General features: G+C 36.8%; 42 protein-coding genes and 2 pseudogenes. 19 read left to right on the top strand and 25 right to left on the bottom strand.

Going from position 1 to position 42,928, the window contains the following annotated elements:
* The 3 genes from leuS to Q0X89_RS04920 form a co-directional block, all read left to right on the top strand.
* On the top strand, positions 1–2,043 hold a 2,043-nt coding region (leuS, locus tag Q0X89_RS04930), incomplete at its 5' end, for a leucine--tRNA ligase (protein WP_297691720.1).
* A 321-nt stretch (positions 2,044–2,364) separates the two neighbouring features.
* Complete coding sequence (gene ald / locus Q0X89_RS04925) at positions 2,365–3,465, top strand: alanine dehydrogenase (RefSeq protein ID WP_297691718.1); 1,101 nt, start codon at positions 2,365–2,367, stop codon at positions 3,463–3,465.
* Positions 3,466–3,557: 92 nt separating this feature from the next.
* Positions 3,558–4,262: a zinc metallopeptidase gene (locus Q0X89_RS04920; protein WP_297691716.1), complete on the top strand. Its 705-nt coding sequence runs from the start codon at positions 3,558–3,560 to the stop codon at positions 4,260–4,262.
* A gap of 27 nt (positions 4,263–4,289) precedes the next feature.
* Here the strand turns inward: Q0X89_RS04920 and Q0X89_RS04915 are convergent, their stop codons facing one another.
* The gene (locus Q0X89_RS04915; protein WP_297691714.1) at positions 4,290–4,760 is read right to left on the bottom strand and encodes an Lrp/AsnC ligand binding domain-containing protein; all 471 of its coding nucleotides are present in this window, start codon (positions 4,758–4,760) and stop codon (positions 4,290–4,292) included.
* A gap of 49 nt (positions 4,761–4,809) precedes the next feature.
* Complete coding sequence (locus Q0X89_RS04910; protein WP_297691712.1) at positions 4,810–6,183, bottom strand: saccharopine dehydrogenase family protein; 1,374 nt, start codon at positions 6,181–6,183, stop codon at positions 4,810–4,812.
* A gap of 81 nt (positions 6,184–6,264) precedes the next feature.
* Between Q0X89_RS04910 and Q0X89_RS04905 the strand changes: the two genes are divergently transcribed.
* A complete protein-coding gene (locus Q0X89_RS04905) occupies positions 6,265–6,651 on the top strand; it encodes a DUF423 domain-containing protein (RefSeq protein ID WP_297691710.1) in 387 nt (128 codons plus the stop codon).
* 201 nt (positions 6,652–6,852) lie between these two features.
* Here the strand turns inward: Q0X89_RS04905 and Q0X89_RS04900 are convergent, their stop codons facing one another.
* The 3 genes from Q0X89_RS04900 to Q0X89_RS04890 are packed head-to-tail and all read right to left on the bottom strand — an operon-like array spanning position 6,853 to position 9,925.
* Positions 6,853–7,599: a uroporphyrinogen-III synthase gene (locus Q0X89_RS04900; RefSeq protein WP_297691709.1), complete on the bottom strand. Its 747-nt coding sequence runs from the start codon at positions 7,597–7,599 to the stop codon at positions 6,853–6,855.
* Positions 7,596–8,261, bottom strand: coding sequence for a DUF4271 domain-containing protein (locus Q0X89_RS04895; RefSeq protein WP_297691706.1), 666 nt, complete (start codon positions 8,259–8,261; stop codon positions 7,596–7,598). The genes Q0X89_RS04900 and Q0X89_RS04895 overlap by 4 nt, the downstream gene beginning before the upstream one ends.
* The gene (locus tag Q0X89_RS04890; protein WP_297691704.1) at positions 8,261–9,925 is read right to left on the bottom strand and encodes a glycosyltransferase family 39 protein; all 1,665 of its coding nucleotides are present in this window, start codon (positions 9,923–9,925) and stop codon (positions 8,261–8,263) included. The genes Q0X89_RS04895 and Q0X89_RS04890 overlap by 1 nt, the downstream gene beginning before the upstream one ends.
* A gap of 133 nt (positions 9,926–10,058) precedes the next feature.
* Here Q0X89_RS04890 and Q0X89_RS04885 point away from each other — a divergent pair, with 133 nt between their 5' ends.
* Genes Q0X89_RS04885 through Q0X89_RS04875 form a run of 3 tightly spaced genes read left to right on the top strand, consistent with a single transcriptional unit; the run spans position 10,059 to position 12,502 of the window.
* Entirely contained in the window at positions 10,059–10,781 is a 723-nt protein-coding gene (locus Q0X89_RS04885; protein ID WP_297691702.1) for a polyprenol monophosphomannose synthase, read from the top strand.
* 3 nt (positions 10,782–10,784) lie between these two features.
* Positions 10,785–12,119 (top strand): dihydroorotase, encoded by a 1,335-nt coding sequence (locus Q0X89_RS04880; RefSeq protein ID WP_297691700.1) that lies wholly within the window; start codon positions 10,785–10,787, stop codon positions 12,117–12,119.
* A gap of 2 nt (positions 12,120–12,121) precedes the next feature.
* Positions 12,122–12,502: a DUF4296 domain-containing protein gene (locus Q0X89_RS04875; protein WP_297691698.1), complete on the top strand. Its 381-nt coding sequence runs from the start codon at positions 12,122–12,124 to the stop codon at positions 12,500–12,502.
* Here the strand turns inward: Q0X89_RS04875 and Q0X89_RS04870 are convergent.
* Positions 12,499–13,503, bottom strand: a complete 1,005-nt coding sequence (locus Q0X89_RS04870) for an NAD-dependent epimerase/dehydratase family protein (protein WP_297691696.1) — start codon at positions 13,501–13,503, stop codon at positions 12,499–12,501. The genes Q0X89_RS04875 and Q0X89_RS04870 overlap by 4 nt on opposite strands.
* Before the next feature lie 100 nt (positions 13,504–13,603).
* On the opposite strand from Q0X89_RS04870, the gene tyrS reads away from it, so the two are divergent.
* Positions 13,604–14,899 (top strand): tyrosine--tRNA ligase, encoded by a 1,296-nt coding sequence (gene tyrS / locus Q0X89_RS04865; RefSeq protein WP_297691694.1) that lies wholly within the window; start codon positions 13,604–13,606, stop codon positions 14,897–14,899.
* A 16-nt stretch (positions 14,900–14,915) separates the two neighbouring features.
* Positions 14,916–15,674, top strand: coding sequence for a sterol desaturase family protein (locus tag Q0X89_RS04860; protein ID WP_297691692.1), 759 nt, complete (start codon positions 14,916–14,918; stop codon positions 15,672–15,674).
* A 23-nt stretch (positions 15,675–15,697) separates the two neighbouring features.
* Here the strand turns inward: Q0X89_RS04860 and Q0X89_RS04855 are convergent, their stop codons facing one another.
* From Q0X89_RS04855 to Q0X89_RS04845, 3 genes are all read right to left on the bottom strand, one after another.
* Positions 15,698–16,675 carry an acyl transferase gene (locus Q0X89_RS04855; RefSeq protein ID WP_297691690.1) on the bottom strand — a complete coding sequence of 326 codons (978 nt, stop codon included), beginning with the start codon at positions 16,673–16,675 and terminating at the stop codon, positions 15,698–15,700.
* Between the two features lie 80 nt (positions 16,676–16,755).
* Complete coding sequence (locus Q0X89_RS04850; protein ID WP_297691688.1) at positions 16,756–17,079, bottom strand: T9SS type A sorting domain-containing protein; 324 nt, start codon at positions 17,077–17,079, stop codon at positions 16,756–16,758.
* A gap of 189 nt (positions 17,080–17,268) precedes the next feature.
* The gene (locus Q0X89_RS04845; RefSeq protein ID WP_297691686.1) at positions 17,269–17,580 is read right to left on the bottom strand and encodes a T9SS type A sorting domain-containing protein; all 312 of its coding nucleotides are present in this window, start codon (positions 17,578–17,580) and stop codon (positions 17,269–17,271) included.
* Between the two features lie 259 nt (positions 17,581–17,839).
* On the opposite strand from Q0X89_RS04845, the gene Q0X89_RS04840 reads away from it, so the two are divergent.
* From Q0X89_RS04840 to Q0X89_RS04810, 7 genes are all read left to right on the top strand, one after another.
* Entirely contained in the window at positions 17,840–18,526 is a 687-nt protein-coding gene (locus tag Q0X89_RS04840) for a response regulator transcription factor (protein ID WP_297691683.1), read from the top strand.
* A complete protein-coding gene (locus Q0X89_RS04835; protein WP_297691681.1) occupies positions 18,526–19,587 on the top strand; it encodes an ATP-binding protein in 1,062 nt (353 codons plus the stop codon). The genes Q0X89_RS04840 and Q0X89_RS04835 overlap by 1 nt, the downstream gene beginning before the upstream one ends.
* Positions 19,588–19,644: 57 nt before the next feature.
* Positions 19,645–20,316: a tRNA (guanosine(46)-N7)-methyltransferase TrmB gene (gene trmB / locus Q0X89_RS04830; protein ID WP_297691679.1), complete on the top strand. Its 672-nt coding sequence runs from the start codon at positions 19,645–19,647 to the stop codon at positions 20,314–20,316.
* Positions 20,317–20,319: 3 nt separating this feature from the next.
* The gene (locus tag Q0X89_RS04825; RefSeq protein ID WP_297691677.1) at positions 20,320–20,946 is read left to right on the top strand and encodes a LysE family transporter; all 627 of its coding nucleotides are present in this window, start codon (positions 20,320–20,322) and stop codon (positions 20,944–20,946) included.
* Between the two features lie 4 nt (positions 20,947–20,950).
* Positions 20,951–21,289: an MGMT family protein gene (locus Q0X89_RS04820; RefSeq protein WP_297691675.1), complete on the top strand. Its 339-nt coding sequence runs from the start codon at positions 20,951–20,953 to the stop codon at positions 21,287–21,289.
* A 165-nt stretch (positions 21,290–21,454) separates the two neighbouring features.
* Complete coding sequence (locus Q0X89_RS04815; RefSeq protein ID WP_297691673.1) at positions 21,455–22,594, top strand: Mrp/NBP35 family ATP-binding protein; 1,140 nt, start codon at positions 21,455–21,457, stop codon at positions 22,592–22,594.
* A gap of 2 nt (positions 22,595–22,596) precedes the next feature.
* Entirely contained in the window at positions 22,597–22,836 is a 240-nt protein-coding gene (locus tag Q0X89_RS04810; RefSeq protein ID WP_297691722.1) for a NifU family protein, read from the top strand.
* A gap of 59 nt (positions 22,837–22,895) precedes the next feature.
* Here the strand turns inward: Q0X89_RS04810 and Q0X89_RS04805 are convergent, their stop codons facing one another.
* Positions 22,896–24,632: an ABC transporter ATP-binding protein gene (locus tag Q0X89_RS04805; protein ID WP_297691671.1), complete on the bottom strand. Its 1,737-nt coding sequence runs from the start codon at positions 24,630–24,632 to the stop codon at positions 22,896–22,898.
* Positions 24,633–24,924: 292 nt separating this feature from the next.
* On the opposite strand from Q0X89_RS04805, the gene Q0X89_RS04800 reads away from it, so the two are divergent.
* Positions 24,925–27,114 (top strand): acylase, encoded by a 2,190-nt coding sequence (locus Q0X89_RS04800; protein ID WP_297691670.1) that lies wholly within the window; start codon positions 24,925–24,927, stop codon positions 27,112–27,114.
* A 10-nt stretch (positions 27,115–27,124) separates the two neighbouring features.
* Here the strand turns inward: Q0X89_RS04800 and Q0X89_RS04795 are convergent, their stop codons facing one another.
* From Q0X89_RS04795 to Q0X89_RS04725, 15 genes are all read right to left on the bottom strand, one after another.
* A complete protein-coding gene (locus tag Q0X89_RS04795) occupies positions 27,125–27,772 on the bottom strand; it encodes a hypothetical protein (RefSeq protein WP_297691668.1) in 648 nt (215 codons plus the stop codon).
* Between the two features lie 121 nt (positions 27,773–27,893).
* Complete coding sequence (locus Q0X89_RS04790) at positions 27,894–28,226, bottom strand: hypothetical protein (RefSeq protein WP_297691666.1); 333 nt, start codon at positions 28,224–28,226, stop codon at positions 27,894–27,896.
* Between the two features lie 5 nt (positions 28,227–28,231).
* Entirely contained in the window at positions 28,232–29,659 is a 1,428-nt protein-coding gene (locus Q0X89_RS04785) for an NADH-quinone oxidoreductase subunit N (RefSeq protein WP_297691664.1), read from the bottom strand.
* A 22-nt stretch (positions 29,660–29,681) separates the two neighbouring features.
* The gene (locus Q0X89_RS04780) at positions 29,682–31,169 is read right to left on the bottom strand and encodes a NuoM family protein (RefSeq protein ID WP_297691663.1); all 1,488 of its coding nucleotides are present in this window, start codon (positions 31,167–31,169) and stop codon (positions 29,682–29,684) included.
* 9 nt (positions 31,170–31,178) lie between these two features.
* Positions 31,179–33,098 (bottom strand): NADH-quinone oxidoreductase subunit L, encoded by a 1,920-nt coding sequence (gene nuoL, locus Q0X89_RS04775; protein WP_297691661.1) that lies wholly within the window; start codon positions 33,096–33,098, stop codon positions 31,179–31,181.
* A gap of 11 nt (positions 33,099–33,109) precedes the next feature.
* Entirely contained in the window at positions 33,110–33,427 is a 318-nt protein-coding gene (nuoK, locus tag Q0X89_RS04770; protein WP_297691659.1) for an NADH-quinone oxidoreductase subunit NuoK, read from the bottom strand.
* Positions 33,424–33,948, bottom strand: coding sequence for an NADH-quinone oxidoreductase subunit J (locus tag Q0X89_RS04765; protein WP_297691657.1), 525 nt, complete (start codon positions 33,946–33,948; stop codon positions 33,424–33,426). Before Q0X89_RS04765 ends, nuoK begins: the two co-directional genes overlap by 4 nt.
* A 2-nt stretch (positions 33,949–33,950) precedes the next feature.
* Positions 33,951–34,427: a 4Fe-4S binding protein gene (locus tag Q0X89_RS04760; RefSeq protein ID WP_297691655.1), complete on the bottom strand. Its 477-nt coding sequence runs from the start codon at positions 34,425–34,427 to the stop codon at positions 33,951–33,953.
* A gap of 4 nt (positions 34,428–34,431) precedes the next feature.
* The gene (nuoH, locus tag Q0X89_RS04755) at positions 34,432–35,496 is read right to left on the bottom strand and encodes an NADH-quinone oxidoreductase subunit NuoH (RefSeq protein ID WP_297691653.1); all 1,065 of its coding nucleotides are present in this window, start codon (positions 35,494–35,496) and stop codon (positions 34,432–34,434) included.
* Between the two features lie 9 nt (positions 35,497–35,505).
* Positions 35,506–36,627: an NADH-quinone oxidoreductase subunit D gene (locus tag Q0X89_RS04750; RefSeq protein WP_297691651.1), complete on the bottom strand. Its 1,122-nt coding sequence runs from the start codon at positions 36,625–36,627 to the stop codon at positions 35,506–35,508.
* Between the two features lie 6 nt (positions 36,628–36,633).
* Complete coding sequence (locus tag Q0X89_RS04745; RefSeq protein ID WP_297691649.1) at positions 36,634–37,095, bottom strand: NADH-quinone oxidoreductase subunit C; 462 nt, start codon at positions 37,093–37,095, stop codon at positions 36,634–36,636.
* A gap of 9 nt (positions 37,096–37,104) precedes the next feature.
* Positions 37,105–37,686 carry an NADH-quinone oxidoreductase subunit NuoB gene (locus Q0X89_RS04740; RefSeq protein ID WP_297691647.1) on the bottom strand — a complete coding sequence of 194 codons (582 nt, stop codon included), beginning with the start codon at positions 37,684–37,686 and terminating at the stop codon, positions 37,105–37,107.
* Entirely contained in the window at positions 37,677–38,027 is a 351-nt protein-coding gene (locus Q0X89_RS04735) for an NADH-quinone oxidoreductase subunit A (protein ID WP_297691644.1), read from the bottom strand. Before Q0X89_RS04735 ends, Q0X89_RS04740 begins: the two co-directional genes overlap by 10 nt.
* A gap of 13 nt (positions 38,028–38,040) precedes the next feature.
* The gene (locus tag Q0X89_RS04730; RefSeq protein WP_297691642.1) at positions 38,041–39,054 is read right to left on the bottom strand and encodes a 2-oxoacid:ferredoxin oxidoreductase subunit beta; all 1,014 of its coding nucleotides are present in this window, start codon (positions 39,052–39,054) and stop codon (positions 38,041–38,043) included.
* Between the two features lie 2 nt (positions 39,055–39,056).
* On the bottom strand, positions 39,057–40,913 hold the full coding sequence (locus tag Q0X89_RS04725; RefSeq protein ID WP_297691640.1) for a 2-oxoacid:acceptor oxidoreductase subunit alpha: 1,857 nt from the start codon (positions 40,911–40,913) through the stop codon (positions 39,057–39,059).
* A gap of 164 nt (positions 40,914–41,077) precedes the next feature.
* Here Q0X89_RS04725 and Q0X89_RS04720 point away from each other — a divergent pair.
* A pseudogene (locus Q0X89_RS04720) lies at positions 41,078–41,366 on the top strand (4Fe-4S dicluster domain-containing protein).
* A 297-nt stretch (positions 41,367–41,663) separates the two neighbouring features.
* Positions 41,664–42,928: pseudogene (locus tag Q0X89_RS04715) on the top strand (pyruvate:ferredoxin (flavodoxin) oxidoreductase); the annotation flags it as partial.

The raw sequence follows: 42,928 nt of genomic DNA, 5'->3' as shown, positions 1-42,928 counted from the left end.
AAAGTAGATTGGCCTCAGTCTCTTAAAGACGCACAGGCAAATTGGATTGGCAGATCGGTGGGGGCTACAGTCACATTTAATACAATACCTTCAGAAAAGAATAATACCTCATACCCTATTGAAGTATTTACTACCAGACCTGATACTATTTTTGGGGTAAGTTTTATGACTCTCGCTCCGGAGCACGAATTGGTATCAAAAATAACCACTCAAGAACAAAAGGAGGCTGTTGAAACCTACGTTCAAATGACTTCCAAAAGATCAGAACGTGATAGGTTGGCCGATGTAAAGACCATAACAGGTGTCTTTACAGGTGCATTTGTTAAACATCCTTTTACCGGGGAATCAATACCCATTTGGATTGGGGATTACGTTTTGGCGGGTTATGGTACCGGAGCTGTAATGTCCGTGCCCAGCGGAGACCAGCGCGATTATGATTTTGCAAAACATTTTAAAATTCCTATTCCAAATATTTTTGAAGGCATTGATATTTCCGAGGAGGCCTTTACAAATAAAGAATTGACCATAATTACTAATTCCGGATTTTTAAACGGATTAGACTTTAAGGAAGCTACCAAAAAAGTAATTTCTGAACTAGAAAAAATTGGCAAAGGGCAAGGGAAAGTTAATTTCCGCCTTAGAGATGCTGTTTTTAGTCGCCAACGTTATTGGGGAGAACCTTTTCCGGTTTATTATGTGGATGGAATGCCTAGAATGATCAGTGCAGACAATTTACCATTGACATTGCCCGAAGTAGAAAAATATTTACCTACAGATACCGGAGAACCGCCTTTAGGGAATGCTTCAATTTGGTCCTGGGATATAGAAAAATGTAAAGTTGTAGACAATAATTTAATAGATAACAAGACTGTTTTTCCATTAGAACTTAATACGATGCCCGGATGGGCAGGCAGCTCCCAATATTTTAACCGGTATATGGATCCGGACAACAATAAGGCAATTTTCTCTGAGGAAGCAATCAACTACTGGCAACAAGTAGATCTCTATATCGGTGGTGTTGAACATGCCACAGGACATTTGTTATACTCTCGTTTTTGGCAAAAATTCATGTTTGATAAGGGAATGGTGCCACATGAAGAATATGCCAGAAAATTGATAAATCAGGGGATGATCCTTGGAACAAGTGCTTTTGTTTATAGAGAAGAAGGTACAAATAAGTTGATTTCCGCAGGGTTAATCAAAGATTTTGAAGTTACTCCTTTGCATGCTGATGTCTCTTTGGTTAATTCTTCCGATGAATTGGATATTGGGGAATTTAAAAAATGGAGACCTGAGTTTAAGGACGCCGAATTTGTATTAGAGAATGGAAAGTATATAGTAGGACGAGAGGTTGAAAAAATGTCCAAATCTAAATACAATGTAGTAAACCCGGATGAAATATGTGAAGAATTCGGGGCAGATTCGCTGCGTATGTATGAGATGTTCCTTGGGCCACTTGAACAGGCCAAACCTTGGAATACTGCCGGTATCTCAGGAGTATATGCTTTTCTAAAAAAGTTATGGCGACTTTATCATTCTGGCCCGGCGGGGAGCTTTCTGGTTTCTGAAGAATTACCGTCTAAAGATGCACTCAAATCACTTCATAAAACAATAAAGAAAGTGCAAGAGGATATAGAGCATTTCTCATTCAATACTTCAGTAGCAACCTTTATGATTTGTGTAAATGAACTTTCTGCTCAAAAGTGCACTAGCATGGCTATTTTAGAACCACTTGCAATTTTGGTCTCTCCATATGCCCCGCATATTGCTGAAGAACTTTGGGAAAAACTAGGTCATAAAGAATCTATTTCAACGGAGCCATTTCCAAGATTTGAGCCAGATCACCTTATTGAAAACAGTAAGGAATATCCCATTTCATTTAATGGTAAAATGCGTTTTACGATGGAGCTTCCTTTGGATATGGGAAAAGAAGAAATAGAATCTGCTGTTATGAATCATGAAAAAACAAAGGCGCAACTTGAGGGTCGTATCCCAAAAAAAATAATTGTGGTACCGGGCAAAATTGTTAACATCGTAGGTTAATCCCTATCTAACTATCACTAGTCAAAAAAAAGCCTTCTAATTAGAGCAATTGGCCTATTCAGATATGTACTCTGGTAAGCATTTTTACTCTTTGTGAATATAGTAATGGTCAAAATATACTATTTATACCACTTACCCCCCCCTATTAAACGAGTAAATAATACTAAAAAATTAAAAAATATTTAATGACACCCTCAATATTTAGGGGGTAAAGTTGGAAAAAATGTTATAAATAGAGTATTTACCCTACATTTTGTCGATTTTATTTCATTATCTATAAATATTGTTACATTTTTGAAATGAACATAAAAATCTAACAAAATGATTATAGGGGTGCCTAAAGAAATCAAGAATAACGAAAGCAGGGTAGGAATGACTCCTGCTGGGGTATTTGAGCTAGTTAAAAACGATCATACGGTCTACATTCAGTCCGGTGCGGGTGAAGGAAGCGGATTTTTTGATGAGGACTATAAGCAAGCCGGAGCGATGATATTAGATACTATTGGGCAGGTTTATGCAATGGCCGAAATGATTGTTAAAGTGAAGGAACCCATAGAAGAGGAATACGATTATATCCAAAAAGGACAACTGGTATTTACATATTTTCATTTCGCTTCCAGTGAATCCTTAACTATGGCCATGATAGATAGCAAAGCAGTTTGTATTGCCTACGAAACTGTAGAGGATGAGGATGGAACACTGCCTTTATTGACCCCAATGTCTGAGGTTGCAGGTAGGATGGCCATACAGCAAGGCGCAAAATATCTTGAAAAACCTGTAAAAGGAAGAGGAGTATTGTTAGGAGGTGTTCCCGGGGTTGCCCCGGGAAGAGTTTTGGTATTAGGTGCAGGGGTTGTCGGTACACAGGCTGCAAAAATGGCAGCCGGCCTTGGCGCCCATGTTACAATTTTAGATGTGAATATGAAGAGGCTTCGATATATAAATGATGTAATGCCCAGCCATGTCGTAACGGAGTTTTCTAATGAATTCAATATAAGAAAACATATAGAAACTCATGATCTCATTATTGGTGGGGTACTCTTAAAAGGCTCAAAGGCACCTAAACTCATTACGAGGGATATGTTAAGAGACATGCGCAAAGGAACCGTAATTGTTGATGTTGCGGTAGATCAAGGCGGGTGTGTGGAGACAACAAGACCAACTACTCATGAAGACCCCATTTATATAATTAATGATGTGGTGCATTATTCCGTGGCAAATATGCCTGGGGCGGTACCTCATACTTCTACCATGGCGCTTACAAATGTGACATTGCCATACGTCCTTAAACTCGCAAATTTAGGTTGGGAAATGGCTTGTGAAGTTGATGCTTCTTTGCAGAAAGGACTGAATATTGTACACGGGGAAGTAGTTTATAAGGAGATTTTGGAAGCTTTTAATTGGGATGAGCTAACCGTATAAATGTACTTTTTGTCAGTAAATAGACCCCGGCTCAATATTGGCCGGGTTTTTGTTATTTAATATATACTTTTAAATTAGCAAAAAACGAAATTATGACAATGTATTATATATTACTTGGTGCTATTGCCCTGGTGAGCTGGTTGGTAAGCAACAAGCTGAAAAGGAAGTTTAATTATTATTCCAAGGTACATTTGCGCAATGGTATGAGCGGTGCGGAAATTGCGGAACAAATGTTGAATGATCATGGCATAAGGGATGTTAAAGTAGTTTCTACGCCGGGAATGCTTACGGATCATTATAATCCAAAAACAAAGACTGTTAATCTAAGTGAAGGGGTTTATAACCAGCGGAATGCAGCTGCAGCTGCTGTTGCAGCTCATGAATGCGGTCATGCAGTTCAACATGCACAAGCTTATGAATGGCTTTCAATACGTTCTAAATTAGTTCCGGTAGTTAGTGTTACTTCGGGGATGTCTACTTGGGTAGTCTTTGGAGGGCTTATACTGGCAGCTTCATCAGAGGGACAAGGAGGCCAATTTGGTTTTTATATTGCTGTGGCAGGACTTATCATGATGGGGTTTGCTACCCTATTTAGTTTTATTACACTCCCAGTTGAATACGATGCGAGCAACAGGGCGTTGGCCTGGTTAAAAAGGAAGAATATTGTTTCACAGGAAGAATACAAGGGTTCTGAGGATTCCTTAAAATGGGCTGCAAGAACATATGTTGTAGCTGCAATTGGATCTCTGGCATCCTTAGTATACTGGGGATTTAAAGTATTCGGAGGAAGAGATTAGTTTATTATACCAATCTTCTTTATATTTTTAAATGGTAATTTGACGATCAATTTGTTGATCCAATGATATAAAGGTCTCTGTTCTGGACACACCCTCAATCTGCTGAATTTTTTTGTTTAACAAATGCATAAGATGTTCATTGTCTTTGCATAGGACTTTAACAAGGATCGACCAATTACCTGTAGTATAATGACATTCCAGGACTTCAGGTATTTTTTCCAATTGTTTAACGGCAATGGGGTTACTCATTGCCTTATCCAGAAAAATACCAATATATGCCATGGTAGTATATCCCAAAACTTTTGGGTTTACAATAAATTTAGATCCGGCTATCAGACCAGACTTTTCCAGTTTTCGCAGTCTTTGGTGAATTGCAGCTCCGGAGATTCCAATATTTCTGGCAATTTCCAATATTGGCTTTCTGGCATCTTGCATAAGGAATCTTAGGATTTTTTTATCAATCCCATCAATTTTTATATTTTCATTACCCGGTTTCATGAACTGGCTTGCATTTTATATCTAAAGATACCAAAATTAGTTTCAAATATTAACCTGCCACAGAATCAGGATTATAACCTAAATAGGTTTTTTTATACTCCTTAAAGACTACTCCATGGGTTGCCAGCTCTTTTAAGATAGGCTCATAAACTTCTTTTAAAATCGGAATTTGCACACCCGGAGTTGCAATTTTTTTATTTAGTATTAGCAAGGTGGCAATGGCCACGGGTAAACCAACAGTTTTGGCCATTGCTGTATGTGTATGATTTTCACCAATTACTACCATATTGGCATCAAGCTGTTGTTTTTTTCCATCTAATTCATATCCGAATTTGTGATACATTACGATCATATCTTTATCGTCATATGCCATGGTCCAACTGTCTTCCAATATTTTTTGCAGCATCTTGGCTGGAGTGGCATTTTTTATATGAATAGTTTTATGTGAATCGAAAAGGTTTAATTCCAGCAGTTTTTCCCACATAATATCATCCTGATCTATTTTAAGATAATGCCTTAGTTTGAGTTCAACCGAGTCCGTTGGAGAATAGGGCAAAAAAAGATTAGTAAATTCCCTGTAGGACATTCCATCGGAATTTTCTATAGTATAACTATCATCTGTCATTCCCAGTTGAACGAACATGTTCCAGGCTTTTGAGAAACCAACACGCCTCATTGTACCTCTGTAGAGCGTAAGTGCATTCTCCAAGCCATATGCTTCCCTGTATTTCAAAGAATCTCTGTTAGCATATGCTTCGAACGTCCCATAACCTTCTATCTTCATGAATTCGGTGCGCCTGAATAGTTTATGATAAGGAATATATTTGTACGTACCTTCCTGTATAAATTTGGCTGCCCCTCCTTGGCCGGCAATAACAACATTTCTGGGATTCCATGTAAATTTGTAATTCCATAGATTCGTGTCGCTTTCCGGAGCCACCAGGCCGCCCGTAAATGATTCAAACAATAACATTTTACCTCCCTTATCCCTTATTCTATTTATAAGTTGCATGGCGCTCATATGATCTATACCGGGATCTAAACCTATTTCGTTCATAAATACCAAGCCATTGTCTTTAGCAGAAGCGTCTAGGGCTTTAATTTCATCACTAATATAAGAGGCAGTAACCAAATGTTTTTTTAATTTAATACAATCTTCAGCAACTTTCATGTGAAAGCGTGCCGGGAGCATTGAAATTACAATGTCAGAGCTTTTAATGGCCATTTCTCTTTCATCATCCTTAAAAATATCCAACTCAATTACTTCACATGAGGGATGGGTTTTTATTTCATCAGAAACTATCTTGGGGTTCAGATCCCCAATAGTTAAATGTAGATTCTCTGAATCTGCTTTTTCCAGAAAGTAATCTAATAAATAGGAGGTTGATTTACCCGCTCCAATGACTAGTATTTTTCGTAACATTTAATTTATTTTCTATTCGAAGTATTGCGAAGACTAAGGTATCAAATTGCTACATTTGTAAGAAATAGGGTCATTTAAGTTATGAACAAAACAATTTTCTGTACTGGGGTTTTCTTTGCGGTACTGGCTGTAATTCTCGGTGCCTTTGGGGCTCATGGTCTGGAGAAACTAGTACCTGCAAGTGCGCAAGAAACTTTTAAAACAGGTGTTACTTATCAAATGTATCATGCCTTACTGTTACTCGTTGTTGGAAGTGTGAAAAGTATTCCAGCAGAACAGAAGAAACTGGTTTATTATTTCATTGTTGCCGGGATTGTTTTTTTCTCATTTTCAATTTACTTGTTAGCCACAAATGACCTTACCGGATTTGATTTTAACACAATTGGAATAATTACACCAATTGGGGGACTTCTTTTGATTATTGGTTGGTTGCTCTTGGGATTTCAGGCATATAGAAAATTCAAATGATCAAATGACAAGCAATTAATCATTGATTCAGAACTAATCACGTTTTTAGCTACAAGTGCACGAAATATATGGTATTAAGGGCCCCATGCCTTCACTTACAGCTTGTATCGGAGCCTCTTTGCCCTTACATCCGGCGTAATATGCATAAGTATTGAGCAGGAAAATGAAGGAATTCCCGGTTAATGTTTGGTTGATTAGTAATTATTTTTTGTTTACGCTGGTAATATACTTCTGTAAAGCCATCGTCATTGACGGAGTTTCCGGGGTCGGAGCTTTTATGTCAATCCTAAGGCCTGCATCAGTTGCCGCGACGACAGTAGAATTCCCGAAGACCGCAATTCTTGTATCATTTTGCTCAAAGTCAGGAAAATTTTTAAGCAATGATTCTATTCCCGAAGGGCTAAAAAACACCAGGACATCGTAATAGACATTTCTTAAATCTGATAGATCACTTATAACCGTTTTATAGAAAATGCCACGATTCCAATTAATTTCCAATTCATTTAAAGAATTAGGGATACTGGGTTTTAATACATCTGAAGACGGCAGTAAAAAGGATTCCTCCTTATATTTTTTAAATAAGTGAAGTAATTCACTAAAATTTCTTTTGCCCACATAAATTTTTCGTTTCCTGTAGACAACATATTTCTGAAGATAGTACGCCACTGCCTCAGATTGGCAGAAGTATTTCATGGTATCTGGTACCTTAAAACGCATTTCTTCAGCTATTCTAAAAAAATGATCTACTGAATTTCTGCTTGTTAGGATTATTGCCGTATAATCTTTAAGATCAATCTTTTGCTGTCTTACGTTTTTGGCATCTACCCCTTCAACATGTATGAATGGCCTAAAGTCTACCTTCACTTTCTCCTTTTCAATTAGCCTTAGGTATGGAGAATTTTCCATTTTTGGTTCTGGCTGTGACACCAAAATCGTTTTTATCTTCATATACCTTGGTCTTTTAGATAATTCACAATGATTACAAAGGGTGCAATTTCGAGTGCGCAAAGGTACAAAATAAAATAGAAAAAGTAGCTTGAGATTATTTTTTGATAGTTTTTTATAATCGTTATCCAACCAATAACATTAACAACCACGATAAGAAAAATACTGCCAAATACAACAATTTTAGAATCATTCAATACATAAGTAAGGATAATATTGGCTGCTAACATTATGATACTACTGAAGTTAAGGTAGGAAAGCTTCTTAAAAATGAATTCGGATATTATCTTATTATTGTTAAAGACAAAACCACTCCCGATTTGAAGAAATATTTTTCCAAATAAAAATATTAACAGAAATCCCAGAATAATTAAAAAAACCATTGGATAATGGTCATTTTCTGAATTAGACAAAATATTTGATGCCAAATAGATAAAAAGTGAAAAATTTAGAAGCTGGAATATTGTAAAAAAGATATTGAACCAATTTATCAGTTTGTCCTTTTTATTGTACATAAAAATGTACTTGTTATTAAAAGGCAGTATCATGAAATTCAAAAATCTATTATAAAATAGATTCTTCGCAATAACTATACATAGAACGCTCGAAAAGATAATGACCGTTATCCAATCTATATTATTTATTACTCTTTGAACAGGCTCCATTATGGCAATTTAACATTTTCCCCGTTTATACCCCAAAAAAGTCCGTTTTCAGAAATGCTAATTTTAAAAAAGTGCGCGTCATTGATTTTTGGTTCCGGCATAAAAATTTTAAAGCTGGTTGTATCTTTAGATTTGAGCAAACACATTCCTTCTTGCAATGGACTGGCTTGAGATTTTATAACCTCTCTGAAGTTTTTGTATTTGTTAAGGAATACCACCCCAAATTCTAATTTTGATATTTCTATATCCATTTTATATGGATTGTATATTTGAAAGTTTACATATTTATTTTCCACTAATTCAACAGGCTCGTTAATAATGGTTCTCAACTTTCTAAAGGATTCAAAATTATCTATGTAGATGCCATAATGTTTAACTCCTTTTGCATCATGATAGGAGATATCTCCTTCATCCATAAATTTCGAAATATAAACTATCTTTTGTCCTTGAACGACGTTTTCAGAGTTGTCTATAGTAAACTGGTTTGGCCTGTATGTTATATTGTTAAGAGAATAGGATGTATTACCTGAATAGAAAGAATACATTGGTGCCTTGGTATAGGAATTTTCAAATATTACAGGAATGGATCCCACTTGCGAACTAATTTTGTTCACCCAATCTTTATTTCCGTGTGATTCGTAAACAATGGGAAATAGGGGGGGATATATTAAGCCTATTCTAAGGAACAATAATATTCCTATGTTTGTTATTCCCAGAATATGGATCCATTTTCGGGTAGTCTTATCCTCGAGCATTTTATTGTATACCACTACAATCATGGGGATACAAATAACAATTAACCATTGCGTTTGTATACGTCTGTTAAAACTGGAAATGAAAAAGAATGCAATTATTCCATAGATTAAAAACAGTATCGCTTTGGTGAATTTGTCAGTTGTTTTTGTTTTTAACAAGGCTCTGTATATCCATGGAAATGTTAGTCCGAATATCACAATAAGGTTAACAAAAAAGCCCACTGTAAAATCTCCAAATTCGTAAGCCCTGTTTGGCCTTTCAAACAAATGGTACTTTATGGTAATAAAGTCATTATTGAATAACCATAGAAAATGGGGAGTATAACATATCAATGAAATTAGTACAGAAAGCCAGGCATATTTGTTAAAGACAAGGCGCAGATTAGATAGCAACACAAACAATATAACCAGGAAAGCATGGTACTTACTGTACATTAAAGCAGCCATTACAAATCCCAAAATAAGTGATAATTCAACCGAAGGCGACTTCAAAAATTTCTTATATATCAATAAAAATAATGCAGTGAAGAAAAGTAATGGGGTATCGGGAAGTGTTAGGAATCCATAGGCATGTACAAGGGTCATTGAGAAGACCAATACAAAATATTGGAGTACGTATTTATTCTTGGTTTGATTATCAAATAGAAACCAAAGAATTAAATAAGTGCCGGCAGAAAGCACAGTGCTTATAAATCTAACCCCTAGCTCTCCTCCAAAAAAAAGACTGCTTATCTTTATAATCAGAGCAACCATTGGCGGATGATCAAAGTATCCCCATGCCATATTTTGTGCATAATACCAATAGTAAGCTTCGTCAAATATCAGCTCAGTAAAATGAGCTTGTAATATATTTAGTATAAAAATTAATGCTAGTAAGTAAAGGAAAATTCTGGGTAGTTTAAGTCTCATTCCGGTTGCCGATTCAGTTCAAAATTACAAATAATAGCACTAATTAATTCCATTAAAGAAACGATAAAATGGCTTTCGTATTTTCTGCCAGACCTTTTAAAGTAGTATTTTTGTTAAAATAGCCATAAACCAAATGTCAGATAGTTTAGTAATTATTCCAACGTTTAATGAAATTGAAAATATTGAGGCTATCATAGATGAGGTTTTTCATCTTAAAAAGGATTTTGATATCCTAATAGTTGATGATAATTCTCCGGATGGCACTGCCACCAAGGTCATTGAATTGCAAGAGAAATATCCCGAGCGGTTGTTTCTGGAAGTAAGAAAAGAGAAATCTGGTTTAGGAACAGCCTATATTCATGGATTTAAATGGGCATTGGCAAGAAAATACGAATACATTTTTGAAATGGATGCCGATTTTTCACACAGACCTTCTGACCTTCAAAGATTATACAGAGCTTGCAAGAATGGTGCAGATTTGGCAATAGGATCTCGCTACAAGAAAGGTGTAAATGTAGTTAATTGGCCACTTTATAGAGTTTTGTTGTCCTATGGAGCTTCTTTTTATGTAAAATTAATTACCGGAATGGGAATTCATGACCCTACAGCAGGCTTTGTCTGCTATAAGAGGAACGTTTTAGAGGCAATAAACCTGGATACAATAAAATTTGTGGGATACGCTTTTCAGATCGAAATGAAATTTAGAGCATACCTGAAAAAATTCAAAATTGAAGAAGTTTCTATTATTTTTACAGATCGGGAAAAAGGAAAATCCAAAATGAGTACTTCAATTATGTGGGAAGCAATATTTGGAGTTATCACCATGAAATTTAGAAGTTTATTTACTAAAGTTTAAGATATGAGTAAAACACTCATTAAAAATGCTGCAATCATAAATGAAGGGCTAAAATATGAGTCAGATATTTTAATTCAAGATGAGATTATAACAAAAATTGGCCGTAATCTTTCTTCAGATGGGGCCGAAATTCTCGACACAGGCGGAAATTTTGTTTTACCGGGAATAATAGATGATCAGGTACATTTTAGGGAACCCGGACTAACGCATAAGGGGGATATTGCTTCAGAGAGCAGGGCAGCGATTGCTGGTGGAATAACCTCCTTTATGGAACAGCCTAATACAAATCCCCAAACGACCACATTAGAAAAATTAGAGCAAAAATTTGAATTGGCTTCAAAGAAGTCATATGCTAATTATTCTTTCTTATTTGGTGGGACCAATGACAACCTTGAGGAAATAAAAAAGCTTGACAAATATGCCTGTTCAGGAATAAAGCTATTTCTGGGGTCTTCTACAGGAAATATGCTGGTGGATAATGAGGAAGTTCTGGAACGAATATTTATGAATACAGAACTCGTTATTTCTGCCCATTGTGAAGATGAGAAAACCATTAGAGAAAATACGCAGAAATTCAGGGCAAAATATGGAGATGATATACCTGTGGAATATCATCCTTTAATTCGAAGTGAAGAGGCTTGTTACCTTTCTTCCTCCCGTGCGATTGCCCTGGCTGAGAAAACCGGGGCCAGATTGCACGTTTTCCATGTTTCTACAGGCAGAGAAACCGGTCTTTTCAGGAATGACATCCCATTAGAACAAAAAAAGATTACTGCAGAAGTGTGTATTCATCATCTCTGGTTTTCTGATAAGGATTATTCGGAAAAGGGAATGCTTATTAAATGGAACCCTGCTGTTAAAACTTCTGAAGACAGAGATCAATTATGGCAAGCTCTATTGGATGACAGAATTGATATTGTGGCAACGGATCACGCACCTCATACCTTGGAAGAAAAACAAAACTTTTATATGAACGCACCCTCTGGTGGTCCCCTTGTACAACATGCACTAACTGCTATGTTAGAAAAAACTTTGGATGGAATTATTACTATAGAGAAAGTGGTCGAAAAAATGTGCCATAACCCTGCTAAGCTATTTCAAATATCAAAACGCGGTTTTATCAGAGAAGGTTATTATGCAGATTTGGCTATTGTAGATTTGAACTCAGTATGGACGGTTGATAAGAATAATATTTTATATAAATGCGGCTGGTCTCCCTTCGATGGCACGAGATTCAGAACAAAAGTCTTACAAACTTTTGTAAATGGACATTTGGCGTATAATAATGGGCAATTTTCAAGTTTCAGAAATGCCAAAAGACTTACTTTTGACAGATAGTTATGCGTAATATATTCTTTTTAATTCTAACAATTAGTATTCTTTTCTCATGCGGAGAGGAGGTCATAGAAAAGCCTGTCAATCTTATTCCTAAAGAGAAAATGATCGATATTCTTTATGATTTGGCCATCATAAATGCAGCTAAATCTTCGGGTCCCAGTGTAACGGAGAATGCGAATTTTGAGCCCATGGAATATATATACAATAAATATAAAATTGATAGTGTTCAGTTTGTAACGAGTGATTTATATTACGCCTCCTTGCCTTTAGAATATGAAGATATTTATAAGAAATTGGAAATCAGGATTGTCAAAGAAAAAGAACGTTTTATCAAATCGGGAGAACGTAAAAAGGACAGTTTAACTAAAGCGAGGCAGAACTAATGGGCCTCCATGTATTTTATACATGCATGGGCAACACATTCTTTTATCGGTTCATATTCAATGTTAAGTGCCTCCTGTACTTTTAAGTTATCATATTCTTGTGGGTGGCGCAAAGACTTCAATCCTTGTTTTGTTAATTTCCTTTTTTTGGAACTAAACAATTTTAAAATCCAGTCTATTCTCCAGAAAAGTTCCAATTGCCAGAATTTCAACTTTATTTTTGGTGAGGGCTTGTTAAAACCATTAGCGATAGTCTCTAAAATACTCTTATAAGACAAATTTTCAGCCACAGCAATAAAACGCTCATTTTTGATAGGAGAATCCATAAGTTGAACCATTATTTTGACTACGTCACCCACTGAAATAAATCCGGTGCCGCCGGGGAAGTAATAACGTAGACCCCTGGCTACTGTTTTAAATAGTAACCCACTACCACTTTTCCAATATCCCGGACCAAGAATAATACCGGGATTAACAATTACCATTGGGAGACCTTCTTGTGCGGCTCTCCAGACTTCCATTTCGGCAAAATGTTTTGAGGATGCATATACATTTGCAAAAGCATCATTCCATTCATTTTCTTCATTGATAAGCTGGCCATTGGTAGATTTTCCTATGGCTGCTATAGAACTTACATAGCACAATTTTTTGATCTTCTTGGCAATACTTAGGTTTACGATATTTTCAGTCCCCCTTTTATTTATTTTTTGCAAATCATAGAAATCATTTGGATCAAACGAAATAAATGCGGCACAATGATAAACCAAAGTGACATCTTCAAAAGCCAATTCAAGAGCCGGGATATCATTAAGATCAGCTTCTATCCATTGAATTTTGTTAAATAGCCGTTCGGGATTTTCTTCATAATATGAGAATACCTCTTTAACTCTCTGAATATTGCTATTTTTTCGATGAATAGCCTTAATAGACGTGCCTTCTTTGAGCAAATGAAACATTAGATGGCAACCTACAAGACCCGTTCCTCCGGTGACTAAAATCATGGTGCTAAATTACTCATTTCGGTTGGATAAATTTATTCAATAAGTTAAGCTGCTGGCTATTTCTATTATATTTGCAGCAACTATTTTAATAGACTATAAAATGATTTCAAACTTTGTTTCGGAATTAAAATGGCGGGGAATGGTACACGATGCAATGCCCGGAACCGAAGAGCATTTACTTACCGGGATGCAATCTGCCTATGTAGGGATAGACCCAACAGCTAATTCACTGCACATTGGCCATTTGGTGAGTGTAATGATGCTTAGGCATCTTCAGCTCGCCGGGCATAAACCTTATGCGCTAATTGGCGGAGCTACAGGAATGATAGGTGATCCTTCCGGAAAATCGGAAGAGCGGAATTTATTAGATGAAACTACGCTTCGATTGAATCAGGAATCGATAAAGGAGCAATTGTCGCGTTTTCTTGATTTTGATAGTCAGGCAGAGAATTCAGCAGTATTGGTTAACAATTATGACTGGATGAAAGACTTTACATTCCTGGATTTTATTCGGGATGTTGGGAAACACATTACTGTAAATTATATGATGGCGAAAGAATCTGTCAGGAAAAGGCTGTCACCTGAAGAAAAGGAAGGTATGTCCTTCACAGAATTTACATATCAGCTAGTCCAAGGGTATGATTTTTTATATCTGTTTCAAAATTACAATTGTACACTTCAGATGGGAGGGAGTGACCAGTGGGGAAATATTACCACAGGGACAGAGCTTATTCGCAGAATTGGAGGAGGTAAGGGATATGCACTTACCTGCCCACTTATTACCAAGGCCGATGGAACTAAATTTGGAAAGACCGAAGGTGGCAATATATGGTTAGACGCACATAGAACATCGCCTTATAAGTTTTACCAGTATTGGCTGAATACATCGGATGAAGATGCCGAAAAATATATTAAAATCTTTACTTTCTTATCTAAAGATGAAATTGATGATTTAATTGGGGAACATTTTAAAGCACCTCATTTAAGAATAATACAAAAACGCCTAGCACAAGAAATTTCCATTATGGTTCATTCCCGGGAAGAATTTGAAAGAGCACTGATTGCAAGTACTATTCTCTTTGGAAAATCAACCTCTACTGATCTTAAGGGTTTAGACGAGAATACCTTTTTAGATGTATTTGAGGGTGTTCCAACAGCAGAGATTCCCAAATCGGAAATAGATAACGGATTAGACATGATTGGTGCATTGGCGGCCAAAACAGGATTTTTAAATTCTAATGGGGAAGCACGGAGAGAACTGAAACAAAATTCTATATCTGTTAATAAGGAAAAAGTAAAAGAAGATTATCTGATCACAGAAACAGATTTGATAAACGGTAAATATGTTTTACTTCAGCGAGGCAAAAAGAATTATTTTATTCTTGTTTTAAAGTAATAAATTAGGAATATAAATGAATGAGATTGATTTTTTTGACTTAAGTGCGGTACTACTTTTGACTTTTACCCTATTTCTTATCATATTCATTCGGTTTTTGATAGTTTCAGGAGTATATCACTACACGTTTTTCATATTGTTCCGAAAAATATTTGATAAAAGGATCTTAGATCATACTCCTCTAAAGAAAAAGCAGTTATTTAAGGAATTGTATTGGTCGGCAATAAGCGGGTTGATTTTTGCATTTTTTGCTATATCCATTTATTTGTTGTGGTCCATTGGATACACTGCTATCTATCTGGATATTAATGCTTATCCAATATGGTATTTACCAATTGGAGTTTTCATAACATTATTCATTCAGGACACTTATTATTATTGGATTCACCGTTGGATGCACAAACCTTCTGTTTATAGGTACATTCATAAGATTCATCATAAAAGTGTACATACTTCTGTATTTACTGCCTTCTCATTTCATCCGTTTGAAACCGTGCTGCAGGCCATTATACTCCCACTTATAGTAATGTTTATACCATTGCACTTTTATGCTTTTTTGTTTACTCTCCTAATTATGACTATATCAGCAACAATTAATCATGCCGGAGTTGAAATATATCCATCCGGTAAATATGGAAAATGGTTTGGTAAATGGATTATTGGAGCTACTCATCATGATAAGCATCACAGAAAGTTCAATTATAACTTTGGGCTATACTTCACCTTTTGGGATAAGTGGATGGGTACAGAAAGTCCTGAAAGTATTGGGAGGTGATTTTTAGCATATTTGGTCTCCTATTAGAGCGCCATTAAATTGCAACCACGAACGTCTGAATGATCAAACCTGCCTAGCACTTCAAAGCTTCCATCTTTATAAACCCTACCCAGATCCTGTGTGGCAATGAACGAACAAGAATAAATATTTGCCAGGTCTATGATATTTATTCCTCCAATTTTACCATAAGGTTCAGTAGACAATGGATCATCTGTTTCACGTATGGTGACGGACATCCAGGGTGGACAATTAAATATCCCGTTACCTTTTGAATAGGCTTGAGAAAGAAGTTCAGTCATTCCATATTCTGAGTGAATGGCTTCAAGTCCAAAACTATTTTTAAGAATACTATGCAGCTCATCACGAACCAATTCTTTTCTCCTTCCTTTCATACCGCCGGTTTCCATAATAATGGTATTATTTAAATTCATTGAATGATTCTCTGCAATGTCCAGAAGAGCATAGGAAACACCAATAAGAATAATTTTGAATCCAGATTCATCCAGGTTTTGGAGAGTTTTTAATAATTCAACCTTGTTCTCAAGATAAAAGCCACTTTTAGGGTTCGCACTTTTTTCAATAAGATCATTTACCATATAAATTAGAGAAGAACCTTTGCGTTCCATATAAGAAGGCAATAATGCCAAAACGCAATAATCTTTAATGTCCCCATAGAAATACTCAAAGGTTTTCAGATAGCTTTTTTCGTAAATTTCAGGTTTAAGCACATAATGTTTACTTACAAGTTGTCCTGTGGTTCCACTGCTTTCAAAAACAATCTTCGGTGGTTGGCTGGTAGTTATTACTTGTTTAGATTTGAAAAATTCAATGGGCAAATAGGGAATTTCTTCTACCGCGGTTACATTCGATTTGGATTTGCCAAGATAGCTGCAAAACTTCTGATAAGTTGTATTGTTGTCATATTGAAAATTAAAAACTTCCAACGCCATCTTGTTAAATTCCGATGAAGTTTTAATTTCAAAAATTTTATTGATATCCATATCGACACGAAGACTACAAAAATAGTTAAAATAAAAAAAAAGCTCCTCAAGGGAGCACAACAATGGATATATTTTTGATGCTATTTTACAACTAGTTTTCTAGTCATTGTTTTGCTATTCTCAATCACTTGAATCACATAAACTCCGGGAGTAAGCCTCCCTATATTTAGCATATTTGTTGAAATTCGATCTTGGAGAACTATTTTACCAAAGACGTCGTAAACGGTGATATCTTTACTTTTATTATTTAAAGTGTTAATATAAACAATACCATCAATTGCAGGATTTGGATAAAGCGTAAAATTCGAAGTCTCCTGGTCTTTTTCTTGAATAGGCGGAAGTTCTTCCTGTCCGGAAACTACTATAGTAAAGACCAATAAAAAGAATAAGTAGGCTTTTTGCATCAACATTGATTTGGGATCAACACAGTAAATATAAAGTAATAGCTATTATCCTACCAGAAATTGTTGTGAAAACTAAATATTTGTAGGTAAACTTTTATAGCCATAACGTTCATCGATGAAATCTGCATTACATCGATGAAAAATCTATTTTTGAGAAAGCTAATCTCTATTTTTTTTGGAGAAGAAAATCTATTTAATAATCAATTTCCTGGTTGCCACTCTGTCTTTTTCATATACGCGTAGTACATACACCCCCGCAACTAAATTGGAGACATTTAGCTCCTTTCTCAGAATTGTTGTCTCAAGTCTCTGAGTTCCAAAAACATCAAAGATTAGTATTCTTTTCGGGGCATTCAGGGCTGTTTGTATATAAACTTTACCCGTCGTAACCGGATTTGGATATAGTTCAAAACCCTCTATCTCACCACCAGAATTTCGTGCTTCCTGGCCGTAGCTGAAAGAAATAAAAAAAAAGAATAAGACGGGGTAGAGTTGCTTCATTAACGTTATTCAACAAACTAATAATCACAAATATAGAAATTTTAGTTCTCCGTCATACTCCATGAAATTGTTAAATGATTAAAATTCGACGAAATGCATAATTAATAGCACTTTAATCGGAACGTAACTATAACTATAACTATCCTTAAATTATACTCCTGGGTGTTATATTAATGTTATCATCATTAAATCAATGTTAAGTAACTAAAGCTTATTAGTATTATCTTTACTTTTGATCAGATAGATCAAACGGTAAACCATGAAAAAGCAAGACATTAAAATTTTATTAGTAGATGATGAACCTGATATTTTGGAGATTCTCAAATATAATCTTTCTGCTCAGGGATATCAGATATATACGGCCAAGAACGGCATTGAAGGTGTGGAAAAGGCAAAGAAGAAAATTCCACATTTAATTATTTTGGATGTCATGATGCCCGAAATGGATGGGATCGAAGCTTGTGAAATAATTAGAAATACAAAGGGATTAGAAAATACTATAATTACTTTTTTAACTGCAAGAGGTGAAGACTATTCTCAAGTTGCAGGTTTTGATGCCGGCGCAGATGATTATATTACAAAACCGATAAAACCAAAATTATTGGTTAGTAAGATTAAGGCTTTATTGAGACGCTTAAGTGAAGAGAAAAATCTTAGTGATGATATACTTAAGGTTGGAAATATTGAAATTAACCGTGAAGAATACAAGGTAATTAACAAGGGAGAAGAGATTATACTACCAAGGAAGGAATTTGAACTATTGGCATTATTAGCCTCAAAACCCGACAAGGTCTTTAAACGTGAAGTTATACTGGATAAAGTCTGGGGACAGGAAGTCGTGGTAGGAGGCAGAACAATAGATGTACATATTAGGAAACTTCGCGAAAAAATTGGGGATAACCATTTTAAAACTGTGAAGGGCGTAGGCTATAAGTTTGTTTTATAATGGCTAAAAAGTTAAAAAAGTCATACAAGTTTGCTTTCCGTTCCGCTCTTTTAATCACTATTATTCTAGCATTATCTTTTAGTCTTTTTCTTTTTTATAATAATCAGTTGATGGAGAACTGGTTTATGTTATTGTTTTTAACACTACTTATTTTTGCGGTATCTTTTGGTATCATTCAGGTCCGTGCAGAGAAATATATCTACAGGCGGATTAAGAAAATCTATGATGACGTTTCTCTGTTGGAGTCATCCTCATTTGCTGCAGATCCTGTTACAACAGATATGAAAACTCTTACGGAGGAAATAGAAAAATTTGCGAAGGACAAAAAAATAGAAATAGATACCTTAAAAATCCGTGAGGAATATAGGAAGGATTTTTTAGGTAATATTTCTCATGAACTCAAAACTCCTTTATTTACTGTACAGGGCTATATTCTTACACTTCTCGATGGTGCTATGAATGATAAAGCGGTTAGGAAAAAATATTTACAGCGCGCCCAAAAAGGCATAGACAGACTTATTTATATAATCAAGGACCTTGATTTGATTACAAAATTAGAAGTTGGCGACCTTAATTTGGATTTAACTGACTTTGATATTATTGAACTCATTCAAAGTGTTTTTGACCTTATGGAGATGAAAGCGGCCAAAAAAAATATAACACTGGCTTTTGATATGAACTATGAAGCTCCAATCCATGTGAGAGCAGACAAAGATAAAATACAACAGGTTCTGTCTAATTTAATAGTGAATTCTATAAAATATGGTCATCATGATGGTACTACCGAGGTAAGTGTCGAGAATCTTATAAGAAATAAAGTAATTGTAAGAATCACAGATAATGGTGAAGGAATTCCGGAAGAACATTTACCAAGGCTTTTTGAGCGTTTTTACAGGGTTGATAAGAGTGGGAGCAGAAAAGAAGGTGGTTCCGGCCTGGGGTTGTCTATAGTAAAACACATAATTGAGGCACATGGTGAAAAAATATATGTTGAAAGTGTTGTAGATGTCGGATCTGAATTTTCATTTACTCTGGAAAAGGCTGAGCCCCAGGCTGGCTAAATCTACTCCTCAAAGAATTCCTTAGTTTTGCTAAAACGTAATAATACACCTTAAATATTGGGAAGTAAAAATAAGCTTAAACGATTTGAGCAAAATAGTTCTTTTAGCAATGTTATTCAACCGACCAGGGATGAAGTTATTGAGGGTAAATTTGCTTTAAAAGGAAAATGGAGGAGTTTTTTTAATAATGATAACCCCATAGTTTTGGAGCTGGGTTGTGGCAAAGGCGAATATACTATTGGCCTTGCTAGACTTAATACTTCTAAAAATTATGTTGGTGTGGATATTAAAGGTGCCAGATTGTGGAGAGGAGCTAAAACTGCCCTTGAAGAGAATATGGAGAATGTAGCCTTTTTACGAACTCAAATAGAACTGATTGATTTAATTTTTGCTCAAAATGAGGTAGACGAAATCTGGATTACTTTTCCAGACCCACAAATAAAGTATAAAAGAACTAAACACAGATTAACCAACAAGATTTTTTTGGATAAATACAAGTTTGTACTTAAAGATAAAGGTATAATCAACTTAAAAACAGATAGTGAATATATGTATGGATATACTTTAGGATTGTTACATGGCCTGGATTGTGAAATTTTATACGCAAATCATGATGTATATAGAAACGAAGGAAGTCCAAAAGAAGTGATGGATATACAGACTTTCTATGAAAAGCAGTATCTTGAAAAAGCCAAACCAATTACTTATATAAAGTTTACTGTCAGTTGACCAATGACGCATCTAATCATACTTTTTTTTGTAACCTTTTCAGCAGCGTTTATGGCGACCGTTCCACCCGGTTTATTGAATATGAATGCCGCTCAAACAAGTGTTAAAAAGGGAAAACTGAACGGCATAATGTTTAGTCTTGGTGTCTCCAGCATGATCATGATGCAGGCTTACATCGCGGTTTTGATCTCTAAATATTTATTCAGACATCCAGAGGTCATAGATTTACTACTTAAAATTGCACTTGGGGTTTTTGCATTTTTTGCCCTTTATTTTTTTGTTTCAGCGAAGCGCGAAAAATCAAAAAAAATTAAAATAGTAAAAGTAAGCAAGAAGAATAGTTACTTTAAGGGAATGCTGCTTGCAATGCTTAATTTGCTTACAATTCCTTACTATAGCGGACTCAATGCTATGTGGAATGCATCGGGCTGGATTAAATTTGAAATTTGGGATATCCTTACATTCATAGTTGCTGCCGGTAGTGGCACTTTTACGGTATTGTATTTGTACACTGTTTATTTTTATAAATTAGAAGCTAGAACTGACCGATTTTCCAAAAACTCGAATTATATTCTTAGCGCGTTAATGATGGTTTTACTCGTAATTACCATTTTTAGAATATTTTATTAGTAGTATGAATCCGGAAAATAAAAACTTCTTTCAAAAAGTTTACCAGGTCTCTAAACAGATTCCTTTTGGAAGAGTTACTTCTTATGGCGCTATTGCAAAGTACCTGGGAGCAGCACGAAGTGCGAGGATGGTAGGCTGGGCCATGAATGGAGCAGGGGCAATTGAAGGTGTTCCCGCGCACAGGGTTGTAAACAGGAAGGGTTTATTAACCGGGAAACATCACTTTGACGGCACTAATTTAATGCAACAATTGCTAGAAAATGAGGGCCTCGAAATACGGGATAATCAAATTGTAAATTTTGAAAAATACTTCTGGGACCCAGCCAAAGAATTGCCATTGTAGGTTCTTTAATTAGTATGTCTTAAGAGTTGTAATACTACTTGTATCCTATATGGTAATTCTATAATGATATTGTCCTTTTCAATCCCGCAACTTTATAGTTTCGCACCTATAACTTATCTTTGTTGTTTAGAATCATTTTATATAAAGACTTAAATACCCTAGTTCATGAAGTTGGATAAGAAAGAAATACTGAAAGCCCTGGAAACTATTACAGCGCCTGGTGAAGGAATGAATATGGTTGAAAGTGGTGCAATTAATAATATTCAGGTTTTTGGTGATGAGGTTGTAGTAGATATTACGATAAACAATCCAAGCCTTCAGGCAAGGAAAAAAACTGAAGTAGAAATACTTAAGGCAATTCACAGGGAGGTTTATGAAAAGGCAAAAATTACCGTAAATATTAAGGTTGATGCGCCAGTTAGTCCTAAGACTAATGAGATTAAAGGAAAACCAATACCCGGAATACAAAATATTATCGCTGTGGCTTCTGGGAAAGGTGGCGTGGGTAAGTCTACAATTACAGCAAACTTAGCAGTTACTTTGGCTAAAATGGGATTTAAAGTTGGTTTGTTGGATGCAGATATCTATGGTCCTTCTATGCCCATTATGTTTGATGTAACCGCTGAAAAACCGCGAGCTACCAATATTAATGGTAATTCAAAAATGTTACCAGTTGAAAACTTTGGAGTAAAGCTTTTATCTATAGGGTTTTTTACTCAACCTAATCAGGCTGTTATCTGGAGAGGCCCTATGGCATCCAAAGCCTTAAACCAGATGATTTTTGATGCACATTGGGAAGAATTAGATTTTATGTTAGTGGATTTGCCACCAGGTACCGGTGATATTCATTTAAGCATCATGCAATCTATGCCTGTTACGGGAGCAGTGGTTGTGAGTACACCTCAGGAGGTTGCATTGGCCGATGCACGTAAGGGGGTTGCAATGTTTCAGCAGGAAGCTATTAATGTACCTGTTTTAGGAATTGTTGAGAATATGGCTTACTTTACACCGGAGGAGCTTCCGGATAACAAATATTATATTTTTGGGAAATCTGGGGCAAGAAATCTAGCTACAGATCTGAATGTACCTTTTTTAGGAGAAATACCATTAGTTCAAAGTATTCGTGAGGCGGGTGATGTTGGCAGACCTGCCGCTCTTCAAACAGGCACCCCTGTGGAAAAAGCATTTGAAGAACTTACCAAGAATGTGGTTCAGGAACTTGTGTTGCGAAACAAAAGTTTACCGCCAACAGAAGCTATTAAAATAACGACTATGGCAGGTTGCGCTGCAGTTAAAAAGAAATGATCATGACGTCTGATGAACTTAAAATTAACATTGAAAAAGCTTTAGATGAAATTCGCCCATTCTTACAAAGTGATGGTGGGGATATCTCATTAGTATCTATTGATAACGATAAATTGGTAAGAGTAAAACTAGAAGGAAATTGTGTGGGGTGCAGCGTTAACCAGATGACACTTAAGAGTGGCGTAGAAATGACCATTAAAAAACATGCTCCTCAGATAGAAAAGGTGATCAATATTGATTAAATATCTGACCTTTCTCTTGATAGCTTACAAAAAAGTTATTTTCTAACTTATCTATGGAATTAAATTCTTGCCTGGTAAGTAAATAAATTATAATATCTACCTCTTTTGGCAATAAGGGAGTCGTGTGTACCTTGTTCTGCAATTCTCCCATTCTCAATCACCAAAATCTGATCAGCTTTTCTAATAGTGCTCAATCGATGTGCAATTACAAAGGTTGTTCTTCCTTCTGTTAGGTGGGATAAACTTTTTTGGATTAAGGCTTCACTTTCGGTGTCAAGATTTGAGGTTGCTTCATCTAAAATTAATATCCGGGGATCGGCTAACACCGCACGCGCAATTGCTATACGCTGTCTCTGACCTCCTGAGAGTTTTATTCCACGCTCGCCAATAAGTGTATCTAAACCATCTTCGAATCTATCCGTAAACTCATCAACATAGGCGGCTTCCACTGCTTCCTGTAATTGTTTTTCAGTGGCATTGGGTCTTGGAAACAATATATTCTCACGTATGGTTCCTTCAAACAAAAAATCATCCTGTAAAACCACTCCTAAGTGTTTTCTAAAACTATTAAGATCTACCTTGGCCAAATCCTGTCCGTCCACAGTTATTGTCCCGCTTTGCTGGTTCAGGAAACTCGCGGCAAGTCCGGCGATGGTACTCTTTCCTGAACCCGAACTTCCAACAAGGGCTACCACGGTACCTGCATCTACCTTAAAACTTATATCATGTATTACTTCTTTTTCTTCTTCATAGGCAAATGAAACTGAGTCAAATATCATATCACCTTTTATGCCATTCAGTGTTAATGTTCGGACCTCTTCATTAGATTCGGGCTGCATATTCATCAGTTCCTCCGTTCTGTCCAGACCGGCCAGGGCTTCAGTAAGCTGACTACCAATATTACTCATCTGTACTATAGGGGCTATCATTAATCCTAAAAGAAAAGTAAAGGTCAAAAATTCTCCAACGGTGAGTTCATCCATCATAATTTTATAGCCTCCCATACCCATGATGCCAGTCGTTGCAAGACCTAGTAAAAAGGTAGAAGAACTTGTCATAAAAGCTGTTGCTGTTAGACTTCTTTTTACATTTTCAAACAATCGGAGGACACCTTCTTCAAAAACACCATGCTCCTGGGCTTCGGCGTTAAAGCCCTTGATAACCCTAATGCCACCTAATGTTTCAGTAAGTCTGCCTGTAACTTCAGCATTGATTTTACCTCTGTTACGGAATATTGGTCGAATTATTTTGAATGCTTTGAGGGCTATTACCGCAAAAATAGCCAGAGGGATCAATGCAAAAAGTGTCATACTTGGACTAATATTTAAGAGAAGAATTAAAGATACTACGGCAGTAATTGTTCCACCTACTAATTGAACTAAGCCTGTTCCAATTAGATTTCGTACCCCTTCTACATCGGTCATTATTCTGGAGACCAATTCACCCGATTTGGTATTATCAAAAAACCGAATTGGTAAGGATAAAATTTTCTTTTGCACCTGAGCGCGTAATTCGGAGATCATATATTGAGCCTGCACGCTAAGTATTTTGGTTAAAAGAAAAGAGGTTACAGCCTGTATTAAAATGGCCAATATTACTATTCCCAATAGGATCTTAAGAAATTCCAAATCTTTATTTGGTATAATGTCATCCATTAAATACTTTAGAGACATTGGGGCAACAAAACTAGCTGCTTTACTTACTATTATTAATGCCAAACCTATAAAAACCAGATTCCTTCTTGGCCAAATTATGGTTTTAAATGCTTTAAGTATACTTACCCTTTTATCGGACATTAGAGATTGCTCTGTTTTTTGATATGAAAAAGTGCAATTTACAGTAAAATTATGGTCCGGTAACCAAATACATAAGCACTGACGTTATTTTATGGAAGAATTAGCATATAAGTTTTAATACTTTTAATTTCACAAATACTAAGATTTGCTCATGGAGTCAAAAGATTGTAGCAGAAACCTGCTTGAAGATAGAGATAGGCTTCATCTTATCAGGGATGTGAGGATTAAGGGGATGTTAAAAAGACTCGGACGGCTTAATATCATAAAAATATAGAGTTAATAAAGAATAGCTATGAAATTTCCGCTTATTAAATTTCTTTTTGTTCTATTTCTGGTCTTTAATAATTCCTGCAAAACGGCGCAGGGGCAATCCGAAATAGATCAATGGAAGGAACAAGCAGAAAATATAACCATTATCAGAGATGATTTTGGTGTACCTCATATTTACGGTAAAACCGATGCAGATGCTGTATTTGGACTACTATATGCCCAATGTGAAGACGATTTTAACCGGTTGGAGCAGAATTATATATGGGCAATTGGCAGATTGGCCGAAATTGAGGGGAAAAAAGCGTTATACAGCGACTTGCGCGCCAAAATGTTTATGAGCAAAGAAGAAGCCATTGCCAATTACAACAAGAGTCCTGATTGGCTAAAAAAACTCTGTGATGCTTTTGCTGATGGGATCAATTACTTTCTTTATAACCACCCTGAAGTGAAGCCCAAGCTATTAACCCGATTTGAACCCTGGATGCCAATGTATTTTAGCGAGGGCTCAATTGGGGGTGATATTGAACGAATTAGTGAGGCGAAAATACGTGCTTTTTACGAAGAAGGGAAAGCTTTGGGAATGGCTGAAGATGCTCGCTTAAAAGAGAGTAAGGAAGAATTAGAACCTCAGGGATCCAATGGTATTGCTATTTCCGGAAAATTAACTCAGAGTGGTAATGCTATGTTGCTCATAAATCCACATACTTCTTTTTATTTCAGGGGAGAAGTTCATGTGGTAAGTGAAGAAGGTCTCAATGCGTATGGCGCAGTTACCTGGGGACAGTTTTTTGTCTACCAGGGGTTTAATGAGAAAACAGGATGGATACATACCTCTACTTATACAGATGTTATGGACGAATTTGTTGAGGCATTTGAAGAAAAAGAAGAGAAACTCTATTACCTATTTGGTAAGGAAAAACGGCCTGTGATTAAAACGGAGATCGTTTTAAAATATAAGGATGAAGAAGGAATAAAAGAAGAAAAATTCCCTGTCTACCGAACACACCACGGGCCCATAACTCATATGATAAATGATTCGCCGGTGGCTTCTGCAATGATGTGGGAACCGATAAAGGCATTGGAACAATCCTTTATAAGAACAAAGCAAAAGGATTATAGTGGTTTTCGCAAGATGATGGATATCCGTACCAACTCTTCAAATAATACGGTATATGCAGATGCGGATGGGAATATTGCATATTTTCATGGGAATTTTGTGCCGGTACGTGATACCGTTTTTGATTATAGCCAACCTGTCGATGGCAGCAATCCTAAGACAGACTGGAAGGGATTACATACAGTAGATGAGAACATTCTGGTGTTAAACCCTGAAAACGGATGGATTCAAAATTGCAATTCCACTCCTTTTACGTCTGCCTTGGAATTTAGCCCAAAGCGTGAAAATTATCCAAAATACATGTCAATTGACCGTGAAAATTTTCGGGGGATTCATGCCATTCAACTGCTCAAAGGTAGAAGTGGATATACTATTGACAGCCTTATTTCATTGGCGTATGATCCGTACCTGCCGTCTTTTGCGGCATTAATTCCCGGGTTGGTTTCTGCTTATGATAAAGGTGGGACCGGATCTCCTGAACTGGCAGAGGCCATAGACATATTGCGAAATTGGGATTACAGAACTTCTGAAGAATCTGTGGCAATGACCCTGGCGCATTTCTATGGTACTTTATACGGTAAAAAAGGCATTAGACCTTACCCGATGAGCGATATGGAACTAATCTCGTATTTTGGTTCGGAATCTCCATTGGAAGAGCGGGTATTAATCTTTAAAGAGGTTGTTTCACAATTAGAAATCGATTTCGGAAAATGGGATATTCCATGGGGTGAAGTTAACAGGTATCAGCGTTTAAATGGGGATATCAGGCAGAAGTTTGATGACAATAAGCCAAGCATACCAATAGGTTTTGCATCGGGTCGTTGGGGGGCATTAGCGGCCTATGGTGCCAGATATAATAACAATACCAAAAAGATCTATGGTACAAGAGGGAATAGTTTTGTAGCAGTGGTAGAATTTGGTCCAAAAGTCAAGGCTAAAACCATTTTAGCGGGAGGTCAGAGTGGTGATCCGGAATCACCACATTTTGATGATCAGGCAATACCATATGCAAAGGTGCAATTTAAAGAAGCAGCGTATTACAAGGAAGATGTTCTTAAAAGAGCAAAAATTTCATATAAGCCCGGGAAGGAATAGGATGTATTGTTTAGTTCTTGACAACAATTAGAGAGGCTTTGGAGCCAGTAGAAAGCAACCATTGATTAGTGTGAATTAATTCACCTTTATCATCATAAACATCTACCTGGGCAGTATTTGGCCCTGAAGTTCCCTGGTTTAGAGCTTCGAAATCCAATCGGTTAAAACCTTTTTCCAGATCTATATTTATTCCTTTAAAACCTGCAGTAAGCAGGATGTTGTACTCAACTACTTCTCCATTTACATAGACCCTTACACGATCGCCATCTACATATTCATGATCTCTGCAAACTACTCCTACGAAATTACCTCCGGTTTTAACATCCCCTAAATACATATTGCCAAAGTGCTTTTTGGAATTGGTATTCTGGCGTTCACCAACTTTGGTATCCAATTTTAAATCAAAACCTGCTTGTTTCAGCTCCTTTTCAGGAAGCATTTTTACGTTCCTTGAATTTTTGGTTTCTTTAATACTGGCATTGGGGTTATTATCGAGAAGAGAAGGCATTTTCAAGGCATTACCATTATTGGGATTACTTTTTAAATCCAAATTTTTATCAGCCTCTATTTTTAAAGTCTGAGTCCTGGGAAGATCAGTTTGTGCGTTTAAACATATAACTGACAAAAGAAGTAATATAAGTAAATATTGGTGTTTCATTACCTTAATTCTACGGTGTAAAGTTAGCAAATACCTTGCCATAGGGGCTTAATTTGCTGTTAAATTCGATGAAATTAAACTTTTTGATTCGGGAAAATTATCCAATTTTCTTCCGGAAAGGCTAATTATCTTTAGGTGTTTTCCAATATTGCGGGGGGGTATTTTCTGAACGCTGTTCCCAATAATCCGGGGTGACCCTGTGTCCGTCAAAAGTTTTAAGCTTTCGCTGGTATACCCAAATAGTGGGGTTAAATACCATGTCTGTGACACCTAAAGTATATAATTGTGGTTCTTCTTCTGAAGGGCGTTTTTCTTCCTGTATGAGAACTTCAAATCCGTTGTGCTCCAGGAGTTTTTTTAGAAATTCTGCACGTTCAGCTGTTACTTTCTTTTCTACAAAAGTAACCCTTGTATCCTCAATACTACCAAATGAATGTTTACCTCCTAAACTCATAAGTATTATTTTAATGCACTACTTAAATCATAAATATAATCGTAAATAGGACTGTATATACCAAGTAATAAAATACCGAGTACTGTAATTACCAATCCAATCCTCATGTAAATTTTATTTCGGAAAAAAGGAATTGGATTCTCACCTTTACGTAAAAACATCGCCCTTACAACTAACAAATAATAATATAAAGAAATTGTAACATTCACTACTGCCAGGAATACAAGCAAGTAGAACCCTTTACTGGCTGCTGCGGTAAAAAGGAAGAATTTACCAAAAAATCCTGCCACAGGAGGAATACCGGCCAATGAAAAAAGTGCTAGCATTAGCACCAAGCTCAAGTTTGGGTTAGTTCTGTACAAACCTTCATAATCTTTTATACGCTCCTTGCCTGTTTGTAAAGAAATGGCTTGTACTACGCCAAAAGCTGCCAGATTTGAGAATATGTAAATAAGCACAAAGTATACTACTGTTGCAGTTCCCAATTTTGAACCTTCAATTAACCCCAATAAAATAAAACCTGCCTGAGCTATAGATGAAAATGCCAGGAAACGCTTCATATTCTGTTGTCTTAAAGCGAATAGGTTACCGATAAACATTGTTGCGACAGCAATAACATAAATCACGTTTTCCCAAATATCGACCAATGGTCTTAAAACGGTAAATAATAAGATCATTAAAATGAAAACGGCACCACCTTTTGATATGACCGATAGATAAGAGGCAATACTTATAGGGGCTCCTTCATAAACATCAGCAGTCCAGAAATGAAATGGCACCAGAGAAATTTTAAAACTTATTCCGGCGAACAATAGTACCATCCCCAGAAGAGTCAGATTGGTTGAAGAGAGTACCTGGACAATTTCACTGAAATAAATAGAGCCGGTAGAGGCATAAAGCATCGAAATACCGAATAGTGAAACCCCGGAAGCAAGAGCGGAGGATAATATTAATTTGATCCCTGATTCACTTGAAATTCTTTTCATTGTCTCATAAGCAGCAAGGGCGGCTAACGGGAGTGTGGATAATTCGAGCCCTAAATAAAACATTAGAAAATCTCCTGCTGATATCATAAAATAGATACCTAACAAAGAAGAGAACAACAAAATAAAGAATTCAGATCCTTTATTCTGATTTACTATTTTTTCCTGTACCCAATCCGCCGACTGAAGCAATAGTATAAGGACACCAATGTTCAATACATTCTTGAAAAAATGAATCAGGTGGTTGGTACGAAACATTCCACCAAACAACGAACTTTCATCAATCTCAAAAAAACCAACAATGGCATGCATACCAAACAAAAATAAAGCAAGGTGTACAATGCTAACTTTTTTCTCTTTAGGGATAAAAATCTCGGCTATAACAAGGAGCAGGATAATTACCAGTAAAGCAATTTCTTGTCTCATTAATAAAAAGCTGCTAAAATTCATTTTTGGTTATTTATTATTCAGATTATAAAACTCCTTTTAAAAATGGATCCAGACTTTTGAGGATCAATTCACTTAACCACAATGGTGCAACACCAATTGCTATTATGGGTAATAGGAGTAATAAAATACCTAGTTTTTCATACCATCGTACTCTTTCAAGATTAAGGTAGGCCTCATTATTTACAGGACCCATCAACATAATACCCACAACACGCAATATATATACAGCTGTTACAACAATGGCCGAGACTGCAATCACGGTTCCAATTCTATAAAAGATGTTATCATTTTCAAACGCACCCACAAAAATGTTCATTTCAGCCACAAAGCCACTAAAACCAGGTAATCCCAATGAAGCAAGACCTGCAATAACATAGACTGCAGAAATAAAAGGTATTACTTTGAGTAAGCCTCCAAGTTTGGTAACATCACGAGTGTGTGTCCTCCCATAGATCATGCCTATTAAAGCAAAGAAAAGTGCTGTCATAAAACCATGCGAGAGCGATTGCAGAATAGCCCCATTCCAGGCTGTTTTATTCAACATAAGTAATGCAAAAAGCACTAAGCCCAAATGACTCACCGAAGAATAGGCATTGATATACTTTAAATCTGTTTGTTTAATAGCTGCAAATGCTCCATAGATGACCCCAAAAGCAGACAGAATAATAAAAAACCAGGACCAGTGTAATGCTCCTTCTGGTAATAAATAGATAGCTACTCTAAACACACCATAGCCACCCAGTTTCATTAATACCCCGGCGTGCAACATGGAAACAGCCGTAGGGGCTGAAGCATGACCATCCGGAGACCAGGTATGAAAAGGAAATAAAGCCCCAATGACGGCAAAACCTATAAAGGTTATAGGAAAGAACAATCTTTGTACTTCAAAAGGAATGTTCACTTTAGCTATTTCAAGGATGTCAAATGTTAATGCACCGCCGTCTGCATCAGAGTTAAAGTAAATGCCTAATATCCCAACCAGAAGAACAGCTGAGGCGCCCATAAGCATCAGGGTTAATTTCATTGCAGAAAATTCTCTTGGGCCGGTACCCCAAATACCTATCAATAAATACATTGGGATAACCGCGATCTCGAAGAATACAAACATTGTAAAGAGGTCAATAGAAATAAAGAAGCCATATACACCAATAGAAAGTACAATTAGTGAAATGAAAAACTCCTTAGGTAAATCTTCCATTTTCCATGAAATAAAGACTCCTGCCAGCACAACAATGGCCGTCAATACTAAGAGAGCCACAGAAATACCATCAACCCCAATATTGTAATGAATATTAAAGTTTTTAAACCAAACAACATCTTTAATAAAAACCATGATGGCGTCATTGGTCTTTATCTCTTTGAGGTACGCAAAAATTAAATTAATTGCCATTCCCAGCTGCACAAGACTACCCGCCAATGCAACCAATCTGGCTTGTTTTAGATTTTTGGTAAAAACCAATACCAGGACCGTTAATACCGGTAGGACAATAAAAAGGGATAAAATATCCATATTATATATTTAATTCAGCCATAAATAGATACAAATAATAGCGAGCACCACTGCTCCTGCAATAAATGCCAAGGCATAATCCTGAACTTTACCGGACTGCATACCTTTAATTTTTTCCGACGTATTAACGGTTTGATTTCCAATGCCAACCATCGTCCCATCCACGTATTTTTTATCAAATATTGCTGCAGTCCTGGCGAAAACATTAAACAATATTTTTTTGGTTACGAAAAGGTATAATTCATCGAAATAAAATTTATGATAGGCCCAGGTGTAGAATGCTCCGAATCTGCTGGCAAATTTATCTGCGAGTTCGTTTTCTTTTTTATAGAAGATCCAGGAAAGACCAATTCCAAGTAACCCGGCAAAAACTGCAATTGCGGCTAATGGATAATTCATATGAGTTTCAAACCCTGCTTTATCCGGACTTATAAATTCACTAAATGGTATAAACCCACCAACTATACTTAAAAATGCCAAAATCAAAAGTGGCGCAGTCATAGATCCGGGGGATTCATGGGGTTTATCCTTATAATTACTTTCTTTGCCCCAAAATATTCCAAAGTAAATTCTAAAAATATAAAAGGCCGTAAGTCCTGCAACGAATAAACCAATTACATATAGGAACAGACTATGTTCAAAGGCCGCGACAAGAATTTCATCCTTACTCCAAAATCCGGCTAAGGGAGGTACACCGGCGATCGCAAGTGCGGCTATTAAAAATGTAATATTGGTAATGGGCATATGTTTACGCAATCCACCCATGTCTTTCAGGAAATTACTGTGAATAGCATGAATTACTGAACCGGCGCATAAAAACAATAATGCCTTAAACATGGCATGTGTAAACAGATGAAACATAGATGACATAAAACCCAGGCCTTCATGGCCTTCATATCCTGAAACACCAAGAGCAAGCATCATATAGCCTAATTGAGACATAGTTGAAAAGGCTAATACTCTTTTGATGTCTGTTTGAGTAATGGCAATTACTGCAGCAAAAAGAGCAGTAAATGCCCCCACAAAAGCAACAATATTTAAGGCAAAGCCATCTTCTATGAAATAGTACATTGGGAATAAGCGAGCTACAAGGTAAACACCTGCGACTACCATGGTGGCAGCATGTATTAATGCTGAAACCGGGGTAGGTCCTTCCATAGCATCCGGCAACCAAATATGTAATGGGAACATGGCCGATTTTCCCGCCCCTCCAATGAAGACTAATATTAGTGCCCAGGTTAGCGCAGATAGTCCCATAAAGGACGTAGACGCCCAATTTAATATGCTTGTTCCCTCAGGGTTATTCAATGTTTCAAAATCATATGTACCTGTGTAATATCCTATTATAAGAATACCAATAAGAAAACCCAGATCTGCAAAACGAGTAACAATGAAGGCTTTTTTGGCAGCAGCAACAGCAGATTCTTTTGTATAATAATAACCTATTAGCAAATAGGAGGAGACCCCAACCAATTCCCAGAAAATATAAATCTGGAATAAATTGGTTGCTAATACTAAACCATACATGGAAAATGTGAAAAGTGACAGAAAAGCAAAATATTTGGTGTATCCCGGATCACCCTTCATATATCCCCGGCTATAAATATGAACCATTAAAGATATAACAGAGACTACTATAAGCATCATTATAGCAATAGGGTCTATAAGGATTCCCATATCAATTCGCAGGCTATCTGTAAAGTTCATCCAAACTGTTTTTTCAACAATAGTCTGATAAACTCCCTCGGTTTTACCGATTACTATAAAGTACGTATAAGCTGCATAAAATGCCAGGCTGGAAGAGATGAGCAAACCAAAAACACCTATATATCCTGAGATAGCAGGTTTGATTTTTTTATAAAAAAGTCCAAGGACCAAAAATACTACCAGAGGAATTAAGGGAATTAAAATGATGAGATTCAGATTCATACCAGGTTGTATTAGTATTTCATAGTTTCAATATCCTTGACTTCCACTGAACTGATTTGCCTGTACAGATTAATAATAATTGAAACTGCAAGAGCTGTTTCTGCAGCTGCAACGGCAATAATAAAAATTGAAAAATAAACCCCCTGAAGGGCTTCAGGAAACAAATATTTATTGATGATCACAAAATTTACTACTGAAGCATTCAGAATTAATTCAACAGAAATTAAAATTGAGATCAGATTAGTTCTTGTTATGAAACCATATACACCTATAAAAAATAATATTGAAGTAACGGTTAGAATTTCATATATGCTTATTCCTGGTATCATTGTGATTGGTTATTGTTCTCGGTTAATTTTTTTCCTTTGGCAATTACTATGGCTCCTATCATTGCCGCTAACAGGAGTACACTAATTACTTCGAATGGTAGAATAAAGCCACCGGATCCATAGCTTAGTAATCCGGCACCTATATCTGCAGTGCTGGTGGTTAAAGAGTTATTGATTACCTTAAAATCATAGGAGTAAATTACTGTTAAAAAAACGCCCAATCCTACTAAACAAGCTAAGGCTGTCACTATCTTTTTAGATGCCTTGGCCATTTCTAACTCCATTTCAATATGATGTACCAATAACACTGAAAATATGATAAGTACAACAATTCCACCGGCGTAAACTGTGAGTTGAATAGCAGCAAGAAAATTATAATCTACCAAAAAGAATATCCCGGCTATACTGATTAAAACAAAAGAAAGATAAACCACGGAACGAAGCATTTTTCTACTTGTTACAGAAGCTATCCCAAATGCGATGATTACTGCTGCCAGGCAATAAAAAATAATTCTCTCCATACTTAATCTTCTACACCGGCCTGTAATTTGGATCCCGGTTCGTTTAAAACTCTAGTTAAGGCAGTTCTGTCGTAAACAGAATTTTCAAAATTCTGACCCCATTTAATAGCATCTGTAGGGCAGACATCTATACAAAGTCCGCACATGGTACACATACTCAAATGATATACGAACTTGTCTATTTTTTTCTTCTTTTTACCTGTATTTTCGTCAATGCCTCTATCCCAAATTATCTCAATGGTACCATTTGGGCATGCGATTTCACATTTTTGACAGCCCGTACATCGATGTTCATTATTTTCATTATGAGGCATGATAACCTCGCCGCGAAAACGATCAAACATTTTGAGTGTTTCTCTATTATCCGGATACTGTTGTGTAATTGCGCCTTTCTTTGAGGTTACAAAATACTTTCCCGTAACACTCATTCCGGTAAGCAAGGTTTTTATTCCTTTATAGATATCTGAAAAATAACTCATAATATTAAAAACTAATGGTTAAATTATGCCAAACCAGTAAGGCCATTATTACAATATTTGCCAGGTTTAAGGGTAATAGATACTTCCATTCTAATGTAAGCAGTTGATCTACTCTTAGCCTGGGGAACGTCCACCTAAACCACATCATTAAAAAAACCAGTATTAGAGCTTTTAGCAAAAACCAAAATACGCCCAATACCGGGATAGATTCTGTTATTCCAAAAGGAGATAACCAGGCACCGAAAAAAACGGTGGTGGCAATGGCTGCAATAATGAACATATTAATAAATTCGGCTAAAAAGAAATAGGCAAATTTCATTCCTGAGTACTCTGTATGGAAGCCGGCTCCAAGTTCTGATTCGGCTTCTACCATATCAAAAGGAGCCCTATTTGTTTCAGCAGTGCCTGCAATCATATATATCATAAAGGCTATAATTGCAGGGATATGCCCCTGAACAATTAGCCAACCTGATTTTTGGACTTCCACAATCTCGGAAAGTTGCAAGCTTCCTGTTATTAAAACCATAGTAAGCAGTGACAAGCCAATTGAAAGTTCATAGCTGATGGTTTGCACCCCACTTCGCATTGCACCTATCATTGCAAATTTATTGTTAGAACTCCATCCACCTAATAAAATTCCAATAACTCCTATAGATGAAACTGCAATCAAAAAAAAGATTCCAATATTAATGTCGAATGCCTGGAATTCTTGTGTAAACGGAAAGACACTCAGTGCCATTAAGGAAGAAATGATTACAAAATACGGTGCTAAATTATATAAGAATTTATCTGCCTTATCCGTACCTGTTAACTCTTTTGAAAGTAGCTTTATAGCATCGGCCATTGTCTGTAATAAACCCTGGAAACCAACACGATTAGGTCCTATTCTTAATTGAAACCAGGCGGCGACACGTCTTTCGAGTAATACAAGAAATAAACCGGCAACAGCAAAAATTCCCAGATAAACAAGCGCAATTAATACCATCTCAGCATACATTGCTGCCGTCTCTGGCATAATGCTATAGAGCCAATCATGTATAGTTTTTGTGATACTTAAAGCAATATTCATATCATAATTTTATCTATCTATATCGGGTATTACTAGATCAAGCGTTGCCATTGTAGCAACCAGGTCACCTATTTTACCTCCAACTGCAATATGATTAAGCAACGAAAGGTTTGAAAATCCTGGGGATCTGAATTTAAGCCGATATGGACTTTTTAATCCAGTACTTATTATATAGACTCCTAATTCTCCTCGTGCTGTTTCAACTTTCTGGAAATATTCCCCTTTTGGTAATTTTATTACCGCCTTTGTGGGCACTCTGTATTCCCCTTCAGGGATGTTGTCTATTAATTGCTCCACAATTGACAAGGATTCCCACATCTCCTGAATCCTTACCAAATAGCGGGCATAAGTATCTCCCTCTGTTCTCAGCGCTTCCTTAAAAGTGACTTTATCCAGAGCACTGTAAGGATGGTGTTTTCTAACATCACACGAATAACCCGAAGCCCGGCCCACAGGGCCGGAAGCCCCGTATGATATGGCATCTTCTTTACTAAGGATACCTACGCCTTTAGTTCTTTTTTGAAAAATGACATTATCTGTTAACAGACGATCATATTCCGGAAGTTTGGTTTTAAAATGCGCTATAAATTCTTTTACGCGTTTTACAAAATTTGGATGAATATCAAACATTAGCCCTCCCGGGACATTATAATTCATCGTCAGGCGTGCTCCACAGGTTTCTTCAAATATATCATTGAGGAGTTCCCTGTCTCTAAAGCCGTAAAAATAGGTAGTTAAAGCACCAACGTCCATTCCCATAACCCCCCACCATAAGCAATGTGAGGATATCCTGGTAAGTTCTCCAATAATAGTTCTGATTACTTTAACCCGCTCAGGAATTTCGAGTTGTAAGGCGTTTTCCACCGTAAGGCAAACGGCTTCATTATTGATGTTAGCCGACAAATAATCCATCCTATCTGTTAAGTGAACTATTTGCTGATAACTATCGCGTTCACACATTTTTTCAATAGAACGATGAATATAACCCAGATCCGGTTCAACTTTTTTTATAATTTCACCATCTATTGTAAGCAAAAGTCTTAGAACACCATGTGTCGCAGGGTGCTGCGGTCCCATGTTTATGAAGTATTCTTCAGATTTAAAGTTACTATTCAGGGTGACTGTCTCCATGCTTGATTATTTGATAATCATATTAATATTGTCTTCATAATCTTTTCGCAAAGGGAAACCATCCCAATCATCTGTTAAGAAAAGGCGCTTTAGGTTGGGATGGTTATTAAATTTTATTCCGAAAAAATCATATACCTCACGTTCGTGAAACTCAGCAGTTGCCCAAATATCATAGACAGAGTCTACAACCGGATTTTCTCTTTCTGCTGTTTGTGTTTTTACCACAAGGCTGTGTCTGAAATTTGTAGATTCCAAATGGTAAACAACACCCAGTTCTTCACCCCAATCCACACCAGTTAAGCAAAACAAATAATCAAAACTGGTCTGATCATCATGTTTTAATTTGAACATTACAGCATGCAATTCTTCTATTGGAACTGTTACATTCAGGTATTGGGAACCTTCTTCATTAAATTCAAGATTTGGGCTCCAACTACCAATTAATTCCTGTAAGCTTTCGTTAGTCATCTATTCTATTTATAAACCTTCATCAAACCCTTCAATAGGATTCTTTTTATGTTTCATATTTTCTGTCCTTATTTTGTCCTGCAGCATAAGCATGCCTTCCAACAGTGCTTCAGGTCTGGGAGGACACCCGGGGACATATACATCAACAGGAATAACATGGTCTGCTCCTTTTACAACTGAATAAGTATTGTAGAAAAATGGACCTCCGGAAATAGCGCAGGCCCCCATGGCAATGACATATCTTGGCTCAGCCATCTGATCATATAAGCGTCGGAGTACCGGTGCCATTTTGTTTACTATTGTCCCTGCTATTATTATCAAATCGGCTTGTCTGGGTGAAGGTCTGGCTACTTCAAATCCAAACCTGGAATAATCATGGCGTGCCGCACCAGTCTGCATCATTTCAATGGCACAACAACTCGTTCCAAAATATAGGGACCACAGAGAATTAGATCTACCCCAGTTTATTATTTTATCTAATGATGTAACGATAACATTGGCACCGTTACCTGCCGGGATTACTTTACCGGGAAAGTCTTCAGGAACTTTACCAGGTTGACCCATTGGTCCGTTTTCTTGATCTATTCCCATCTTAATGCTCCTTTTTTCCATGCGTACAGCAGGCCTAAACCTAAAATGACAAGGAAGATTAGTATTTCAATAAATGCAATTGCTCCAATATCTTTAAACACTACAGACCAAGGCACCAAAAAGGCAACTTCAACGTCAAAAATCAAAAATAAAATAGCAAATAAATAGTATCCTACCTTAAACTGAACCCAGGTTGGCCCAATAGTAGTCATTCCACTCTCGTAAGGTTCTCTTTTCTGAGGATTATCTGACTTGTGTGAAATTAGATTGGATAAAAAATTTGCCCCAGCAACCAGGACAATTCCGGCAAGAAAAAATACAATGATGGCTTCAGAACCCATACGCTACTTTATATTATTTAACTTCATAAGTTTCCCCGGAAAAGAACAGATCATCCGTTTTGGTAAAACTGGAACCGGCTTTAACCTCGGCCGTCAATTGATCAACCCGTTCTTCGAAAGTAACATCTGGAAAACTTCTGATGATACCTGTAACCAATGGATATTCTGACCTTACCAACATTTGATGTAAGGTTGGGTCTTGTTCCTCCGCATCATGAACCAGCAAATCTGCCTCGGTAATTCCATTTTCTCCCAAGGTTACTACTTCTAATTTTAATCCGTTTAAAACCAAGCCTTTATCCTTTTCTTTCCCAAATATCATAGGTTTTCCGTGTTCAACAAATAATTGTTTGTCTTCTCGCACAGCCTTATCTGTATATTTTGAGAAACATCCATCATTAAAAATCGGACAATTTTGAAGAACTTCGATTAAAGATGTGCCCTTAAATTTTTCAGATTTAATAAAAATGTCTGTCATTTCTTTTGGGGTGTTTCCACCAATTCTTGCAAAAAATCGAGCTTGAGCACCAATGGCCAACTCGCCAGGTAAAAATGGTGGTTGCGTATTGCCATAAGGAGAAGATTTAGTCTTTTGACCAACCAATGAAGTTGGGGAAAATTGTCCTTTGGTTAATCCGTAGATTTCATTATTGAACAAAACAATATTCAAATCAAGATTTCGTCTTAAAACATGAATAAAATGATTGCCTCCTATTGCCATTGAATCGCCATCACCGGTTATGATCCATACACTGAGATCAGGGTTGGCAAGTTTTACACCAGAAGCTATTGCCGGGGCCCTTCCATGTATGCTGTGCATGCCATAGGTGTCCATATAATATGGAAAACGGGAAGAACATCCTATTCCGGAAATAAATACTACATCTTCTTTTTTAAGTCCCATTTCGGGAAGTGCTTTTTGCATGGAACGGAGAATAACGTAGTCATCACAACCCGGGCACCACCTTACTTCCTGATCACTGGCAAAATCTTTAAATGTATATTTCTTAGTTGCTGTTGTCTCCATTTCTATTTCATTATTTTTTTAAACTCTTCTATAAGTTCGCTATTGCCAAAAGGCAATCCTTGTACCTTGTTATACTGTAAAAAGTCAAAGCCATGAAAATTTGCTCGTAAAACCGATGCAAACTGCCCTGTATTTAGTTCACATACTACAATTCGCTTAAACCTTTTTAAAACCTCTTCTGTGTTCTTTGGTAAAGGATTTATATAGTTAAAATGTGCGAGTCCAACAGATGAATAGCCATCATTCCTTATTTCTTTTACGGAAGAATAAAGGGAGCCATAGGTGCCTCCCCATCCAATTACCAGTAAATCACCTTCATCGGCGAATGCTGTTTTAAGCTCTGGAATATAATTTTCTACTCTTTTAACTTTTTCGGCCCTCACATTGGTCATATGTTCATGATTTTCAGGATCATAAGAAACCTGCCCGGTCACTTTATCTTTTTCAAGGCCTCCTACCCGGTGTTCTAATCCAAATGTTCCGGGAATTGCCCAGTCACGTGCCAGAGATTCTCTATCCCTGTCATAAGGATTCCAAGTTTCTTTCGCTTCTTTAATAAGTCTGGTTTTTATTTCTGGCATTTCAGATACAGTTTGTATTTTCCATGGGGCAGAACCATTCGCAATATAGCCGTCTGTAAGTAATATTACCGGAGTCATGTGTTCAATAGCCAGTTTTGCAGCTTCATAGGCATAGTTAAAACAATTAGATGGTGTACTGGCGGCCAAAATAATTACAGGACTTTCACCATTTCTGCCATATAGCGCCTGAAGTAAATCTGACTGTTCTGTTTTAGTAGGTAAACCTGTAGACGGGCCACCTCTTTGAACATCAACAACTACGAGTGGCAATTCTAGTATCATAGCAAGACCTAAGGCTTCTCCTTTTAAAGCCAAACCGGGTCCTGAAGTTGTAGTGATAGCTAAATCACCGGCAAAGGCGGCACCAATTGCGGAGGTGATGCCGGCTATTTCATCTTCAGCTTGTAAAGCCTTTACACCAAAGTGTTTGTGTTTAACCAGTTCATGGAGAATATCTGAGGCCGGTGTAATAGGATATGAACCCAAAAATAGCTCCAGACCTGATTTTTCTGCGGCCGCAAGAAACCCCCAGGCAGTTGCCGTATTACCCATGACTATTCTGTAAGTACCCGGGGCCATTTTAGCCGGAGCAACCGTATAAGAGTTAGGAATTAATTCTAAGGTTTCTGCAAAATAAAAACCCGCATTTAAAACCTTTGTGTTCGCTTCAATTAATTCTGGTTTTGTCTTAAATTTTTTATTGAAAAAATCTATTGTATGTTCTGTAGATCGGTTATACATCCAATATACCATGCCCAGTGCAAACATATTTTTGCTTCTGGTGATACTTTTATTATCCAAACCTTCAACCTCTTTTAATGCTTCTTTGGTAAGTGAAGTCATCCTAACTTCTATCACATGATAGTTTTCCAAACTACCATCTTCTAAAGGATTAGACTCGTATTGTGCTTTTTCCAAATTCTTTTTGGTAAAAGCATCGGTATCTACAATTACCGAGTGGCCCGGTTTTAATGCATGCAAATTAGTCTTAAGCCCTGCAGGATTCATGGCAACCAAAAGGTCTACATTTTCACCGGGAGTACTTACCTCTACGCTGCCAATATGCACCTGGAAGCCAGATACGCCATATAGGCTTCCCTGCGGGGCCCTGATTTCTGCAGGGTAATTAGGAAATGTGGCAACATCGTTACCAAACATAGCAGAGGTGTCCGAAAATTGTGTTCCGGTTAGTTGCATACCATCCCCTGAATCACCCACAAACCTTACTATCACCGCTTCCAGTGTTTCTTTAGGTTGTTTTGTTTTTGTAGCAATCATCGATACGTGTTTATTTTTTACTTATTTTTATATTAAATGTCGTTTGATAAAAATATTGTTGCCAAATATAAATTGGAGGTTTAAAAAGAAATATGACTTTTATCATTAGATAGATATTTGTAGTACATTAAATTTACGGACAATTATTTCAAAAACATATTATTATGGCTATTATCATAACAGATGAATGCATTAACTGTGATGCTTGCGTTTCAGAATGCCCGAATAATGCAATATATGAACCAGATCAGGGTTGATGCCGATGCGGAAAATGAACCAGTTTCAGACGAGTTCTATTTTATAGTTACCGATAAATGTACAGAATGCAAAGGTTTTCATGATGAACCTCAATGCGCTGCTGTTTGTCCGGTAGATTGTTGTGTACCCGATGAGGATCACGTTGAAACTGAGGAAGAATTATTGGCTAAAAAGGTTTGGATGCACGGCGAATAAACTTATAGTTACATAAATGATTAAAAATACGCCCGGTTTTAAACTGAATCGGGCGTATTTACATATGGTTTTGCATATCATTTTAAATAGCTCAGGTACTTTCTATTGAGATAGGGTATATTCTAATCTGCTTCATGTTGGAGTTGAATACCTGACATTTGTCATAGTATGACTGCGGTAATGGCTCTAAATTTATCGAAAATTAAGAATTTATATACTTGCAGTTCTTGGAATAAGAAGTCTTTTAATAGCCCTTATTAGTTATAAACTGCCAGTTTCTTTAATAATAAAATAGTCATGAAGAAAAAATTTCCAAAGCTGATTTGCGATGCAAATGAGGCTGTAGCACGAATTGCTCACAAAACGAATGAAGTATGTGCAATTTACCCCATAACTCCTGCCTCACCGATGGGAGAACATGTAGATGTCTATAGTTCTCAAGGGCAAAAGAATATTTGGGGTAATATACCCCGTATAGTTGAAATGCAGAGCGAAGGTGGTGCATCAGGAGCTGTACATGGTGCCTTACAGGCGGGGGCGCTAACTACAACCTTTACTGCTTCACAGGGCTTGCTTCTCATGATCCCTAATATGTATAAAATTGCCGGGGAATTATTACCTTCTGTGATACATGTGGCCGCTAGAACAGTCGCAACTCATGCACTATCCATTTTTGGAGATCACTCAGATGTGATGGCAACAAGACAAACAGGTTTCTCTATGCTGTTTGGCGGGTCTGTTCAGGAAGCAATGGACTTTGCATTAATTTCTCAGGTGGCTGCTTTACGCACGAGAGTTCCTTTTTTGAATGTATTTGATGGTTTTAGGACTTCACATGAAATCTCTAAGATTGATGCAATTCCGGATGATATCATTGAAGCAATGATGCCTGAGGATAAGATCATGGAACATAAAAAGAGATCCTTAGATCCGGATCATCCTGTTATAAGAGGAACATCTCAGAATCCTGATGTTTTTTTCCAGGCTAGAGAAGCATCAAATCCTTTCTATGAGAAAGTGCCTGGCGTTGTACAGGAAGTAATGGATGATTTTTATAAACATACTGGCAGAAGATATAGCCTGTTTTATTATTTAGGGCATCCTGAGGCCGAGCGTGTTATCGTAATTATGGGATCTGGTCAAGGTGCAGTTCGGGAAGCCGTTGAAGCCATGGTAAATAATGATGAGAAAGTTGGGGTGGTATTTGTTCGCTTATACAGACCATTTTCTGTTTCTCATTTTATAGATAGTCTACCTAATTCCGTAAAGAAAATTGCAGTTTTAGACAGGACTAAAGAACCGGGAAGTACAGGGGAACCTTTGTATCAGGATGTAATAACCTCCCTTGCAGAGAGCGATAGAACTATAGCTGTTGTTGGCGGCAGATATGGGTTGTCATCTAAGGAGTTCACACCTCAGATGGTCAGCGGGGTATTTAATGAACTCACCAAGGAGAAACCGAAAAATCATTTTACTGTAGGTATTAATGACGATATATCTCATACAAGCCTGGATTCTGATCCTGATTTTAAAGTAAGAAGTACAACAATAAATTGTATGTT

The organism is uncultured Eudoraea sp. (genome assembly GCF_947258525.1).
In the GTDB taxonomy this organism is placed as follows: Bacteria; Bacteroidota; Bacteroidia; order Flavobacteriales; family Flavobacteriaceae; genus Eudoraea.
Note: the sequence above shows the minus strand (reverse complement) of the source record. Positions and strands in the feature narration are given on the sequence as shown.

Bases quoted from the DNA above. Each gene is read 5' to 3' on its own strand.
- ald (WP_297691718.1), top strand. From the start codon at position 2,365: ATGATTATAGGGGTGCCTAAAGAAATCAAGAATAACGAAAGCAGGGTA.
- Q0X89_RS04920 (WP_297691716.1), top strand. From the start codon at position 3,558: ATGACAATGTATTATATATTACTTGGTGCTATTGCCCTGGTGAGCTGG.
- Q0X89_RS04915 (WP_297691714.1), bottom strand. From the start codon at position 4,760: ATGAAACCGGGTAATGAAAATATAAAAATTGATGGGATTGATAAAAAA.
- Q0X89_RS04910 (WP_297691712.1), bottom strand. From the start codon at position 6,183: ATGTTACGAAAAATACTAGTCATTGGAGCGGGTAAATCAACCTCCTAT.
- Q0X89_RS04905 (WP_297691710.1), top strand. From the start codon at position 6,265: ATGAACAAAACAATTTTCTGTACTGGGGTTTTCTTTGCGGTACTGGCT.
- Q0X89_RS04900 (WP_297691709.1), bottom strand. From the start codon at position 7,599: ATGAAGATAAAAACGATTTTGGTGTCACAGCCAGAACCAAAAATGGAA.
- Q0X89_RS04895 (WP_297691706.1), bottom strand. From the start codon at position 8,261: ATGGAGCCTGTTCAAAGAGTAATAAATAATATAGATTGGATAACGGTC.
- Q0X89_RS04890 (WP_297691704.1), bottom strand. From the start codon at position 9,925: ATGAGACTTAAACTACCCAGAATTTTCCTTTACTTACTAGCATTAATT.
- Q0X89_RS04885 (WP_297691702.1), top strand. From the start codon at position 10,059: ATGTCAGATAGTTTAGTAATTATTCCAACGTTTAATGAAATTGAAAAT.
- Q0X89_RS04880 (WP_297691700.1), top strand. From the start codon at position 10,785: ATGAGTAAAACACTCATTAAAAATGCTGCAATCATAAATGAAGGGCTA.
- Q0X89_RS04875 (WP_297691698.1), top strand. From the start codon at position 12,122: ATGCGTAATATATTCTTTTTAATTCTAACAATTAGTATTCTTTTCTCA.
- Q0X89_RS04870 (WP_297691696.1), bottom strand. From the start codon at position 13,503: ATGATTTTAGTCACCGGAGGAACGGGTCTTGTAGGTTGCCATCTAATG.
- tyrS (WP_297691694.1), top strand. From the start codon at position 13,604: ATGATTTCAAACTTTGTTTCGGAATTAAAATGGCGGGGAATGGTACAC.
- Q0X89_RS04860 (WP_297691692.1), top strand. From the start codon at position 14,916: ATGAATGAGATTGATTTTTTTGACTTAAGTGCGGTACTACTTTTGACT.
- Q0X89_RS04855 (WP_297691690.1), bottom strand. From the start codon at position 16,675: ATGGATATCAATAAAATTTTTGAAATTAAAACTTCATCGGAATTTAAC.
- Q0X89_RS04850 (WP_297691688.1), bottom strand. From the start codon at position 17,079: ATGCAAAAAGCCTACTTATTCTTTTTATTGGTCTTTACTATAGTAGTT.
- Q0X89_RS04845 (WP_297691686.1), bottom strand. From the start codon at position 17,580: ATGAAGCAACTCTACCCCGTCTTATTCTTTTTTTTTATTTCTTTCAGC.
- Q0X89_RS04840 (WP_297691683.1), top strand. From the start codon at position 17,840: ATGAAAAAGCAAGACATTAAAATTTTATTAGTAGATGATGAACCTGAT.
- Q0X89_RS04835 (WP_297691681.1), top strand. From the start codon at position 18,526: ATGGCTAAAAAGTTAAAAAAGTCATACAAGTTTGCTTTCCGTTCCGCT.
- Q0X89_RS04825 (WP_297691677.1), top strand. From the start codon at position 20,320: ATGACGCATCTAATCATACTTTTTTTTGTAACCTTTTCAGCAGCGTTT.
- Q0X89_RS04820 (WP_297691675.1), top strand. From the start codon at position 20,951: ATGAATCCGGAAAATAAAAACTTCTTTCAAAAAGTTTACCAGGTCTCT.
- Q0X89_RS04815 (WP_297691673.1), top strand. From the start codon at position 21,455: ATGAAGTTGGATAAGAAAGAAATACTGAAAGCCCTGGAAACTATTACA.
- Q0X89_RS04810 (WP_297691722.1), top strand. From the start codon at position 22,597: ATGACGTCTGATGAACTTAAAATTAACATTGAAAAAGCTTTAGATGAA.
- Q0X89_RS04805 (WP_297691671.1), bottom strand. From the start codon at position 24,632: ATGTCCGATAAAAGGGTAAGTATACTTAAAGCATTTAAAACCATAATT.
- Q0X89_RS04800 (WP_297691670.1), top strand. From the start codon at position 24,925: ATGAAATTTCCGCTTATTAAATTTCTTTTTGTTCTATTTCTGGTCTTT.
- Q0X89_RS04795 (WP_297691668.1), bottom strand. From the start codon at position 27,772: ATGAAACACCAATATTTACTTATATTACTTCTTTTGTCAGTTATATGT.
- Q0X89_RS04790 (WP_297691666.1), bottom strand. From the start codon at position 28,226: ATGAGTTTAGGAGGTAAACATTCATTTGGTAGTATTGAGGATACAAGG.
- Q0X89_RS04785 (WP_297691664.1), bottom strand. From the start codon at position 29,659: ATGAATTTTAGCAGCTTTTTATTAATGAGACAAGAAATTGCTTTACTG.
- Q0X89_RS04780 (WP_297691663.1), bottom strand. From the start codon at position 31,169: ATGGATATTTTATCCCTTTTTATTGTCCTACCGGTATTAACGGTCCTG.
- nuoL (WP_297691661.1), bottom strand. From the start codon at position 33,098: ATGAATCTGAATCTCATCATTTTAATTCCCTTAATTCCTCTGGTAGTA.
- nuoK (WP_297691659.1), bottom strand. From the start codon at position 33,427: ATGATACCAGGAATAAGCATATATGAAATTCTAACCGTTACTTCAATA.
- Q0X89_RS04765 (WP_297691657.1), bottom strand. From the start codon at position 33,948: ATGGAGAGAATTATTTTTTATTGCCTGGCAGCAGTAATCATCGCATTT.
- Q0X89_RS04760 (WP_297691655.1), bottom strand. From the start codon at position 34,427: ATGAGTTATTTTTCAGATATCTATAAAGGAATAAAAACCTTGCTTACC.
- nuoH (WP_297691653.1), bottom strand. From the start codon at position 35,496: ATGAATATTGCTTTAAGTATCACAAAAACTATACATGATTGGCTCTAT.
- Q0X89_RS04750 (WP_297691651.1), bottom strand. From the start codon at position 36,627: ATGGAGACAGTCACCCTGAATAGTAACTTTAAATCTGAAGAATACTTC.
- Q0X89_RS04745 (WP_297691649.1), bottom strand. From the start codon at position 37,095: ATGACTAACGAAAGCTTACAGGAATTAATTGGTAGTTGGAGCCCAAAT.
- Q0X89_RS04740 (WP_297691647.1), bottom strand. From the start codon at position 37,686: ATGGGAATAGATCAAGAAAACGGACCAATGGGTCAACCTGGTAAAGTT.
- Q0X89_RS04735 (WP_297691644.1), bottom strand. From the start codon at position 38,027: ATGGGTTCTGAAGCCATCATTGTATTTTTTCTTGCCGGAATTGTCCTG.
- Q0X89_RS04730 (WP_297691642.1), bottom strand. From the start codon at position 39,054: ATGGAGACAACAGCAACTAAGAAATATACATTTAAAGATTTTGCCAGT.
- Q0X89_RS04725 (WP_297691640.1), bottom strand. From the start codon at position 40,913: ATGATTGCTACAAAAACAAAACAACCTAAAGAAACACTGGAAGCGGTG.